Source organism: Hamadaea sp. (assembly GCF_013362815.1).
Classification (GTDB): Bacteria; Actinomycetota; Actinomycetes; order Mycobacteriales; family Micromonosporaceae; genus Hamadaea.
The window spans coordinates 1-41,676 of the sequence record NZ_JABFVK010000062.1 but is presented as its reverse complement, the minus strand read 5'-3'; the positions used below and the strand labels follow the sequence as shown (position 1 = coordinate 41,676).

Genomic DNA, 41,676 nt, shown 5'->3' with positions numbered 1-41,676 from the left:
GCGTCGTCAGCGACGGTGGAGACATCCGACGTGGTGTCGGTGGTGTCGCTCAATGGATTCCTTCCCTCGATGGGCCGAGCTGCCCGGATTGCGTCTGCGCTGAGGACCTCAGCGTCGGCGCGAAGAGTGGCCGGGCGGCCTGGCGATACACCCGCCCCATCAGAACCTGAGGCAGGGGTTTGTCGCGCAACCGAGCAAATCTTTGCGCAGCGCGGCTTGCGGACGGGGGTGGGCGGAGACCCGCCATTGACCGTTGGGGAAAGCCGAACCGCCGAAGAACGCTGTCTCGCGGCTGTGCTAGTCCAGAGCCTAGCTAACTCGTGAGACCTGCGGCAATAGGGTCCCGCTCGGCGTGTCCAGCTTAGCTCACAACCTGGGCCCCTTGCGAGTCGAACCCGAGGTTGTGGCGGATCCAACCATTTCCCGGGTCGAAACCAGACGGTACCTCGGAGAGCGCCAGGACGGTAGGTCCCGCGCCGGAAACCACAGCGGCCACTCCAGCCTCACGAAGCCGTCGGACCACATCCGCCGTCCCCGGCATCCCACCCGCCCGGTACGCCTGGTGCAGCCGGTCTTCGGTGGCCGGGAACAACAGGGCCGGGTCGGCGGTCAGGGCGTACACGAGAAGGGCCGAGCGCCCGGCGTTGAAGGCGGCGTCGGCGTGCGGGACGGCAGTGGGCAGCGCCGCCCGGGCGACCGCCGTCAGTCCTTGCACGTCGGGAACGAAGACGACCGGCCGGACACTCTGGACAGGTGCCATGGTGGCGGCCCGGGCCCGGTGCTTCTCGTCGAGCCAGGCGATCGTGAACCCGCCCAGTACGCACGGCGCGACGTTGTCGGGGTGCCCCTCGACGGCGCCCGCGATCTCCAACGCCCGCTCCCGGTCGGCGATTCCCGCCAGCGTCTGAGCGAGCGTCACTCCGGCCACGATGGCGGCGCTGGACGATCCGAGCCCGCGCGCCTGCGGAATCCGGTTCACGCAGCGCAGCTCGATCTCCGGCGCGGCCGCCCCGAGCGCTTCGAACGCCGTACGCATCGACCGGACGATCAAATGCGACTCGTCGCGGGGCAGCTCCCCAGCGCCCTCACCGGCGATCTCCACCCGGGTCGGCCCGTCGACCACGGTCGCGGTCACCTCGTCGTAGAGCGTGAGCGCGACGCCCAGGGCGTCGAAACCGGGACCGAGATTGGCGCTGGTGGCGGGGACCCGGACGGTCACCGGGCCGGACTGCAACGAGATCGACACAGCGGACATCGTAGGTGCGAAGCGCCGGTACCATCCTCGCGAACCCACCCCTCGGGAGGAAGCTTGTCCGACTACATCCCGCTCAACGGCGCTTTCCTGCTTTCGATGGCTCCGATCTTGCTGACACTCCTGGCTTTTCTGGCCGGTTTCGGCGCAGTTCTGGCCAACCGGCGGAGGCTGGGCAAGGCGACGGGGCTGGCCGCAGGCGGCACGGGCGTACTGGCATTGGGGGCGTTGCTCAACGTCGCCTGGTACATCGTCTCGTACAACCTGCCCGTGATCATGCGGGACCTCGAGATCTCCTACAACGAGGTCGGCCTGTGGTTCGGCCTCGCCGGCCTGGTCCTCGGCGCAATCCACCTGCTCGGCTTCGTGCTGCTTCTGCTTTCGGTGTTCGCCGGTCGCGCAGCCGCACCGGTGGCTCCGGCCGCTGCCGCGCCATACGCGCAATACACCCCGCCGACCGCCTGACACCCCTGCAGATCACGGTTACGCAGGCCAAAACCGGCCATGATCACATGCGTAACCGTGATCTGCAGCCACAAAGCCCGCCGCGAAGCAGCCACAAAGGCGCGTCAAGCGGTAGCGAGCCGAGCGATCCGCCGAGTGGCGAACCGCCAACCGGCGGCGTACGCGAGAGTGGTGAAGGCGCATCCCGCGACGAGCAGCCGGGTGTCCACGGAGTCGACAAGCAGCCCAGCGATGAACTGCGAGGCGGTGACCGCGATCATGGCGATCATCGTGTCGGTGGCTCCGATCCGGCCGCGCAGGTCGTCCGGAACCGACTGCTGGATCGCGTACGCGCTCATGACCCAGTTGCCCCCACCGGCGGCGTGCGCCACGAAGATGCCGATCAGGGCGAGCGGGAACCAGTCGACCGCTGCCACCGCCAAGTACGCCACTCCGTAGCAGGCCATCGAGATGGACAGCCCGGGCAGAAGCCACTCCGTCCGGTTGAGCATCCGGCGGAGGACGAACGGACCGAGCAGTGAGCCGAGGCCGCGGACGGCGTACATCAGGCCGACGCCCATCGCACCGACGCCGTAGTGCAGCGCGAGCAGCGGGAAGGCGACCAGGAGTCCATTGCCGACACCGACCGCCGCCTTGACCGTGACCAGCGAGATCAACCGCGGGCGGCGGCGGAGGTACCCGATCGCCTCCCGAATGGCCGGCCATGCTTCGGACCGGTCGGAAGCGGCGAGCGCAACCTGAGTCGGCTGGTGAATCCCCCAGCTGAGCGCGGCCGACACGGCGAGCAGGATTGCGACTGCCACGAAGCACACGTACGGCGAGACCAGGCTCGCCAGCACCCCGCCGAGCGACGAGCCCACGACGGTCATCGTGCCCCACGTCGATCCGGCCACCGCCATCGCCGCCGACAACTCGTCCGGGCGGACCAGATTGGGCAGCGCCGAGTTCGCGGCCGGGCCGTAGAAGGCTTTGGCGCTCGCGAGGACGGCGACGGCCACAGCGGCGAGCGGTCCGGCCCAGTGCCCGCGGACGAAGAACATGCCGCAGACGGCGACGCAGGCGGCCAGGTTCGCGCCGATCATCATCCGCTTGCGGTCGATCCGGTCCGCCACGGTCCCGGCGTACGGCAGCAGCAACGCCACGATGCCGGTGTCCACGGCGAGCACGGCACCGCCCCAGAAGCCACCGCCGGTGAGGTCGGCCAGCAGCACGAGCAGCGGCACCATGAGGAACCAGTCAGCGCCGCCGGTGATCAGCTGGGAGAGGAACAGACGGCGGAAGTCACGATTCTGCGTTAGGAGCGCACGCACTCGTGCACCTTACAAGTGCCGACTGACCGCACTCCTGGCGGCTCCGGCAAGCCGTCCCCGGCGTCAGGCGAGATCCAGGGCCTTGGCCGCCGTGAGCACGTCCAGCGCGATCGTGGTCGGCGCGGGCGCGGTGGAGATCGCCCACTCCGGGTCCTTCAGGCCGTGGCCGGTCACCGTGCACACGATGGTCGCGCCCGCGGGCAGCAGCCCTTTGTCCGCCGATTGCAGCAGGCCCGCGACACTCGCGGCGCTCCCCAACTCGACGAAGACGCCTACCTCACGCGCCAGCAGACGGTACGCCGAAAGGATTTCCCGGTCGGTGACGCTGGAGATCAGTCCCCCGGATTCGTCACGCGCGTCGATGGCCTTGGTCCAGGACGCAGGGTTGCCGATGCGGATCGCGGTCGCGATCGTCGACGGGTGTTCGACGATGTTGCCGGTGACCAGCGGAGCCGACCCGGCAGCCTGGAAGCCGAACATCTTCGGCCGGCGAGTGGAGTTGCCGGCCGCGAAGTCCTCCGAATACCCCATCCAGTACGCACTGATGTTGCCGGCGTTGCCGACCGGCAGGCAGTGGATGTCGGGAGCGTCGCCGAGCGCCTCGACGATCTCGAACGACGCCGTCTTCTGGCCATGCAGGCGGTCGATGTTCACCGAGTTCACCAGGGCGACCGGGTAGTCGACGGCGAGCTTGCTGGCCAGCGACAGGCAGTCGTCGAAGTTCCCGGTCACCTGCAGCAGCTTTGCGCCGTGTACGAGCGCCTGAGCCAGCTTGCCGAGGGCGATCTTGCCCTGCGGCACCAGGACGGCGCAGGCGATGCCCGCCCGGGCCGCGTACGCCGCCGCACTGGCACTGGTGTTCCCGGTCGACGCGCAGATGATCGCCTTCGCGCCCTGCTCGACGGCCTTGGAGACGGCGACGGTCATGCCGCGGTCCTTGAACGAGCCGGTCGGGTTGGCGCCCTCGACCTTCAGATAGACGTCGCATCCCGTCCGGCCCGAGAGCACCGGAGCGGGGACCAGGGGCGTGTTTCCCTCATGCAGGGTGATCACCGGCGTGGCGGCCGAAACGGGCAGCCGGTCCCGATAGCGATCGATCAATCCACGCCACATGCTGGTCTCCTCACGCAGAGTCACAGGCTAGCCTGCCTGCTCAACGCTCAGATCACCAGTCGGTTCCACCTTCCGGGAAGACGCCCCAGCCCCTTCCCGGAAGGCTCCCGCACCGCGGCTCAGCCGTGCAGCGGCTTGATCTCGGCGGGATCGAACCCGGTGTACTCGCAGAAATGCGCGATGATCTCGGCCGGATCGCCGGGATCGCGCTGGTAGAGCGTGACTGAATGCACCTTCGGGTCGGCCGAGCCGAGGAAGGCGAGCACCTCGCCGCTGCCGATCCGGAAGACCAGGACGGGCAGCTTCGCCTCACCCGCCTGCACCGTGTCGAACAGCGAACGCAGGTGGTTGGCGACGCGGATCGGCGACCAATCAATCTTGGCGATCGCACGGGCCTGGCCGAAGGTCTCCCAGAGCTTCGCGTCGAGCATGCGATAGCGGGGCGAGGCCCATGGCTGGCGGGCGTCGAGTTCGGCCGCGACCTTGCCGAGGAACTCCCGCAGCGCCGGCTCTGGATGCGGTGCCGGCACGGCCCCCTCGTCGAGCAGCACCGGGGCGGCGAGCGCCCGGTCGATGGCCGCACGATAGACCGCCGGACCATCGGGGAAGAAATCGAACTCGATCATCTGCGTCGCGAACCTGGCGGCGTCCTCGTCGTTCAGCGCCCGCGCGTAGTTCGTGAGGTAGAGGATCTGATTGAGCGTCCCCCGCCACTCGTCCTGCTGCGTCATCACCAGAGATCCTCCGTCAGGCCGTTCGGGCCGGGCTGTACGCCCTGAGCCAGCAGCTCGTCACGAGCTTGGGCATGGTGGCCCTGCGTCGGCTTGTAGTGCCCACTGCTGTTGTTCATGCCTTCCAGCACGCCGTTGCGGACCGTGAGCTCGCCGGCGCTGGCGACGTCCCCACCGGCCAGGAAGCTGGAGTGATGGAAGTCGCCCACGCCATGGTAGTTGCTGGCGAAGAGGTTGCCGTTCTGATCCATGACGAACACCGCGCGGCCGCCGCCGTTGTGCGCCGACACACCACTGGTGGTGTCGAAGAGGCTGCCGTCGGAGGCGTTACGCAGCCGGCCCTGGTTGTCGACCACGAGCCGGAACTGCTCGCGGCCGGCTTCGTCGAAGTAGCGGACCCCGTTGCTCGGACGGCCGAACAGGTTCGACGCGGTGAACGGGTCGGTCTCGCCGCGGTAGTGCGGATCGAGCTCCCGTCCGGCGAGCGGACCGTTGGCCGGACTGGTTCGCGGCCCGGGTATCTCCCCGGGTTTCAGCGGCGGTGGACCGTCGGCGCTCCGGGTCAGCGGGTTGCTGCGGCCGAGCTTCTTCAGCAGCTCCTTGAGCTGCTCGAGGATCTCGCCGAGCTTCTTCACCATCGGCGTGAGCTTCTTGAGGCTTGACAGCAGCGCCCGGACGAACTTCTGGATCTTGTTGACCCAGGTCGTCACGAGCGACACCACCTGGCCGATGACCACCGGTGTGGCGAGGCCGAGGGTCAGCCCCGCTTCGGCCAGCCATTGCGGCAGGCGGGCGGCGAGCGTACCGATGAACTGGGCGATCAAGTCCCGGACGATGCCCCGGACGAGACCGACGATCAGGCCGGCGCCCATCACGGCGTAGTGGATGCCGTGGGCCGCCTTGCTGATGCCCTCCATGACGCTCAAGTGGCCACTCGCGTGACCCCGGTACGCGTCCCCGGAGTCGCCCAGCCAGTCGGCCGTCTCGACCCGCAGCGCGTCGGCGTAGTACTTCTGCGCGTCGAGGGTGAACTTGGCGACGTTCTCCCAGGTCTGGGCGTGCGCCGAGATCTCGTCGGGATTGCCGGCGAGCCAGTCGAGCGCCTCCTTCAGCGGCTTGACGTGCTCCATCAGCCAGGACACGCCCCACGCCACGAGCGAGCCCAGCGGGTCGATGACCATCCCCAGCACGTCGAGCGCACCGCCGACCGTGCCGAGCGTGCCGTCGACCCAGCTGTCGTTCTTGATGCCGTCGGAGATCTGGGCGGCATCCTCGATCAGGCCGAGCCCGGTGTACCAAGTAGTCGAGGATTGGGCTTGGGCGACGAGCGGATTGGTCACAGAGCCAGCTCGATCCCGGGATGACGGGAGGTGATCGCGGTCGTGGCCTGCTCCCGTTCGATGTCGGTGGTCTGCGTGCTCGTCGCAGCGGTACGCAGCTTCTGCGCCGTCTCCCCCAGCGACGTGACCGAATCGTTGAGGGCCGACTGGGCGATCATGAATATCGGGCTCAGGATGGCCGGGAGGAACTGGCACAGCTGCCCGTAGGCCTCAGTGCTCATGGTGACCTCGTGGATCGCGCCCTTCGCCATGTCCATCGCCGAGGCGACGTTTTCCACAGTGCCCGCGTGCTTCTGGACGATCGCGATCGGGAACTGGACGAGCTGTCCGTCACCGGCCATGGCGGGCACCGCCGTCCTGGTCGTCCTCGGACGGCTGCGGGAACCGCGTGTCGAACGAGTGGATGACGGCGCGGCCGGTCTCCGTGTCGGCGCCGACGGTCGCCTGGACCTCCTCGGCGACCTGCTGCGACAGCCGGGCCTGCGCCTTGCGCATGACGCCCAGGATCTGCGCGGCCAGGTCGGCCCCCCGGAACTGCTGGACCCGGTCGTCGAGCTCCAGCTTCTCCACCTGCCCGGAAGCGCCGACGGTGACCCGGATCGAACCGTCGTTGCTCTCCGCCTTGCCGGTCAGCGACGCGACCCGCGACGAGAGCTGCGCCGCCCGGGCCGCCTGTTCGCTCACCCCCGCCGACCAGCTTTCGAGCCACTCTTCGGCTGCGTCGATGTTCTGGAACATCGTCCCAACCCCTCCCCTCGGTCGAACCAATGCCGAAACCCTAGGCAGGCTCGATCATGATCCGCAAACCCCTCCGGCCAGCCTGTGGATAACCGGCCGGCAAGGGGTGGAGGAGTTACCGAGCGTTACTCGCCCTCGACCCGGAGGACGCTGGCGATGGACCGGACGATGTCCAGCGACCGCAGTTCCTCGACCGTGGCGGCCAGCGCCGCGTCCGGGGCGGAGTGGGTGACGATGACGAGGACGGCGTCGTTGCCCCGGCCGCTCTGGTTGACGGTCGCGATGGAGACGTCGTGCTTGGCGAACACCCCGGCGACAGCGGCGAGCACGCCCGCGCGGTCGGCCACGTCGAGAGAGATGTGATAGCGGGTGCGTACCTCGCCCATCGAGCGCACGGGCAGGTCGGCGTACGCCGATTCGCTGGCGGCGCGGGTCCGCGCGAGACGGTTGCGCGCGACGGCGACGAGGTCGCCGAGGACCGCGCTGGCGGTGGGCGCACCCCCGGCGCCCCGGCCGTAGAACATGAGCTGACCGGCCGCCTCGGCTTCCACGAAGACGGCGTTGAACGCGTCGCTGACCCCGGCCAGCGGGTGCGTACGCGGAATCATCGCCGGATGCACCCGTACGCTGACTCCGCCGTCCTCGGTCCGGGTGGCGATGCACAGCAGCTTGATCGTGCAACCCATCGCCTTGGCGCTCGCCACGTCGGCCGCACTGACCTCCGTGATGCCCTCGCGATAGACGTCGGCGGCGCCGACCCGGGTGTGGAAGGCCAGCGAGGCGAGGATCGCCGCCTTGGCGGCCGCGTCGAAGCCCTCTACGTCGGCGGTCGGGTCGGCTTCGGCGTACCCGAGAGTGGTGGCCTCTTCGAGCGCCTCGCCGAAGCCGGCCCCCGAAGCGTCCATGCTGGACAAGATGAAATTGGTCGTGCCGTTGACGATGCCCGTGACCCGGGTGATGCGGTCGCCGTGCAGCGACTCGCGGAGCGGGCGCAGCAGTGGGATGGCCCCGGCCACCGCGGCCTCGTAGTAGAGATCGGCCTCGCCCCGCGCGGCGGCGTCGTGCAGCGAGCCGCCGTCCTCCGCGAGCAGCGCCTTGTTCGCGGTGACCACGCTCTTGCCGGCGTTCAGCGCCTCGACGAGCCAGCTGCGGGCCGGCTCGATGCCGCCGACCACCTCGACGACGACGTCGACGTCGTCTCGCTTGACCAGGCCCAGGGCGTCCGTCGTGAAGATCGAGGGGTCGACGGGGAGCCCGCCGCGATCCCGGCCGAGGCGGCGGACCGCCACGCCGACGAGTTCGATCGGCGCGCCGATCCGGGCGGTGAGGTCGGCGGCCTGCTCATGGAGCAGCCGGACGACCTCCGCACCGACATTGCCGCATCCCAGGAGGGCTACCTTGACAGGCTCCTTCACGACAGACCCCTTGTTGTGTTAGTCAGCCGACGTCCAGCGCGAGCAGGTCGTCCTCGGTCTCCCGGCGCACGATCACCCGCGACTGCCCGTCCCGGACGGCCACCACCGGCGGCCGCGGCACGTGGTTGTAGTTGCTCGCCATGCTCCGGCAGTAGGCGCCGGTGCCCGGCACGGCGAGAAGATCTCCGGGCCGGATGTCAGCGGGCAGGAATTCATCCTTCACTACCACGTCCCCGGACTCACAATGTTTTCCCACCACGCGGGCAAGCATCGGACCGGCCTGTGACGTACGCGACGCCAGAGTCGCCGAGTAGGAGGCGTCGTAGAGGGCGGTCCGGATGTTGTCGCTCATCCCGCCGTCCACGCTGACATAGGTCCGCAGACCCTCCATCGGCTTGACCGTGCCCACTTCGTAGAGGGTGAACACGGCGGGTCCGACGATCGCCCGGCCCGGCTCCACGCTCAGGTGCGGCCGGTCCAGGCCCAGGGCCGCGCACTCGTCGTCGACGATCTTGTTCATCCGCTCGGCCAGGTCCGCGGCGGGCTGGGGATCGTCTTGACTCGTGTACGCGATGCCGAAGCCGCCGCCGAGGTCGAGTTCGGGCAGGGCCACCCCGAGTTCGTCAAGGATCCGCTGATGCAGTCCGAGGATGCGCCGCGCGCTGACCTCGAATCCCGACGCGTCGAAGATCTGCGAGCCGATGTGCGAGTGCAGCCCGCGCAGCTCCAGGACGCCTTCGCCGAGGATCTTCCCGGCGGCACGGAACGCCTCACCACCCGACAGCGAGAAGCCGAACTTCTGGTCTTCGTGAGCAGTGGCGATGAACTCGTGGGTGTGCGCCTCGACGCCGACCGTCACGCGGATCATCACCTGCGGGCGTACGCCGCGTTCGGTCGCGAGAGCGCTCAGCCGGTCGATCTCGCCGAACGAGTCGACGATGATCCGGCCGACGCCCGCATCCAGCGCCCGGCTCAGCTCCCGGACCGACTTGTTGTTCCCGTGGAACCCGATCTTGGCGGGGTCCATCCCGGCCGCCAACGCGGTCGCCAGCTCGCCACCGGAGCAGACGTCGAGGTGGAGGCCCTCCTCGTGAACCATCCGCACGATCGCCTTGGAGAGGAAGGCCTTGCCCGCGTAGTAGACGTCCGCCCCCGCGAACGCGGCCCGGAAGCTCCGGCACCGGGCCCGGAAGTCCTCCTCGTCCAGCAGATACGCCGGAGTGCCGTGCTCGGCGGCCAGCTCGGCGACCGACTTCCCCCCGATGTGCAGTACGCCGCCGTCCTTGGTGGCCGTCTGCGGCCACAGCTCGGTCATGAGCTCGTTGACGTCGGCCGGGGGCCGCAGCCACGTGGGGTGCTGGCCGAAGTCGCCATGCAGGGCTCCGGCTTCGTGTGCGCGCATTCCTCTTACATCCGTTCCGGGGCGGAGACGCCGAGCAGGGTCAGGCCGTTGACGATGACCTGCCGCGTCGCGTCGTTCAGCCACAGCCGGGCGACGTGCAGGGGGTTGATCGACTCGTCGGCCTGGGGCAGCACCCGGCAGTTGTCATAGAAGCGGTGGTACGCCCCGGCGAGCTCCTCGAGGTAACGGGCCACTCGGTGGGGTTCGCGCAGCTCGGCGGCGGACTGCACGACGGCGGGGAAGTCGCCGAGCGTCTTGAGCAGCTCCAGCTCCTTCTCATGGGTCAGCAGCGCCGGGTCGAACGGCCCAGCGTCCCGGGTCAGGCCGAGGTCGGCCGCGTTCCGGCCGACGCTGGCGGTCCGGGCGGCCACGTACTGGACGTAGTACACGGGGTTGTCCCGCGTCGCCCGGGTCCAGAGTTCGATGTCGATGTCGATCGGCGAGTCCGACGAGTAGCGGGCCAGGGCGTACCGGCTCGCGTCGATCCCGATGGCGTCGACGAGGTCTTCCAGCGTCACCACCGTGCCGGCCCGCTTGCTCATCCGGACCGGCTGCCCGTCGCGTACCAGATTGACCATCTGGCCGATCAAGATCTCCAGATTGCGGTCGGGGTCGTCGCCGAAGCACGCGGACATGGCCCGCATGCGGCCGATGTAGCCGTGGTGATCGGCGCCGAGCATGATCACCACGCGCTCCGCGCCGCGCTCTCGCTTGTCCAGGTAGTACGCGCAGTCGGCGGCGAAGTAGGTCCACTCACCGTTGGATTTGCGCAGTACGCGGTCCTTGTCGTCGCCGAAGTCGGTGGTACGCAGCCAGACCGCGCCGTCGGCCTCGAAGGTGTGGCCCTGTGCCCGCAGCCGCTCCAGCGCGTGGTCGAGCTCGCCGCGGTCGTGCAGGTCCTTCTCGTTGAAGTAGACGTCGAAGTGCGTGCCGAACTGCGCGAGCGACTCCTTGATCTGCTCGAACATCAGCTGTACGCCTTCGACCCGGAAGATCTCCTGCGGATCCTCCGATTCGAGGACGTCCGGCCGCTTGGCGACGACGGTCTGCGCGATCTCGGTGATGTACGCCCCGACGTAGCCGTCCTCGGGCACCTCTTCGCCCTGGGCGCTGGCCAGCAGCGACTTGGCGAACCGGTCGATCTGCGAGCCGGCGTCGTTGAAGTAGTACTCCGTGGTGACCCGCGCCCCCGCCGCCTTCAGCATCCGGGCGAGGGCGTCGCCGACCGCCGCCCAGCGGACCGCGCCGAGATGGATGGGACCGGTCGGGTTGGCCGAGACGAATTCGAGGTTCAGCGCCTCGCCGCCCAGCGCCGTGCCTTCGCCGTACGCCGCACCCGCCTCCACGACCGTCCGCGCAAGCGCTCCGGCCGCGGCGGCGTCGAGCCGGATGTTGAGGAATCCGGGCCCGGCGATCTCGACGGTCTTGATGCCGTTCGTCTTCGCCAGCTCGGCGGCGACGGCACCGGCCAGATCGCGGGGGTTGACTCCGGCCCGCTTCGCGACCTGCATCGCCAGGTTGGAGGCGTAGTCTCCGTGCTCCGGATTACGCGGACGCTCGACGGCGGTCGTGCCCGGCAGAACCGAGTGATCCAGGCCACGCTCGGTGAAGACGGCGTGAGCGGCGGACAAGACTGCGTCGGCGAGTTTCTCAGGAGTCACTGATCCATGGTATCCGCGCTAGACTCTGGGGCTTGACGGGCGGTCACCTCCCGTCAGCTTGTTGTGATCCGATCCTGGCCAGCCACGATCCCACCCCTTAGAGGCATGTGATGAGCGTCAGCACCCCCGGTGAGAACCGGCAAGTGAACGTCGTCAAGAGCGGCAAATCCACCGCGACCGGCGGCAAGCCGCCGGCGGACGAATCGAAGACGACGTCCGGATCGAAGTCGACGGCTTCTTCGAAGTCGGCGGCCGGATCGAAGTCCACGACCGGCTCCAAGAGCACCGGCTCCAAGCCGGCTGCCGGTTCCAAGACCACGACCGGCTCTAAGACCACGACCAGCTCGAAGCCGGCCGCTGAGGCGAAGCCAGCGGCCGACACGAAGAGCACGACCACCACCGCGGCCAAGCCGGGCGGCCCGGCCAAGCCCGGGCAGAAGCCGGTCGCCTCCGGTGGCAAGGGCCGCCGCCCGGTGACCCCGGTCAAGGTGACGCAGCAGCGCTCGTGGGGTCCGATCGGCCTGCTCATCGCGGTGATCACCGTCGCCGTCGCGATCGTCGGCTTCGGCGCGTACTTCATCATCAAGGACATGCGGGCCACCTCCGCCGCCGAGGCCAAGCAGAAGGCCGAGGCCGAGCTGGAGAAGAAGGAGGCCTCGACGCCGTGGACTCAGCGGGCCGCCGCCATCCAGGGCATCGTGAACTACCGCGATCAGAAGCCGGCCTGGCTGACGAACAACCACAAGCAGGGCAAGCTGACCTACGCCGTCACCCCGTCCGTCGGCGGTGACCACAACCCGGTCTGGCAGAACTGCATGGGCGACGTCTACAAGGCCCCGATCGCGACCGAGCACGCCACGCACAGCCTCGAGCACGGCGCCATCTGGATCACGTACGACAGCAAGCTCGACCCCGCGCAGGTCGCGAAGCTCGCCGAGCGGGTGACCGGCAAGGAGTACATGCTCATGAGCCCGGTCGACAACCTCGGCTCGCCGATCTCGCTGCAGGCCTGGGGCTACCAGCTCAAGGTCGACAACGCCGACGACTCACGGATCGACGCGTTCGTCCGCGCGCTGCGCAAGAACGCCTCGATGGAGTCGGGCGCGTCGTGCTCCGGCGGCGTCACGCGGACCGGCACGACCCCTTACGACCTGGGTTCCTGATGCCGGCTCGCAGGTGGTTGATCGCCGGGGGCCTCGCCTTCGCCATCGTGGTCTCGCTCATGACGGGGTACGCCGTGGGCCGCGTCGTCACTCCGACGACCCCGTCGGCGACCGCGGCGACGAAGCAGAACCCGGCGGACGACTCACCGGAGGCAGGCTTCGCGCGGGACATGTCGACGCACCACGCCCAGGCGGTCGAGATGAGCATGATCGCGGCCGCCCGGGCGACCGACCCCGAGGTACGCCAGCTCGGCTACGACATCGCCCTGACCCAGGAGAACCAGATCGGTCAGATGCAGACCTGGCTGACCTTCTGGGGCCTCAACCCGACGTCGGACCAGCCCGCCATGGCGTGGATGCCGGACGGGCAGGCGTCGGTGAAGAACGGCCTCATGCCGGGCATGGCGTCGCAGGCTGAGGTTCAAGAACTGCGAGACGCCAAGGGCAAGCAGGTCGACATCCTCTTCCTGAAGCTGATCCTGACCCACCACCTGGGCGGCATCCACATGGTCGACGGCCTGCTCGCCGCCTCGAAGAACCCCGAGGTCGTCTCGCTGGCCGAGAACATGAAGGCCGGCCAGCAGAACGAGCTGACCGTCATCCAGAACCTGCAGAAGAAGCTCGGCTCCTAGTTTCACCGCGTACGCAAAAGTGGGGGTGTCCGGCTGGACACCCCCACTTTTGCTATGTGCTCGCGCTATGTGCTTTTTCCTGAGTGCGGTCGCTCCATGATCAGGGTCATTTCCCTGTCGTTCATAGCGACCTGGAAATGACCCTGATCATGGAGCTTTCCGCTTACGAAGCTTGCCGGCTTGCGTCGAACGTCGGTCGAGCTCGCGTCGAACGTCAGCTCGGTCTCGCGTCGAGCGTCAGCTCGCCGAGTCCTCGGTCAGCTCACGGCGACGACGAACGGCCATCAGCGCGATACCGGCAGCGATCAGCCCGACCGCGGTCAGCGCCGTGGCACCCCAGGCGACACCGGTCACCGGCAGGCCGCCACCCGTCGAGCTCGACGGCGACGGGGTCCCGCCCGGCTGGGTCGAGGTGCCCGGGCTCGGCGTGTCCGAGTTCCCCGGCGTCGGCGTCTCGGTGGTGCCTGGAGTCGGCGTACCAGTGCCCGGCGTACCGGCGCACACGTGGCTCAGGTTGAAAATGTCCTGCGGGTACGTCTTGCCGTCGGCCCGCTTGACGATCGCGTGGCCGCCCGTCAGCGTCCAACCGGCGATGGTGAGCAGGTAGGCGTGCTTGTTGGCCTTGCCACCGGACTCGCCGAGAAGACCCCAGTACAGGTCCTCGTCGCCGCCACCACCCGGGATCGTGACCGTGACCGGACCGTCCGGCGTGGTGAAGTTCAGGCTCAGCGAGACGAAAGCATCGCCGGACGCGTCAGGCAGAACGAAGTGCCATCCGTCGATACCGACCGGAATGTCGACGGCGCCGTTCGCAGTAACCCTGTTGAACTGCGACTTCGCGCTCGGCGCATCGTCTCCTTCGACGTTGCCGAAGAAGTCGAAGATGTCTTCGCAATCATGGGTCTTGAAGTCTGCCGCGGTGACCCCGTTGGGTCCCACGTTGCCCGGGTTGATCGGGATATCGGCGTCGGCCGCACGGGCCGGCGAGGCGAACGCCAGACCGGCGAGAGCGGCCGTTGCCGCCGCGAGAGCGACCCGCGCAAGGCGCTGGCGCATGGAATCCTCCGAGGGGAATAAGGGCAGAGTGAACGCCACATACTCGCCGACGCGAGGATCTCCCCGGATCGGACGAAAAGCCCCAGCGCTGATCTTCGTCCGTGACACGGATGGTCCGGATGGCCGATCCAGGTCCCGATTTCGGCGTCGAGGGAGACACCTGGTACTCTTTGTCGGTCGCTGAGCCCCCGTAGCTCAGGGGATAGAGCACCGCCCTCCGGAGGCGGGGGCGCAGGTTCGAATCCTGCCGGGGGCACCACACCAAGAGATCCAAGTCCACGGTCCGCATACCGTGGACTTCGTCATTTGCCGCTGAGCGGGGGCCGGAGTGCGCCCCGCTCTTCGCGCGCGTCCGAGCGCAAACGGGTCCGACCCGCCGCTGCTACTGGCTGTCGGACCATACTCGTACCCGGCTGACGACGATCTCTGAGGACTTGCCGCCCGCTGCGATCAGGCCGATCGAGCCCGAGGCGATCGCCTCGTCCCGGAACGACCCGACTTTGACGCCGCCCAGGTAGATGGTGACGGCCGGGCCGACTGCGGTGATCGCGATGGTCTGCGTACGACCTGCCTTGCCTTTGCCTTCGACCAGGATCTTGTTGCCACCCTTATAGATCTTCCGAGCCGTGAACTCGCCCCTAGCGTCGAACTCCACCACGTAGTACTGGCCGCCGCTGTTGTCGTCGCGGAAGGTGATCGCCCCACCGTTGCCACGGGTCATCGCAACAGTCACCTCAGCGGTGAAGTTCGCATACTCGGCATAGCCGTGGCACTCGTAGTAATAGTTGGTCGTGGCGACGTGGTAGCCGTTGTCGAAGAAGCACCCTTGGTCGTGGCCGTCCTGCTCATGCCAGTCCGAGGTCTCCGGGTCCGTGAATCGCTCGTCGAGCACCATCGTCGCCGGGCCGCCGTACGGGTTGGGTGCCCTCGACAGAGAAGGCGAGGGGAAAGGCGACGGGGAGGGGGAAGGCGAAAGCGAAAGCGAAGCCGACGGAGAGGCGTCGGCACCGGCCTTGGGCCCGCCGTCACCGCGGCTGGCGGTGAAGGCTATCGAGCCGGCCAACACCACCACCGTCACCAGGAGACTGGGCCCGACCGTCTTGGGATCGGTGACGGCGCGCCAGACCTTCTTGCGGGCGGGTTCCGTCAGCAGTTGCAGAACCGAAAGGGCACCGGAGCCGATTGCACAACACGCGGCGACTAGCTTGCGAAGCGGGTCGGCGAGGCCGAGTGCGCCAGTCCCGACCAGCACCGCGAACCCGGCCGCGACCAGTACCAGTGTCATCAGCGCGATTCGTTTGCCGCGGCTCGTCGACTCAGGACGCTCGACCCGATCCATCTGGCCTTGACTCATCGTGACAGTTGAGCAGCCCCGCATCGTCGAGTCGCCCGTCGAGCGGATTACTTGGAGTACACCCCTGGCCACTCTTCGACACCGACCGCCGCCGATGTCGCCTATTGGCGGAGCGGGCGGCACCAGGCTGGATCACCTGTTCCGCCAACGGTCGAGCGGCGCATACCCATCGAGATTCGAGCAACCGTCGGCAAGTCCACAACCATGTCCGTCACTAGGACGATCTGTCCACGATGGCCGGTGCGTATCCCGGCTGGTGCGCCGGATCGCCGCTGGGCGACCGCAGTGGGCCGCCTGGCCCGACGAGGCGCGCGTGTTCCGCAGCGGTACCGATCCCCGCCCGGTACGCAGGATGGTCGGCATAGTGCCGGATCAGGGACGCGATGAAACCACGCTCGGCCAGCACGATGGCGGGAACCGTCGTCGGCATCCACCCGCCTCGTGGTCCACGAACGAGCACCGAGAGCTTCTGAAAGCGACTGGGAGCCTGCGGGCCGCCGGGTGCCAGTTCCTCCCATTTGAAGGCTCTCCGGGACAGGAAGTAGTGGAACTCGACGCAGGCCGGGGTCAGCTCGATGCGCGGCTTCGGCCAGAACAGGAACGTGACGGCCACGAGCAAGAAGACGGCTAGCGTACCGATCGAGACGATGAGCAGCGCCGGATCGGCGTAGATCCGCATGGTGTCGTGGCCTGGCACCCGCTCGGTCGGTACCAGGCCACCTGCGTTGACCATGAAGAGGACGAATTGACTCCCGCCGTACGCCGGACTGTTGGGAACCACGAATCGGCCCGCTCGCATCTCGACGATCCCGGGGCGGATCTTTCGCCAGTGGAGCCAGAAAGCGACGAACCACGCGGCGGCCGGAACCGCGATAGCGACAGCAAGCCCTAGAGCGAAGCCGACGAACAACTTCATGCCGTCCAAGCGCCACATCAAGGGCTGCCACCAGAACACGAGCAACAGCCGCAGGCCGAAGCCTGCCAAGCCGAGCAGCAGCGCAGAGATCACCAGTCCGCGACGTGACATGCGCGCAGTGTAGGGAGTTCGGTCGAGCGCCGATGTCCCGTCGACAGCTCAGTTCGCGGGCGTACCGAACCACCGTCCGAGGTGTACGTCGAGGTCCTGCTGATCGCCGCCGATCCAGGCGACGTGACCGTCGGGCCGGATCAGTACGCCTGGAGCATCCAGCGACGCAGTGGAGTCGCCGAGGTAGTCCACGCGATCCGACCAACCGCCGACGGTGAGCCGTTCGGTGCGGTCCACCAGCAGGCCACGACCGCTGTGCAGCTGACCGTAGAGATTGCCCGGCTTCAGCTCGACGTCGGGCATACGGCGGCCGAGAAGGTCAGGACCTGCACCGAAGTCGTAACGGATGCCGGTAGCGGTGATCTTCTCCAACAGGTGTCGGTTGACCTCGTCGAAGTCCATCAACTCCGTCAGCAGCCGGCGTACGGCCTGCGCCCCTGGCTCGGGAGACAGCAGTTCCTGCTGGGCTCGAGTGTTGTCCAGCACGTCCGCAGCGACCGGACGACGTTCGGCCTCATAGGTGTCCAGGAGCGTCTCAGGGGCCCAGCCTTGGATCTGAGCGGCCAGCTTCCAGCCGAGGTTGACGGCGTCCTGTACGCCGAGATTCAATCCCTGCCCACCGATGGGCGGATGGATGTGCGCCGCGTCGCCGGCAAGGAGCACCCGCCCGACCCGATAGCGCTCGGCGAGCCGTGTGGCGTCGCCGAAGCGGGACAACCAGCGCGGAGAGTGCACACCGAAGTCGGTTCCAGCGATGGCGTGCAACTGGCGCTGAAAGTCCGCGAGCGTCGGCGGTTCAGCGCGATCGCCGACTCCAGACTCCGGCAGGATGACGCGATAGACGCCTTCGCCGAAGGGGGCGAAGGTGAAGCGCTTGTCGGTCTGCCGGATCTCGGCCACCTTGGCGGCGATCTCCTCCGGCGGTGCGGCTGCGGCCATCTCGCCCATCAGGGTCTCGGATCGCGTGGGTTCGCCGGGGAAACCGACGCCGAGCTGCTTGCGAACCGTGCTGCGGGCACCGTCGCAGCCGACGAGGTACCGCGTACGAAGCCGCTCTCCGTCGGCCAGTTCGACGGTGACTCCGTCGTCGTCCTGCTCGAACCCGGTGACCGTGCAACCATGCCGGATCTGAGCGCCGAGCCCGATCGCATGCTCTTCGAGTATCTGGACGACGACGGGCTGCGGAATGCCCAGCAGATACGCGTACGCGGAATCCAGGCCGGGCGGCGTGGGCTTGTCGATGGCGGCGAAGAAGCCTCGGGACGGACGTCGTCTGCCGCGTTCGAGCAGCCGATCCAGCAGTCCGCGCATGGCCATCAGTTCGAGACTGCGCACGTGCAGGCCGACGATGCGGACGAACGACGTCGGCTGGGTCTCCTTCTCCAGGACCAGTACGTGCACATCGTGCAGCCGCAGTTCAGCGGCCAGGAGGGCACCGGCCGGGCCGGACCCGGCGATGATCACGTCAAACATGGTGTTGCCTTTCGGGGAGTGCCTTGACGGCGAGGCGCTCCCGGCGACACCTACTTCGATCGCCCGACCGTCACCGGGATGGGGAGCACCCACATCGATACGTTCATGGGTCTCACCTCCTCCGGTGGCGTCACGGTCATCGGCAAAGGTACAAGTCCCAGCGGTCGGCCGTCCAGTCCGAGCGGGTTGCGCCACATCCCTACGCTCGAACCCATCGATGAAGGGAGCGACATGGACTTCGCGTCCTGGGACGGTCTACTCTGCGGAGCGGTCGTCGTCGCGGTCCTGGCCACGCTGTTGATCACGCTCCTACGACGAGGTAACCGCCGTTCGGCGCCGGATGCGGCGAACCCGGTCGACCCGACGACGACGGCCTTTGAGGCAGGCCATCCGCCGATCGAGTCACGGTGGCCTCCGCCGCCGCCAGCCACCGGCCCTCCGCCCATGTGATCGCCGGCTGACCGCGGAAGTCGATCACGCTCGCGAGGGATCGATCAGGGCCTCGTGGACACGACACGCCGGTTGATCACGCCCGAAAGTTCATGATCGCGCGGAAAGAGCGGGCCAAATCGGCCCGCCGCGCGATCGGCGGGTTCGTCGGTTCTACTGTGGACAAGGATGTCGTCGTCATGATCGTGAGCATCCTTCTCCAGCGCCGGTACGTCCTGGATCGGCAGTTCCGCAGCGCGCTTTGACGTTCGGCCGCGCCGCACTCCGGGTATGGGATCAACCATGACAAGTGGAGCGCTCGACAACAGCTATCAGCTCTCGGACGCCGACTCGGAGGAGCTTGTCGCCCGCCGGACCGCCCGAGCACAATTGTCCCCTTATGTCGACTTCGACACGCTGCCCCTGACTGCCCGGATGATCCGCTCGGCGGCCGAAGCCAAGGGCGCGCCCGCCGACGTGCTGCGCCGGCTCGGCGAACTCGACCCTGAGCTGGAGATCCTCGACGCCGAGGCGCTCTGGGAGGCGCTCGGCTACAACGCCGAACCCAGCGCCTGACGGATCATGCTGGCGAGGGAACGATCAGGGCGCTCGGGACACGACACGCCGGTTGATCACGCCCGATAGTTCATGATCGCGCGGCAAATCCCAGAGGGCGCGGAGAAAGGGCGGGCGCGAAAAGGGCGGGGAGGTCGGAACGACCGCCGACGCCCAGCTTCGGGTACGCCTTGTACAGGTGATAAGCCACCGTCTTCGGGCTCAGGAACAGTTGAGCGGCGATGTCCTTGTTGGACAGACCTTGCGCCGCCAGCCGAGAGATCTGGAGTTCCTGCGGGGTCAGCGAGGCGATCGCCGACTCCGGCGGGGCCGAGGTGAGCAGTCCGGTCGCCGCCAGCTCGGTACGCGTACGCGCGGCCCAGGGCTGGGCGCCCAGCCGGTCGAAGACTTCGAGTGCCCGCTGCAAGACGGTACGCGCCTCGGCTTTGCGGCGGCCGCGGCGAAGCCACTCGCCGTACAGGAGCTCTGTGCGGGCCCGCTCGAACGGGCGGGCCGACGCCGACAGCGATCGCGTGAACAGCTCCTCGTCGCCGGCGATCAGGGCTTGGCAACGCAACAGCAGTGCGGTCGCCCACGGCTGCTCCACCCGTTCGGCGTACGCCGTGAGCCGGTCCAGCGAGACGGTGGCAGCGCCCGAGCGCACCGCCGCTTCCACCAGATCCGGGATGCACCGGTACGCCGCCACGTGGTGGGCGTACGGGTTCTCCTGGAGCGCCAGCAACCGGGGAACGGCCGCCTCGGGACGCCCCTCGCCCAGGTCGAGCAGGGCCAGTGCCCACTGCGCCCAGGCGTACCCGGCGGGTTCGCAGCCCGGAGCGGCAGCGGCCAGGGCGTCGGCCGCGTACGCACGGCACTCGTCGGCCGAACCGGCGACGGCGGCGAGAACGGCTCGCAACGCGGAGAGCTGACTGATCCAGAGCGGCTGGCCACCGTCGCGGGCGACCTCGAGGCCCTCGGCCGCGCTGACGTCGGCGTCTTGCTGGCGACCATGGAAGAACTCGGCTTCGGCCTGGAAGAACAGCAGCGTGGGCAGCAATCCGACGAGGCCTTCAGCCCGGCAGCGCGCGACCAGCGCGGCCGTCACCTCGTAGGCGAAGGCGTCCTGTCCGGCGACGAACCCGAGTCCGCAGATCTGCACGAGATCCCGGGGAGCGACGTCGGAAAGCGACGCCAACGCCGGCATGGCGGGGCGACTGCGTACCGAGGCGACTTGGAACCGCGCCAATGGATCGTCGAGTTCGGCGAGCCGGTCGAGACAATCGGTGAGCACCGGTTCGCCGAGGTACCACGCCGGATGGATCGCCTGCAGCAGGATCGGACCGGGGTCGGCCGAGAATCCGGCCGCCGCCATGAGCAGGTCGTACGCCGTCTGATAGTTGCCCTGCCAGAACCAGGCGCGCCCCTCGACCCAGCCGACCTGAGCGAGGAAGGCCGGTTCCTGAACCAGCGCGGCGGCCCGTTCGGCCAGCGTGACGGCGTTGGCCGGCGAACCGGCCTGCATCCCGTTCTCCGCCGCGAGGAGAAGGCGGCGCGCCTGCGCTTGCGGGGTCTGGCTCAACTGCGCCGCCCGCTCGTACGCCGCCGCCGCGGCTCCGTAACCGTTGCGGTCCCGGGCCTGCCGGGCGGTGTCTTCGAGGGCGGCCGCGACCTCGTCGTCCGGGCCCGTCGCTGCGGCGGCGAGATGCCAGGCGCGCCGGTCGGCTGAGTCCGATGTGGTCAGAGCGTCGGCGAGCGCGCGATGGGCGGCCAGGCGATCGGAGTATGCCGCCGCGTGGTACACCGCTGTGCGTACAAGTGGATGTTTGAACTGAAGCTTCGTGCCCACGATCTCGATCAGACCCGCGGCCTCGGCCGGGCGGAGGTCGTCGGCCGTGCCGCCGCTCGCGGGCAGCACCACCGCGAGTTCGCCGGTGTCCTCCGCCGCTGCGACCAGCAGGACCGCACGCGTAGCCGCGGGCAGCTGCGCGACCTGGCCGGAGAACGCGGCCTGGAGCCGTTCGGGCAGCGGACGGTCCGCCGCCTGATCGCCCACCCTGGGCAGCTCAAGCAGCGCCAACGGGTTGCCTTGCGCCTCGCCGAGCACGCGATAGCGGATCACCGGGTCGAGATCGGGATCGAGCAACCGGGCCGCGTCGACCGCGCTGAGGCCCTCCAGCCGCAGCTCAGGCAGGCCGGGCGCGGCGAATCCGCCGTCGCGGGTGGCGAAGAGCAAGATCACGCCCTCCCCACTCAGCCGCCGCGCCGCGAACAGCAAGGCGTCTGCGGACACCGCGTCGAGCCAGTGGGCATCGTCGATGAGGCAGAGCACCGGCCCCTCGTCCGCGGCCTCCGCGAGCAGTGACAACACCCCGAAGCCCACCAGCAGGCGGTCCGCGGCCTCGCCCTGGGCCAGGCCGAACGCAGCGGCGAGCGCGGCCCGTTGCGCGCCGGGGAGACGATCCAGCCGATCCAGGACCGGTCGCAAGAGCTGGCTCAAACCCGCGAACGGCAGCTCGGCCTCGAACTCCACGCCGTTGCCGCGCAAAACCCGCCCGACCGGCAGCTCCGCGGCCCACTCCAGCAGCGCGGTCTTGCCGATCCCCGGGCCGCCGCGCAGCACGAGCGCCCCACCACCGGCCGCGATCAAGCGGTTCACCTGGTCTTGTTCGCGGTTCCGGCCGTGCAGCACGGGCTCGAATTTACACACTGGTACGCACAGCGCCGAAGTACCTAAGCGATACCGATTCCGCAGTTCCCCGATCTCCGTAGCTTTTGCCGCATGGAAATCATCGAGAACTACCTGACCGCTTGGAACACCACCGACGCCGCCGCTCGCAAGGAACTGATCGCAGCGACCTACACCGAAGACGCCCGTTACATCGACCCGCTGGCCGACGTCACCGGCCACGAGCAGATCGACGGACTGCTGGCGGCGGTGCAGGGCCAGTTCCCCGGGCTGGAGTTCCGGCTCGGCGGCCCGGTCGACGCCCACCACGACATCGCGCGGTTCACCTGGCACCTCGTCCCGGCGGGCGAGGGCGGCGAGCCGATCGTCATCGGCTTCGACGTCGTCGAGCTCGCCGACGGCCGGATCGCCAAGGTGCACGGCTTCCTCGACAAGGTGCCCGGAGGTGCGGCGTGACCACCACCGCTGTCGCGACTCCCGTCGCCACCCCGGCTCGGCCGGCCGTTCCACGCGGCGTACTGCCCGTGCTGTTGACCGCGACCTTCATGACGGCGTTGGACTTCTTCATCGTCAACGTCGCCCTCCCCGCCGTCCAGCTCGACCTCCGGGCCGGACCGGCCGCCTTGCAATGGGTGGTCGCCGGGTACGGGCTGGCCCTGGCGGCCGGCCTGATCACCGGCGGCCGGCTCGGCGACCTCTACGGCCGCCGACGGATCTTCGGACTCGGGCTGGCGCTGTTCACGGTGGCCTCGGTGCTCTGCGGACTGGCCCCGACCGCCGGGCTCCTCATCGGGGCCCGGGTGCTCCAAGGCTTGGGCGCGGCGATGCTGATGCCGCAGACGCTGGCCATTCTGCGTACGGCGGTGCCGTTGTGGGCGCAGCCGAAGGCGTTCGCTCAGTACGGCCTCACGTTGGGGCTGGGCGCGGTGTTCGGCCAGCTCATCGGCGGACTGCTCATCAAGGCCGACCTGTTCGGGCTGGATTGGCGGCTGTGCTTCCTGATCAACCTCCCGATCGGCATCGCCGCCCTGGTCAAACTGCGTACGCTCCCCGAGTCGCGGGCCACCGGCGGACGGCTCGACCTCGTCGGCGTCGGTCTCGTCACGGCCGCCCTGGTCGCGCTGGTGCTGCCGCTCATCCAGGGCCCGGACCAGGGCTGGCCACTGTGGACTTGGCTGAGTCTCGGCGGCTCGGCCGTGCTCCTGGCCGCTTTCGGGGTCCACCAGAACCGGCAGAGCCACCCGTTGGTGAACCTGCGCCTGTTCCGGCAGCCCGCCTTCGGCAAGGGCCTGCTCGCAGTGCAGCTGTTCTGGATGGGCCAGGCGTCGTTCTTCCTGATCCTGGCGCTCTACCTCCAGTTCGGCCAAGGACTGTCCGCATTGGAGTCGGGCACGGTGTTCATGGCGATCGGCGCAGGGTACCTGTTCACGTCGCTCAACGCCCATCGGTTCGCGGCTCGGCTCGGCCGCCAGGTGGTCGCGATCGGCGCGCTGATCATGGTGGCCGGACTGGTCTCGATGGTCTTCGCCGCCGGGCATGGGATCGGCTGGCTCCTGCCCGGCCTGGCGATCGACGGGATCGGCATGGGCCTGGCCCTGGCCCCGCTCACCACAACCGTCCTGGCCAACGTCGAGCCCGAGCACACCGGGTCGGCTTCGGGCGTACTGTCCACCGTCAACCAGACCGGCAACGCCGTCGGCGTGGCTCTCATCGGGATCGTGTTCTACCAGGCGACCGGGTACACCGGCGGGTTCCAGGCCGGGCTGATCGCCTTGTGCGTACTGGAGGCTGCGCTCGCCGGACTCGTTCAGCTGCTGCCCCGCCGCTAGTTTCCGTTGGGGCGCTTCTCTCTTGGGCGCTGGATCAGGGTTCCGGGTCGTATCTCGTCCAAGATTCGACCCGGAACCCTGATCCAGCGCCGCACGCTACGGTGGGTGGGTGATCGTCGAGTTCGCCGCCGAGCTGTGGCTGTGGGATGCCCGCAAGCTGGACAGCTGGACCTTCGTGAGCCTGCCGGCCGAGGCCTCCCAGGAGATCCGGGAGCTGACCGACGGGCTTCGCCGCGGCTTCGGGGCGGTACGCGTACAGGTCACCATCGGCACGAGCAGCTGGGCGACGTCGATCTTCCCGGACGCCAAGAGCGGTTGCTATGTCCTCCCGGTCAAGAAGGCCGTCCGCCGCGCCGAGGAACTGCATCCAGGCGAGATCGCCGAAGTCTCCGTCGAGATCCTGTAGCAGCCGAAAACACAGACGCCGGCCGCCTCTTCAGTGCGAGGCGGCCGACGTCCTTGCTGGTCACAGCACCGAGTCGCGCTCCAGATCGGTGACGTCGATCTCGTTCTCCTCGAACAACGTCTCCAGCGCTTCCGCCCCGTTCTCCAGGGCGTACTCCGCCTCGGCCTCGCTCACCGGGATGGCGAGCAGCCAGGCGACCGTCTTCTCACCGACGACCCGGGAGGCGAACTCCTGGTCCCAGTAGACCGACGGATCGGTGAAGTAGATGTGCGGCAGCTCGGTGTCGGGGATCTGCATCCGGACCACGTCACGGAAGCAGGCGCCCGGCTCGGGCTCCCAGCCGTCGTTCAGGACGAAGAACGCGGCCGTCGACAGGATCTCGGCGTAGGGGTAGTCGGACTCGGCGACCCCGAGGAACTCGACCCCCAGCGGCGGGTCGACGTCGCGGTCGAGCGACATGTCCGACAGCCCGATCGTCGCATACGCCGTCAGCCCCTTCTCCGGGCGGTCGGCCGAGTGCAGGATCCCGATCCGGCTGGTCTCGTCGGCGTTGAGATATTCGATGACCCGCGGGCTGCCCCCGAAAATCCCCGCCGTCGTCTTGGCGATCGCTTTGTTGTCCGCGCTCACTGCCATGTCACGGCCCCAAATAGTCGTCGGTGAGGTCTTCGCCGGCGTGGCTCTGGTTGGACGAAGGGAGCTCCGGCCGGTAATGGGACGGGTCGTTGTGCTCGTCCAGGAACTTCTTCCGCGTGATCCTACGCTGCCGGGCGCTGTCGCGGTGCTTGCGGAACTCGTATCCCGGCTTGTGGCCCATGTCCCAAGCCTTCTTCTTGGACATGACCTTACCGGTCAACGGGTCGCGGACCTTCCCGTCCGGTCCCTTGGCGGCGTCCCACACCTTGTCCCGTACGCCCTTGCGGAAGCCTTTGGGCCGCCGGTAGGTGTCCTTCGTCTTCTTCGCGGCTTTCTTCGCCGCCTTGGTGACGCCTGGCAGGACGTCGCCCTTCTTCACCACCTTGGCCAGGGGCTTCATCAGGCCCTCGGCCGCCTCGCCGGCCAGTTTGCCGACGGTGCGCTTGCCCGCCCTAGCCACCGAGCACCTTCGCAACCGCCTGGTCGAGCAACCAGTTGAGCAGTCGCTTGAGGGCTTCTCGCAGCAACGCGATGATCGCGGTCGACGCGCCGAAGGTCACGAAGGCCGCCGCGATGGCGGAGGCGATCGCGATGAGGGTGAGCGTCGCCTGGACGATGACATTGATCTTCAGGGCGAGCACGATGCCGGCGCAGACCATCATGCCGACTCCGACGATGTCGGCGCCGGTGCCGCCCTGGGTCAGCCGATGCACCGGACTGCCGTCGCCGGTGAACCGGGACTGGAAGGCGCTGATCATCTCGCCCTTGTTGGCGTTCCACACCTGCATCGCCGTGTTCTGCGCGTCGTTGACGTGCCCGTCCAGCAGGCCGGACAGCTTCGACCAGGACTGGCCGAGATCCAGCAACGCGGTCTCGTCGCCCTTCGGCCAGGTGAACCCGATGATCGACAGGATGGTCTGCACCTCGCCGGGAACGGTCATACCCATGACAGACCTCCTACAGGGAAAGGCTCGGGCCGCCCGACGCCAGCTTGGTCATCCGCTCCACTGCGGACATGTCGGCGTCGTCGTAGTTGTCGGCGGCGACGCCGAGTCGTTCGGCGTAGTCGTCCAAGGTGTCGAGATTGGAGGTGATCGAGTTGATGACGAGGGCCAGGGCTGCCTTGTAGATGGCGCCCATCGCACTGCCCAGGTCGTCGTCGCCCCAGCACTCGCCGAGCGACTCGATCTCGCCGATGAACTGCTGGATCATCTGGTCGGCCTGCCCGGCGACGTCGTTGAGCTGGTCCGACGCCAGCCGGAGGCCGGTGGAGACGACTTCGATCGGCACGCTCATGACAGCCGCCGATCGATCTTCGCCATCTGGTCGGCGAGCGTGTCGGTGATGCGGGACATCGTGCGCACGCCCTCCTCCCGGATCTGCTTCATGGTCTCGGCCAGCGCAGCGGGGTCGACCGCGGCCGCGGCGGCCGCCGCCGGGTCGGACGACCGGGACGCCGCCCAGGCCTGGTTGAAGGCGGACATGATCTCGACGGCGAGCTCTCGTGGCGTCAGTGCCATGACGTGGTCGTCGAGGAAGAGTTCGCTCATCCGGCCGTCGGCGGCGAGCTTGAGGCTCACCTTCCCGTCGAGGGCGCTGCCCGACGCTTCTAGGCTGGGGTCACGATTCTGGTCGCGAGCCTTCTCGGCCTCGCGTTGCGCCATTTCCATCAGACGGTCGAGGTCACCGACGATGCTCGACAAGTCGGACATGCGTACCTCCCGATGTGCCGGACCACCCCGGAACCGCTGAGACGCCCGAGGTTCGGTTCCCGAAAGTAGTCAGCGCATAGGTGAGATGCAATGGACAATCCGTCGCCTGTGGACAACTTCAGCGACTATGGACACGCGCCCGGCCGGGAATGGATCTACGCCGATCGCCTGACGTGCAGTGTTTGTGCGCATACGCGTTGTCAAGCCCCCGACCCGTCGGTTCAATCGACCGAATCGACCAAGATCAGTGGAAATTCGTGTGATCGTCGGCTAGAGCTGGGGATAATGGCACGATACCTACCGATTTATGAGGGATCGTGTGCGACGGTTGATCGTCCCCGCGTACGCGGCGTGGCTGTTCCTGCTGGCGGCGATCTACTTCGCGGTGCCGCCGAGGACCTTCGCCGCGTACGTCTGGCTCGCCATCGGGCTCAGCAGCGCCATCGCGGTGCTGGCCGGCGTACGCCTGCACCGGCCGAGCCGCCGGGGTCCCTGGTTCCTGCTGGCCGGCGCGATCGGGGCGTACGCCGCCGCCGACGCCGTGTACTACTTCGCCGAAGGTCTGACCTCCATCGGCGACAAGGTCTTTCTCGACGATCTGCTCTACGGCGTCATGTTCGTCCTGCTCATGGCGGCTCTGCTCCAATTCGGGCGGCCCGCCGCCCGGGGGGCGCTCCTCGACGCGCTGATCGTGATGTGCGGCGTGGGGCTGCTGACCTGGATCGTCCTGGTCCAGCCGAACACCGAGGTCCCCGCCCCGGACGACCTCACCCACCTGACCTCGCTCATCTATCCGCTGGCCGACGTCGTCATCCTGGCCGCCGTCACCCGGCTCATCCGGGCGCTGCACGCCTCGGCGTCCATCCTGCTGCTGGTGCTCGGCGCGATCGGCCTGCTCGTCTCGGACGCGGTCTACCGGATCGCCCAGCTCGGGTTCAGCCTCGGCGACCCGGTCGGGCTGGGCTGGTTCCTCTTCTACGCGTGCTTCGGGCTCGCCGCGCTCGTCCCGTCCATGCGTACGCTCACCGAACCGCCCCGGTTACGCGTACGCGACACGACTCCGTTGAGCATCGCACTGCTCACCGTGTCCGCCCTGATCCCACCGTCGGTGCTGTTCTTCGAAGCGGTGACCCAAGTCCGCGTACGCAACGGGGCGATCATCGCCGTCGCCTGCGCCGGCATGGGCATCCTCGTGCTCGCCCGGCTGGCCGGGGTGGGCCGCGAGCTGCAGAGCCAGTTCAACCGGGAACGCGGGCTTCGCCGGGTCAGCACCTCATTGGTCTCGGCGTCCGACCCGCTCGACGTCGGCGCGGCCCTCAAGGCGGGCGTCGGCCAGCTGGTCCCGGCCGATCTGCCGCATCGGGCGATCCTTCTGGAGACGCCGCAGGCCCCGCCCCCGTTGCAGGCGCTGCGGAGCGAGCAGCTGCTGGCCACCTCGTCCCTGCCGGAGTGGCTCAACCAACGGCTCTTGCCCCATCCGACCGCGATGGCGGTACCGCTGGTGCTGCCGGACCGGCCCGTCGGCGACGCACAGGTGGGCGTACTGCTGGTGGGCGCGCCCGAGCGGGTGCTGCGCTCGATCCGGGCGTCCGTGCAGGCGCTCACCGCGCAGGCGGCGCTCGCCCTGGACCGCATCCGGCTCGGCCAGGAGCTGCTCCAGCGCAACAACGAGGAGTACTTCCGGGCGCTGGTGCACAACACGGCCGACGTCATCCTGATCCTGGACGACGACGACCGGGTCCGGTACGCCAGCCCGTCGGCGACCGCGATGTTCGGCACCTCCGGGATCATCCAGATGCCGCTGCTGGACCTCGTCGACCCGAGCAGCCAGACGCAGGCCGGCACGGAACTCCGGGCGGTACGCCTGACCGGCTCGCTCGCCCGGCCGCCCGCGCCCGGGCTCGCTCGCACCGGTGGAGACTGGACGGTACGCGGACCGAACGGCCCGGCGCTGCAAGCCGAGGCGTCCTGGCGGGATCTTCGGGCCGACCCGGCCGTGCAGGGCATCGTGGTGACGCTCCGGGACGTGACCGAACAACGACGGCTGGAACGCGAACTGACCCATCGGGCGTACCACGACGCGCTGACCGGGCTGCCCAACCGGGCGTTGTTCGCCGAACGCCTCCAGCAATCGCTCGCGCACGCCGACCAGAACCTGACGGTTGTCGGCGTCCTGCTCCTCGACCTCGACGACTTCAAGATCGTCAACGACACCTTGGGCCACGATCTCGGCGACGAGCTGCTGATCGGAGTCAGCCACCGGCTCGCCGAACTGCTACGCCACCGGGACATGGCGGCCCGGCTCGGTGGCGACGAGTTCGCCGTCATCATCTCCGACGCGGCCGACCTGGCGGCGGTCGAGGACGTGGCGTCCCGCGTCGTGACGGCCTTCCGGGAGCCGCTGGCCGTGCAGGGCCAGCTGGTCAACGGCTCGGTCAGCGTCGGCGTCGCGACCAACGCCGACGCCGCCGACAGCGCCGAGCTGCTGCGCCACGCCGATCTCGCGCTCTACGTCGCCAAGGGCGAGGGCAAGGGACAATGGCGGCGCTACCAGCCCGATCTGCATACGGCGATCACCGAGCGGCTCACCTTGCGGACCGAGCTGGACGCGGCCCTCGCCGGGGATCAGCTCGACGTCGAGTACCAGCCCATCGTGGCGCTCAGCAGCGGCCGGACCGTCGGTTTCGAGGCGCTCGTGCGGTGGAACCACCCCACTCGGGGTCGCCTGTTGCCGCACGCCTTCATCGATCTCGCCGAGGAGTCCGGGCTGGTCGAGCCGATCGGCGAATGGGTCCTCCGGCACGCGATCACCGCTGCCCAATCGTGGCAGAGCAACGGTTCGCGACGGCCCTACGTCAGCGTCAACGTGTCGGCCTGGCAGTTCCGCAATTCGGCGTTCGCCGACCGGGTGCTCGCCGAGCTCTCCGAAAGTGGTCTGTCCCCCGGCCTGCTGATGCTCGAAATCACCGAGAGCCTGCTGGTACGCGACGACGACCGGCTCTGGCGGGACCTCGCCCGGCTGCGCCAGGCCGGCGTACGCATCGCGATCGACGACTTCGGCACCGGGTATTCCTCCCTGAGCTACCTGCGCGCGGTTCCGTTGGACGTGCTCAAAATCGACCGCCAGTTCACCTCGACCATCGCGGCGTCGTCCAAGCAGCGCGCCCTCGTGGACGGCATCGTCCGGCTGGCCCACACGCTGGGCCTGGAGGTGATCGCCGAAGGCATCGAGACCTCGGCCGAATCCACCCTGCTGACTGTGCTCGGCTGCCCCTACGGCCAAGGCTATCTATTCGCCAAACCGTTGCCGCTGGCCGAGACCCAGTCCTGGCTCGCCCGCCGCTGAGGCGCTTCTAGAGTGGGGCCATGAAGATCGCAGTCGTCGGCGGCACGGGACTCACCGGCCGCGAAGTCGTCCGGGCCGTCGAAGCCCAAGGCCATCAGCCGGTCGTGATCGCGCGCTCGCGCGGCGTCGACATCGTCACCGGCGAGGGCCTCGACGCCGCCCTCACCGGCGTCGACGCGATCATCGACGTCTCCAACGGACCCGCCGAGAACGCCGAGCAGGCCCGCGAATTCTTCGGCACGGCCACCCGCACGCTGGTCACTGCGGGTGCGCGGGCCGGCGTCGGCCACCACGTCGTTCTGTCCATTGTGGGCATCGACCGCGTCGCGGGAAACCCGCACTACGCGGGCAAACGGCACCAGGAAGAAGTCGCGCTCAGCGGGCCCATTCCAACCACGGTGGTACGCGCAACGCAGTTCCACGATTTCGCGGCCATGGTGGTTGGCTGGTCGGCGACCGACGGAGTGGCCCCGATCGCGCCGCTGCTCGTGCAGCCGATCGCCGTCCCCGACCTCGCCGACGTCCTGGTGGAGGTCGCGGGGCAGGCCCCGACCGGCGGCATCGTCGAGGTCGCCGGCCCGCGGACCGAGGACCTCGTCGACATGGCGCGCCGAACCCTCGCCGTACGCGGCCAGGCGATCGAGCTGGAGCCGACCTGGCGTGGGCGGTTCTCCCCCGAAATGGCGGGAGAGGTCCTCCTGCCCGGCCCGGCCGCCAAGATCACCCCGACGACCTTCGAGCAGTGGCTCGCGACCGACCCCGCGAACCGGCCCGGAGCCGCATAAACACCCGGGAGCCGGGTATCGCCCCTGCCAGAGGGAAGGGGGATGCGCCCATGGCGACCACCAAGAAGGCGGCGAAGGCCACGAAGAGCCCGGCCAAGAAGGCCGGACGGAGCAGCCAGCCGCGGTTGGGCCAGGTCAGCTCGGAGATCCAGAGCTTCGGCAGCGTAGTGGAGCTGCCGATCGGCCTGTCCTACGACGCCCGGATGTACTCGTGCGAGCGGCTGAACCGGATCCTCGCCGACACCCAGATCCTGTACGCGCTCTACAAGAAGTACCACTGGCTCATGCGCGGACCGACGTTCTACCAGCTGCACCTGTTGCTGGACAAGCACGCGGGCGAGCAACTCGAACTGGTCGACCTGGTGGCCGAACGGGTGCAGACGCTCGGCGGCGTGGCGGTGGGCGACCCCCGGCACGCGGCCGAGCTGACCCGCATCCCGCGCCCGCCGGACGGCGTCGAGGAGGTCCCGGCGATGCTCTCGCGGCTGCTCCAAGCCCACGAGACCATCCTCGAAGACGCCCACGACGCCGCCTCCCGAGTCGAGGAGGAGGGCGACGACGGCAGCAACGACCTGCTCGTCTCCGACGTCATCCGGACCGGCGAGCTGCAGGTCTGGTTCCTCTCGGCGCACCTGGTCGACACACCGACCACCGTCGCCGACTGAGCATCGGTGCCGGGTCAGGCGTACGCGGCGGGCAGGGTCACGGTGACGACCAGTCCGCCGCCGGAGCGGGGCCGGGCGACGACTTCCCCGCCGTGGGCCCGGGCTACCGAGCGTACGATCGACAAGCCGAGCCCGGCGCCCTTCGAGGTGACCAGGCGTTCGTCGTCCAAGCGGCGGAAGGGTTCGAAGAGCCCCGGGATGTCGTAGGGCGGGATGGTCAACCCGCTGTTGGCCACTTCCAGTTCGACTCCGCCGTCGGGGCGTACGCGGCTGGTGACGCGGGCGAAGCCGCCCTGGTGGTTGTGCCGGATGGCGTTCTCGACGAGGTTCTGCGCCAAGCGTTCCAGCAGGATCGGGTCGCCGATCGTGATCGCCTCGGCGGGCTCCTCGGCGAGGGTCACCTCGGCGGCTCGGGCTTCCTCGGCCGCCTGGGCGACGACGTGGGTCACGACGTCGGCGAGGTCGATCTCGGTACGCTCCAGGACCTCGTTCTCCGAGCGGGCGAGCAGCAGCAGCCCGTTGATGAGGCGCTCGTGCCGGGTGTTGATCTCCAGCAGGGTCTCCCCGAGCTGCTTGACGTCGGCCGACGCCGTCTTCCGGTTCATCGCCACCTCGACCAGCGCCCGGTTGAGCGTCAGCGGCGTACGCAGTTCGTGGGAGGCGTTGGCGACGAAGCGCCGCTGCCCCTCGAACGACCGGTCGAGCCGTTCGACCATGGTGTCGAAGGTGTCGGCCAGTTCCTTGACGTCGTCGTCGCCGCCTTCCAACGCGATGCGTTCGTGCAGGCTCAGGTCCGCCCCTCGGGCGTTGGCGATGCGGCGGGCTGTCTCGGTGACCTGATGGAGTGGTGCGAGCACACGTCCGGCGATCAGCCAGCCGAGCGCGATCGCCGCCACCCCGACGATCCCGAGGGCGATACCGCCTTGGGTGAGCAGCGACGTCAACGCATCCGTACGCAGTTTGCGCTGCTGCTGCTCCAGATACTTCGGGACGTCGCTCGCGGTGATCTGCTGCCCGCTGCCCGAGATGAGGTACGGCCGGTCGGCCAAGTCGTCGGGCAGGGCGGTGTCCGGCGCGGGGCTGCCCTTGACCGAGCCGGACATCTTGATCTGAACCATGTTCCCGGTGCCGGGCAGTTGCTGCTGGACGAGTAGGAAAGTCACGCCCAGCAGGACGATGCCGGCGAGCAGAAAGAGGCTGCCATAGACCAGGGTCAACCGCGTACGCAGGGTGGGGCGGAATCGGCGTCGGCTCATGGGATTCGGTAGCCCTCTCCGGGAAGCGTCTCGATCACGGCGGGTTCACCGAGTTTGCGGCGCAGTTTCAGGACGGTGAGCCGGACGGCCGAGGTGAACGGATCGGCGTTCTCGTCCCAGACCTTCTCCAGCAGGTGCTCCGCGCTGACCACCGCGCCGTCGGCCCGGAGCAGCTCGGTCAGCAGGCCGAACTCCTTCTTCGACAGCAGCACGTACTTGTCGCCGCGGAACACCTGCCGACGGGCGGGGTCGAGGACGATCCCGGCGCGGCGCAGCACCGGCGGGACCGCCGGCCGGGCCCGCCGGCCGAGGGCCTGCACCCGGGCGGCCAGCTCGGCGAAGGCGAACGGCTTCGGCAGGTAGTCGTCGGCGCCCAGGGACAGCCCGTTGACCCGGTCGCCGATCTCCGCGGCCGCGGTCAGCATCAGCACCCGGGCGTCCGAGCCCGAGGCGACCACCTCCCGGCATACGTCGTCGCCGTGCACCTTGGGCAGGTCACGGTCGAGCACGACCACGTCGTAGTCGTTGACGCCCAGCCGGTCGAGCGCGGCTTCGCCGTCCAGCGCCACGTCGACGGCGTGAGCATCGTCACGCAGCCACTCCGCGATCGCCTCGGCGAGGAGGCGTTCGTCCTCCACTACGAGAATGCGCATCTGCCCGCAAACCCCTTCAAAACTCCGCGTGACCTGCGCGGTCACCGCTCCATGGTGACGCGCCGTGATGTTTCCCCGGCGTTAGCGCATCTGGAAGCGCCCCCGAAACAGCCCGCCGCGTTGACTCACCGCCGAAGCGGCCGCACTCCGCGCGCCGCCCGGCAAGGAGACGAATCATGAGCAGAAGGCTCCTCCTCGCGACGGCCGCCGTGCCGGTCGCGTTGCTGTTCGCACTGTCCGGCTGCGGCAAGTCCGGGGACAACGGCAACACCGTCGCCTCGGTCAACGGAACCGCGAGCGCCAGTGCCAGCCCCAACAAGACCCGGTCCGCCGCCGAGGAACAGGAGCGGGCGCTGAAGTTCGCCCAGTGCATGCGCGAGCACGGCGTCGACATGCCCGACCCGGAGATCAAGGACGGCAAGATCCAGATGCGGATCAACGCCCAGCCCGGGACCAACATCGACGCCGCCCAGCAGGCCTGCAAGGACTACGCGCCGGAAGGCGGCCCCGGCGGCAAGCCCGACGCGGAGATGCAGAAGAAGCAGCTCGACTTCGCCAAGTGCATGCGCGAGCACGGCGTCGAGAAGTTCCCGGACCCCGACCCCAACCAGGGCGGCGTACGCATCGACGGCAGCATCGCCGAGGACCCCGATTTCCCGGCGGCTCAGAAGGCCTGCGACTCGATCATGGGCGGGCCTGCGATGAAGGAGACCAAGGGCGCATGACCGTCACGACCCAACAGGAAGAGACGGCTCCCGGCGTACGCACTAAGCGGCGTAAGAAAGGGCGCACCGGGAAGATCGTCGGGGCCGGCGTCGCAGTCCTCGCGGTCGGCGCGGCGACCGCCGCCACCCTCGGATTCGGGTTCCGCCCGGACAAGACCGCCGACAACCAGGCTCAACTGCCGCCTACCACTGCGAAGGTGACGAAGCAGACCCTCAACGACACCCAGAGCGTCTCCGGCACTCTCGGCTACGGGGATTCGACGACGCTCATCTCCCGGCTTCAGGGAACGGTCACGTCTCTCCCGTACGCCAGTTCGGTGTTCCAACGCGGGAACACCGTCTACAAGCTGGACAACACCCCGGTCGTGCTCATGTACGGCAACGTTCCGGCGTACCGGCCGTTGAAGGTGGGCGACGAGGGCGCTGACGTCAAGCAGTTGGAGCAGAACCTGAAGGCGCTGGGATACACCGGGTTCACCGTCGACAGCAAGTACACGTCGGACACCGCCGACGCCGTCAAGGACTGGCAGGACGACCTCAACCTCGACGAGACCGGCGTGGTCGACCTCGGCCGGGTGCTGTTCGCCCCGGGCGCGATCCGGGTCGACACCGTCAAGGCGTCGCTGGGCGGTCAGATCGGGCCGGGCCAGGACGTCCTGACCTACACCGGGACCAGCCGGATCGTCACCGTCCAGCTGGGCATCGGCGATCAGCGGCTGGCCAAGAAGGGAACCGCGGTCTCGGTCGAGTTGCCGGACGGCAAGAAGGTCGACGGCACGGTGCAGCGTGTCTACACCGTGATCGAGGCGAGCGACGACCCGAACGGCGACCCCGAGACGAAGATCGAGGCGCAGCTGACCCTGAAGGACGCCAAGGCGACCGCCGGACTGGACGTCGCCTCGGTCGAGGTCGTCTTCACCGCGGCCCAGCACAAAGACGTGCTGACCGTGCCCGTCGCTGCGCTCGTGGCATTGGCCGAAGGCGGCTACGGCGTTGAGATCGTCGACGGCACCAGCACGCACTATGTGAAGGTGGAGACCGGTCTGTTCGCCGGCGGCCGGGTCGAGGTCACCGGCGACGGCATCACCGAGGGCGTCACCGTCGGGATGCCGAAATGATCGAGCTGACCGACGTCTCGAAGGTCTACCCGGGCGACGTACGCGCGCTGCGCGGGGTGAGCCTGACGATCGGCGAGCAGGAGCTGATGGCGATCGTCGGGCCCTCCGGGTCGGGCAAGTCGACGATGCTCCACGTCCTCGGCACGCTCGACCGGCCGACGTCGGGCCGGGTGACGATCGACGGGTACGACGTCGCCCGGCTCTCCGACCGGCAGTTGTCGGCGTTACGGGCCACTCGGATCGGCTTCGTCTTCCAGCAGTTCCATCTCGCCCCCGGGGTGAGCGCGCTGGACAACGTCGCCGACGGGCTGCTCTACAGCGGCATCGGCCTGGGCGAACGCCGCCGTCGCGCGGCCGTCGCCTTGGACCGGGTCGGCCTCGGGCACCGGATCGACCACGAGCCGCACGAGCTGTCGGGCGGCGAACGGCAGCGGGTCGCCATCGCCCGGGCCGTCGTCGGCGAACCACCGGTCCTGCTGGCCGACGAGCCGACGGGCAACCTCGACTCCTCGTCCGGCGCGGGGGTGATGAAGCTGCTCCGCGAGCTGCATTCGGCGGGCACCACCGTCGTGATCATCACGCACGACCGGGAGATCGCCGCCGCCCTGCCCCGCCAGGTGCACATGCGCGACGGCGAGGTGGTCGGTGACGACTCCACGGACGACGTCTCGGCGTTGGGCGTACCCCTGGAAGGAGCGCGACCATGACCGCGAACCTGGACCACCGGCCGCGGTTGAGCCCGGCCCGGCTGGGACCGCGTGACGTCGTCCGCGTGGGGGCCGCGGGCCTGCGCACGAGGCCGACCCGCGCGTTGCTGTCGGCGCTCGGCATCGCGATCGGCATCGCCGCGATGATCGCGGTGGTCGGCATCTCGTCGTCGTCGCAGGCGGACCTGGACCGCAAGCTGGCCGCGTTGGGGACGAATCTGCTGACTGTCTCCCCTGGTCAGACGATGTTCGGGAAGGACGCGAGCCTGCCGGAGGAAGCCGAGTCGATGATCGAGCGGATCGGGCCGGTGCAGGCGGTCTCGGCGATCGGCAAGGTGAGCGGCGCAAGCGTCTACCGATCTGACAAGATCCCGAAGGCGCAGACCAACGGCCTCGCCACGTACGCGGCCCGCCTGGACCTGCCGGAGACGGTCGGCGCGAAGCTCCGAAGTGGAGTGTGGCTGAACGAGGCGACCGCCCGCTACCCGGCGGTGGTGCTCGGCGACGCGGCCGCCCAGCGGCTCGGCATCAGCCACGCCGGGCCGGACGTCGAGATCATCGTCGGTGGTCAATGGTTCACTGTGGTCGGCATCCTCGAACCGGTGGCGCTCGCGGACGAGCTGGACGCGGCCGTGATCATGGGCTGGCCGGTCGCAACGGCCGAGTTCGACTTCGACGGCCACGCGACGACCGTCTACACGCGGTCGGAGGACAGCCAGGTCGAGGCGGTTCGGGCGGTCCTCGGCCAGACGGCGAACCCGGAGAACCCGAGCGAGGTCAACGTATCCCGCCCGTCCGAGGCGTTGACCGCCCAACGGGCCGCCGGCGCCGCGTTCACCGGGCTGCTCCTCGGCCTCGGCGCGGTCGCGTTGCTGGTCGGTGGGGTCGGCGTGGCCAACACCATGGTGATCTCGGTGCTGGAACGCCGCGCCGAGATCGGTCTCCGGCGATCCCTCGGGGCCACCCGGGGCCAGATCCGGGTGCAATTCCTCGCGGAATCGCTGCTGCTGTCGGCCCTCGGCGGCATCGGCGGCCTGCTCCTCGGCATCGCCGTCACCACCGGGTACGCGTACTACCAGGGATGGCCGACGACCGTGCCGGCCTGGGCCACCGCCGGCGGCGTGGGCGCGACCGTGCTCATCGGCGGCATCGCCGGGCTCTACCCCGCCATCCGGGCCGCCCGGCTCTCGCCGACCGAGGCGCTGGCCGCTCCCTGACGGTTTCCGTGCAGATCACGGATATGCAGGCTTCCCGCACGCAGGAAGCCTGCATATCCGTGATCTCGCGGCGAATCCGGCGGCCCACCCCCGTTCGCAGTCGCCTGCGTGTGGACCGACGCTGCCGCTCGTCGGCGAAGTCAGCGTATGCAGCCGGGCTGTCCCGGCACTTTCCTCGAGGTGCCGGCGAAACTGCCGGTCGGATCACCCGGCTGACCACTGCTTCGGCACGGTGGGAACCGAAACGCTCTTGGCGACCGGCAGTTTCCGGCGGCAGAATGACCGAGCCGCGCGACCGCGGTCGGACGATCGGACCCACTGCATGACCAACCCCTCTGCCGAGCTCATCCGCACGGCTCGCCTCTCCGCCGGGCTCACACAGGCTCAGCTGGCCGATCGGGCCGGGATCAGCGTCCGTGCCCTGCGGGAGATCGAACAGGGGCGGGTCGACAAGCCGCACCAGTCCTCGCTGCAGCGGCTTTCCACCGCACTCGGGCTTGACGCCTTGGAGCCGCAGGCGCCTGCCCTGACGATCAGCGTCCTCGGTCCGTTCGTCGTCGCCCGGCAGGCCCGGCCGGTCCCCGTCACCGCCGCCGCCCAGCGGAAGCTGCTCACCCTGCTGGCTCTGGAAGGCGACCGGTTCCTCCGGATGGAGGAGATCGCCGAAGCGCTCTGGGACGCACAGCCACCCGAGGGCTGGCGGAACCGGCTGCACGTACTCGTGAACCAGGTCCGGGACCTCCTGGAACCCCGTCGGGCCCGGCGAGAGCCCAGCCGCGTCCTTCCTTCCGGCGGTGGGGCGTACCGGCTGCATCTGCCGGTGGACGCCGTCGACGTCAGCCGGTTCACGCACTCCGTGGAGCTCGCCCGGGCGGCCGCGCAGGACGGCGACGCCGGCCGGGCGGTCCACGCGTACGAGACGGCGCTGCTGTGCTGGCGAGGACCGGTGGACGAGGCGTACGCCGACCGGCCGGCCACGCTGGCCCTGCGCCGGACCTACCTCTCGGCCGTCCTGGAGCTGGCCGAGCAGGCCGCCGCCGCTGGGCAGGATGCTCGGGCGCTCTCGCCACTGGAGACGACCGCTGCAGCGGAGCCCCTTCATGAGGGCTTGCATGCCACTCTGATGCGGGCGTACGCCCGGACCGGTCAGCAGGACCGCGCCTTGCACCTGTACGCCGACCTGCGTAAGCGGCTCGGCGACGAACTCGGCGTGGACCCTGCGCCAGAGACCCAGGCGGTGTACCGGGAGATCCTGCGGCCGGGCGGTGCCGACGGCGTGGACCGGCCGCGCCGACCGCGCCCGGCCCAGTTGCCCCTGACCACGCCCTATTTCGGCGGCCGGGACGACGCGGTCGCGGCCGTTTCCGGTCATCTCTGCGGTCCGTTGCGTGCCGGCGAGATCCCGTCGTCTCGCATCCTGGTCGTCCACGGCATGCCCGGGGTCGGCAAGACCACGCTCACCGTCCAGGTCGCCCACCAGGTGAAGCAGCGCTACCCGGACGGCCAGCTCTACGCCGATCTCCGGGGCGAGTCCCACGACCCCTCGTCCGCCGGCCAGCTGCTCAGCGGATTCCTCAGGTCGCTGGGCGCTACCAGCGCCGACATCCCCGAGGACGTCGCCGAGCGCTCCGCGCTGCTGCGGTCCTACCTGGCCGGCCGCCGGGTCCTCATGCTGCTCGACGACGCCCGCAGCGCCGAGCAGGTCCTGCCGTTCCTGCCCGCGAGCGAGGGCAACGACGTGCTCATCACGAGCCGCAATCCGCTCGCCGGGCTCCCGGTGACCCGCTACCGGCTCGACCCGCTCGACGGGCCGTCGGCGCTTTCCCTGCTCCGCCGCCTCGTACCCGAAGACGACGTCGAGGGCGATCCACTCTCGGCGGCCCGCATCGTCGAAGTCTGCGGCGGACTCCCGCTCGCGCTGAGCATCGCCGCCGCGCGTACGCACTCCGGCGACACCCTGGACGGCATCGCTCGCACGCTCGATCCGGCGGACGGCCGCATCACCGGTCTGCACAGCGGCGAGCTGGCCTTGCAGACGACGCTGGACTCCGCATACGGCAACCTCAGCCGGTCGGCCCAATCCCTTCTGCGGCGGCTGGCCGCCGTCGGCACCCGGACGATCCCGGCCTGGGTCGCGGCCGTCCTGCAGGCGGGGTCGACCAGATCGGCCGCCGACACGCTCACCGAACTGGCCGCGGCCCACCTCGTCAGCGCGGCGGGGGGTTCGGGCGCGCACGCCCACTATCGCCTGCACGACCTGGTTCGGCTCTACGCGTTGAAGCTCGCCGACGACGAAGACCGCGCGGCAGCCCGGTACGCCGTGGCGCAGTGGGCGCACGTCGCCCGCCGGACGACCGCCCAGTACGCCGGTGGGCGCAGTCTGGCGCTGGGTCCGTTGTCGCTGCCCGAACCCGACGAGGCCAGGCTGCCCGAGGTCGTAGACGTCAACAACTGGTTCGACACCGAGCGCGACAACCTGCTGGACGCGCTGGCCGACCGGGCCACTGCCGGCGATCTGAAGCTCGCCGTGAGCCTGCTCGTGTCGCTCAGCCCGTTTCTGCGTACGCGGCATCAGATCGACGAGTGGCGGCAGTGCATCCAGCAGCTGCGCGCCGTGCCGGGGTTCACCGACGATCTGCTCGCCAGCGCGTACACCGACGAGTCGGAGACGAACCTGCTGCTCTCCGACAGCCGCGACGCCGACGCCCTACCGGTCGCCGAACACGGCCTGGCCTCGTTCCGGGCGGCCGGGGAGGCCCAGGGCGCCCACTTGATGCGCTACCACCTCGCGTACGTCCACCGGCGGGCCAAGCGGGTGGACCAGGCGACCACACTGCTCACGGAGATCCTGGAAGCTCCGCCGGGCGAGGAGCCGACGCCGTCCATCCGGGCGGCGGCCCATCAGGGAATGGGGCTGATCCATCGGGAGTACCTGGACGACGCGCCGGGTTCCGTACGCCATTTCGAACAGGCGCTCGCCCTGCTGCCCGACCCGGCCAGCCGTGAGTACTCGCAGGTGATCTACAGCCTGTGCATCGCCCTTCGGATGGCCGGCCGGCCGGACGAGCTGGAACCGTTGCTGGCGGCCGGAATCCGGGTGTCTCGCTCGCTCGGCGACCGGATCGGAATGCTCAGCTTTCTGGGGCTGCAGGCGGACGTTCTGCCGGTCGACCAGGCACACGACGCCGTCGAGGAGGCTCTCACCATCGCCCGCATCGTCGGCAAAGCGGAAACCATCGGGCACATCATGGAGGCCCGGGCCCGGCTCGCCGAACGAACCGGGGACCATGCCGAGGCAGCCCAGGCCCTCGAAGAAGCGATGGCGATCTACGAACGAGGCGGTGCCATCCGGTCGGCCGAGCAGGTGGCCAAGGAGCTGGCGCGGCTGAAGGCACTCATGACCTGACCGCGCTCCGTTCAGGGAACGACGGCGACCGGCCAACGCCCCGTGCGGACCAAGCGGGCCGCGACCGATCCGACCAACCGATGCCCAGGTTGGGCCGACGCGCCCACGATGACCGCGTCGGCCTTCAAGTCGTCGGCCGCGGCCCGCAGCTCGCCGAACGGGTCGCCCCGCCGGGTCAGGAAGGTCACCGGTACGCGCATCTCCTCGGCGAGCTGCCGGACCTCCCGGCGCAGCTCCGCCTCCAGTTCGTCGAAGGTACGCTGCTGAGCCGCGGCCGCCCCGGTGATCATCGACGTCCAGGCGTGCGGTTCGGCCACGTACACCACGGCGAGCTGACTCTGCTGTCGCCGGGCCATGCCACAGGCGTACGCGATCGCCCGCATGGACGTCTCCGAGCCGTCGATGCCGACCATGATCAGCCGGGGGCCGTCGGTTCCCCGCTCCCAGGGCGAGAGCGCGCACGCGGGCCCGAATCGCTCGACCGAAAGCGGTTCAGCCGTCATTGTCTGGTCGCCACCTTCTCACCGGACGCCGAGCCGTCACCCGACGCCGAAGCCGACGCCGAGCCCTCAGCGGACGCCGAGCCCGAAGCCGAAGCCGACGTTGAGCCCGAAGCCGAATCGGACGGCTTGGCGCCCAGGTCGATCGTCGTACGCAGAGTGATCGGCTTGAAGGCGATGGCCGCGATCAGGCCGACGACCGCGATGGCCGCCGAGATCAGGAATATGTGCCCGGTGGCGTCCCCGTACGCCGCCCGCACGATGTGCTGGAAGGCCTCCGGCAGCGCGTTGAGGTTGAGGGCGCTGGTCTTGCCGGTGCTCGTCGCCGGGATGCCGGCCTTGGCCAGGTTCTCCATGATGTTGTCGGTGACCCGGTTGGCCAGGACCGCGCCGAGGACGGAGACGCCGACGGTGCCGCCCAGCGACCGGAAGAACGTCACCGAGGCGCTCGCCGCGCCCATCTCGTGCAGCGGAACGTCGTTCTGCACCGCGAGGACCAGGTTCTGCATGGTCATGCCGACGCCGATGCCGACCAGCGCCATGCCCAGGCCGACGAGGCCGAGCGGAGTCTCGTGGTCGATCGTCGAGAGCACGACGAAGCCTGCGATCAGCACGATCGTGCCGGCCACGATGAAGCGCTTGATCGTGCCGCTGCGGGAGATCAGCCGCCCGGTGACCGTCGAGGAGACCAGGACACCGGCCATCATCGGGATCGTCAGCAGACCGGCTTCGGTCGGCGAATAACCGCGGCCGATCTGGAAGTACTGCCCTAGGAACACCGCGCCACCGAACATCGCCATGCCGACCGCGAGGCTCGCGATGATCGACAGGGCCGGCGTACGCCGACGGATGATCTGGAGCGGGACGACCGGCTGCGCCGCCCGCGATTCGACCCAGACGGCGATCGCGAGGA

General features: G+C 69.0%; 40 protein-coding genes and 1 tRNA gene. 17 read left to right on the top strand and 24 right to left on the bottom strand.

Features of this window, described 5'->3' with window-relative positions:
- Nucleotides 1-361 precede the first annotated feature (361 nt).
- Nucleotides 362-1,246, bottom strand: a complete 885-nt coding sequence (thrB, locus tag HOV77_RS26390) for a homoserine kinase (RefSeq protein ID WP_290866219.1) — start codon at nt 1,244-1,246, stop codon at nt 362-364.
- A gap of 63 nt (nt 1,247-1,309) precedes the next feature.
- Here thrB and HOV77_RS26385 point away from each other — a divergent pair, with 63 nt between their 5' ends.
- On the top strand, nt 1,310-1,717 hold the full coding sequence (locus tag HOV77_RS26385) for a hypothetical protein (protein ID WP_290866218.1): 408 nt from the start codon (nt 1,310-1,312) through the stop codon (nt 1,715-1,717).
- A 104-nt stretch (nt 1,718-1,821) separates the two neighbouring features.
- On the opposite strand, the gene HOV77_RS26380 is transcribed toward HOV77_RS26385, so the two are convergent.
- The 9 genes from HOV77_RS26380 to argS all read right to left on the bottom strand — a co-directional run bounded on the left by HOV77_RS26380 (nt 1,822) and on the right by argS (nt 11,427).
- On the bottom strand, nt 1,822-3,027 hold the full coding sequence (locus HOV77_RS26380; protein WP_290866216.1) for an MFS transporter: 1,206 nt from the start codon (nt 3,025-3,027) through the stop codon (nt 1,822-1,824).
- Nucleotides 3,028-3,090: 63 nt separating this feature from the next.
- Nucleotides 3,091-4,140: a threonine synthase gene (gene thrC / locus HOV77_RS26375; protein ID WP_290866220.1), complete on the bottom strand. Its 1,050-nt coding sequence runs from the start codon at nt 4,138-4,140 to the stop codon at nt 3,091-3,093.
- A gap of 119 nt (nt 4,141-4,259) precedes the next feature.
- Nucleotides 4,260-4,871 carry a hypothetical protein gene (locus HOV77_RS26370; protein ID WP_290866214.1) on the bottom strand — a complete coding sequence of 204 codons (612 nt, stop codon included), beginning with the start codon at nt 4,869-4,871 and terminating at the stop codon, nt 4,260-4,262.
- The gene (locus HOV77_RS26365) at nt 4,871-6,211 is read right to left on the bottom strand and encodes a hypothetical protein (protein WP_290866212.1); all 1,341 of its coding nucleotides are present in this window, start codon (nt 6,209-6,211) and stop codon (nt 4,871-4,873) included. Before HOV77_RS26365 ends, HOV77_RS26370 begins: the two co-directional genes overlap by 1 nt.
- The gene (locus HOV77_RS26360) at nt 6,208-6,552 is read right to left on the bottom strand and encodes a hypothetical protein (RefSeq protein WP_290866210.1); all 345 of its coding nucleotides are present in this window, start codon (nt 6,550-6,552) and stop codon (nt 6,208-6,210) included. Before HOV77_RS26360 ends, HOV77_RS26365 begins: the two co-directional genes overlap by 4 nt.
- On the bottom strand, nt 6,542-6,949 hold the full coding sequence (locus HOV77_RS26355; RefSeq protein WP_290866208.1) for a YbaB/EbfC family nucleoid-associated protein: 408 nt from the start codon (nt 6,947-6,949) through the stop codon (nt 6,542-6,544). The genes HOV77_RS26360 and HOV77_RS26355 overlap by 11 nt, the downstream gene beginning before the upstream one ends.
- Nucleotides 6,950-7,074: 125 nt before the next feature.
- A complete protein-coding gene (locus HOV77_RS26350; protein ID WP_290866206.1) occupies nt 7,075-8,364 on the bottom strand; it encodes a homoserine dehydrogenase in 1,290 nt (429 codons plus the stop codon).
- Nucleotides 8,365-8,386: 22 nt separating this feature from the next.
- Nucleotides 8,387-9,766: a diaminopimelate decarboxylase gene (lysA, locus tag HOV77_RS26345; protein WP_290866204.1), complete on the bottom strand. Its 1,380-nt coding sequence runs from the start codon at nt 9,764-9,766 to the stop codon at nt 8,387-8,389.
- 5 nt (nt 9,767-9,771) lie between these two features.
- The gene (gene argS, locus HOV77_RS26340; RefSeq protein WP_290866202.1) at nt 9,772-11,427 is read right to left on the bottom strand and encodes an arginine--tRNA ligase; all 1,656 of its coding nucleotides are present in this window, start codon (nt 11,425-11,427) and stop codon (nt 9,772-9,774) included.
- Between the two features lie 110 nt (nt 11,428-11,537).
- Here argS and HOV77_RS26335 point away from each other — a divergent pair, with 110 nt between their 5' ends.
- Nucleotides 11,538-12,590, top strand: a complete 1,053-nt coding sequence (locus tag HOV77_RS26335; RefSeq protein WP_290866200.1) for a DUF3105 domain-containing protein — start codon at nt 11,538-11,540, stop codon at nt 12,588-12,590.
- Entirely contained in the window at nt 12,590-13,222 is a 633-nt protein-coding gene (locus HOV77_RS26330) for a DUF305 domain-containing protein (protein ID WP_290866198.1), read from the top strand. The genes HOV77_RS26335 and HOV77_RS26330 overlap by 1 nt, the downstream gene beginning before the upstream one ends.
- A 237-nt stretch (nt 13,223-13,459) precedes the next feature.
- On the opposite strand, the gene HOV77_RS26325 is transcribed toward HOV77_RS26330, so the two are convergent.
- Nucleotides 13,460-14,278, bottom strand: coding sequence for a hypothetical protein (locus HOV77_RS26325; RefSeq protein ID WP_290866196.1), 819 nt, complete (start codon nt 14,276-14,278; stop codon nt 13,460-13,462).
- A 184-nt stretch (nt 14,279-14,462) separates the two neighbouring features.
- Here HOV77_RS26325 and HOV77_RS26320 point away from each other — a divergent pair.
- Nucleotides 14,463-14,537, top strand: a tRNA-Arg gene (locus HOV77_RS26320).
- Nucleotides 14,538-14,660: 123 nt separating this feature from the next.
- Here the strand turns inward: HOV77_RS26320 and HOV77_RS26315 are convergent.
- From HOV77_RS26315 to HOV77_RS26305, 3 genes are all read right to left on the bottom strand, one after another.
- Nucleotides 14,661-15,563: a hypothetical protein gene (locus HOV77_RS26315; RefSeq protein WP_290866194.1), complete on the bottom strand. Its 903-nt coding sequence runs from the start codon at nt 15,561-15,563 to the stop codon at nt 14,661-14,663.
- A gap of 283 nt (nt 15,564-15,846) precedes the next feature.
- Complete coding sequence (locus tag HOV77_RS26310; protein WP_290866192.1) at nt 15,847-16,659, bottom strand: hypothetical protein; 813 nt, start codon at nt 16,657-16,659, stop codon at nt 15,847-15,849.
- Between the two features lie 48 nt (nt 16,660-16,707).
- Complete coding sequence (locus tag HOV77_RS26305; protein WP_290866190.1) at nt 16,708-18,132, bottom strand: FAD-dependent monooxygenase; 1,425 nt, start codon at nt 18,130-18,132, stop codon at nt 16,708-16,710.
- 542 nt (nt 18,133-18,674) lie between these two features.
- Here HOV77_RS26305 and HOV77_RS26300 point away from each other — a divergent pair.
- Nucleotides 18,675-18,827 (top strand): hypothetical protein, encoded by a 153-nt coding sequence (locus HOV77_RS26300; protein WP_290866188.1) that lies wholly within the window; start codon nt 18,675-18,677, stop codon nt 18,825-18,827.
- Between the two features lie 37 nt (nt 18,828-18,864).
- Nucleotides 18,865-19,137: a hypothetical protein gene (locus tag HOV77_RS26295; RefSeq protein WP_290866186.1), complete on the top strand. Its 273-nt coding sequence runs from the start codon at nt 18,865-18,867 to the stop codon at nt 19,135-19,137.
- Nucleotides 19,138-19,207: 70 nt separating this feature from the next.
- Here the strand turns inward: HOV77_RS26295 and HOV77_RS26290 are convergent, their stop codons facing one another.
- The gene (locus tag HOV77_RS26290; protein ID WP_290866184.1) at nt 19,208-21,805 is read right to left on the bottom strand and encodes a LuxR C-terminal-related transcriptional regulator; all 2,598 of its coding nucleotides are present in this window, start codon (nt 21,803-21,805) and stop codon (nt 19,208-19,210) included.
- Nucleotides 21,806-21,895: 90 nt separating this feature from the next.
- On the opposite strand from HOV77_RS26290, the gene HOV77_RS26285 reads away from it, so the two are divergent.
- From HOV77_RS26285 to HOV77_RS26275, 3 genes are all read left to right on the top strand, one after another.
- Nucleotides 21,896-22,258 carry a nuclear transport factor 2 family protein gene (locus tag HOV77_RS26285; RefSeq protein ID WP_290866182.1) on the top strand — a complete coding sequence of 121 codons (363 nt, stop codon included), beginning with the start codon at nt 21,896-21,898 and terminating at the stop codon, nt 22,256-22,258.
- The gene (locus tag HOV77_RS26280; RefSeq protein ID WP_290866180.1) at nt 22,255-23,631 is read left to right on the top strand and encodes an MFS transporter; all 1,377 of its coding nucleotides are present in this window, start codon (nt 22,255-22,257) and stop codon (nt 23,629-23,631) included. Before HOV77_RS26285 ends, HOV77_RS26280 begins: the two co-directional genes overlap by 4 nt.
- A gap of 109 nt (nt 23,632-23,740) precedes the next feature.
- Nucleotides 23,741-24,037, top strand: coding sequence for a DUF1905 domain-containing protein (locus HOV77_RS26275; protein ID WP_290866178.1), 297 nt, complete (start codon nt 23,741-23,743; stop codon nt 24,035-24,037).
- Between the two features lie 60 nt (nt 24,038-24,097).
- Here HOV77_RS26275 and HOV77_RS26270 read toward each other — a convergent pair whose 3' ends face one another.
- The 5 genes from HOV77_RS26270 to HOV77_RS26250 are packed head-to-tail and all read right to left on the bottom strand — an operon-like array spanning nt 24,098 to nt 26,385.
- Nucleotides 24,098-24,673 carry a suppressor of fused domain protein gene (locus HOV77_RS26270; protein WP_290866177.1) on the bottom strand — a complete coding sequence of 192 codons (576 nt, stop codon included), beginning with the start codon at nt 24,671-24,673 and terminating at the stop codon, nt 24,098-24,100.
- Nucleotide 24,674: 1 nt separating this feature from the next.
- Complete coding sequence (locus HOV77_RS26265) at nt 24,675-25,133, bottom strand: HNH/ENDO VII family nuclease (RefSeq protein WP_290866175.1); 459 nt, start codon at nt 25,131-25,133, stop codon at nt 24,675-24,677.
- Entirely contained in the window at nt 25,126-25,620 is a 495-nt protein-coding gene (locus tag HOV77_RS26260) for a hypothetical protein (protein ID WP_290866173.1), read from the bottom strand. Before HOV77_RS26260 ends, HOV77_RS26265 begins: the two co-directional genes overlap by 8 nt.
- Nucleotides 25,621-25,630: 10 nt before the next feature.
- The gene (locus HOV77_RS26255; protein ID WP_290866171.1) at nt 25,631-25,969 is read right to left on the bottom strand and encodes a type VII secretion target; all 339 of its coding nucleotides are present in this window, start codon (nt 25,967-25,969) and stop codon (nt 25,631-25,633) included.
- Nucleotides 25,966-26,385, bottom strand: a complete 420-nt coding sequence (locus HOV77_RS26250) for a YbaB/EbfC family nucleoid-associated protein (RefSeq protein ID WP_290866169.1) — start codon at nt 26,383-26,385, stop codon at nt 25,966-25,968. The genes HOV77_RS26255 and HOV77_RS26250 overlap by 4 nt, the downstream gene beginning before the upstream one ends.
- Nucleotides 26,386-26,704: 319 nt before the next feature.
- Here HOV77_RS26250 and HOV77_RS26245 point away from each other — a divergent pair, with 319 nt between their 5' ends.
- From HOV77_RS26245 to HOV77_RS26235, 3 genes are read left to right on the top strand one after another with little or no spacing between them, the layout of a single operon-like run.
- Nucleotides 26,705-29,731 carry an EAL domain-containing protein gene (locus HOV77_RS26245; protein ID WP_290866167.1) on the top strand — a complete coding sequence of 1,009 codons (3,027 nt, stop codon included), beginning with the start codon at nt 26,705-26,707 and terminating at the stop codon, nt 29,729-29,731.
- 20 nt (nt 29,732-29,751) lie between these two features.
- Nucleotides 29,752-30,516, top strand: coding sequence for an NmrA family NAD(P)-binding protein (locus tag HOV77_RS26240; RefSeq protein ID WP_290866165.1), 765 nt, complete (start codon nt 29,752-29,754; stop codon nt 30,514-30,516).
- Between the two features lie 50 nt (nt 30,517-30,566).
- Entirely contained in the window at nt 30,567-31,181 is a 615-nt protein-coding gene (locus tag HOV77_RS26235; RefSeq protein ID WP_290866163.1) for a DNA starvation/stationary phase protection protein, read from the top strand.
- Between the two features lie 14 nt (nt 31,182-31,195).
- Here HOV77_RS26235 and HOV77_RS26230 read toward each other — a convergent pair whose 3' ends face one another.
- Complete coding sequence (locus tag HOV77_RS26230; RefSeq protein ID WP_290866161.1) at nt 31,196-32,437, bottom strand: HAMP domain-containing sensor histidine kinase; 1,242 nt, start codon at nt 32,435-32,437, stop codon at nt 31,196-31,198.
- Nucleotides 32,434-33,090, bottom strand: coding sequence for a response regulator transcription factor (locus HOV77_RS26225; protein ID WP_290866159.1), 657 nt, complete (start codon nt 33,088-33,090; stop codon nt 32,434-32,436). Before HOV77_RS26225 ends, HOV77_RS26230 begins: the two co-directional genes overlap by 4 nt.
- Nucleotides 33,091-33,266: 176 nt before the next feature.
- On the opposite strand from HOV77_RS26225, the gene HOV77_RS26220 reads away from it, so the two are divergent.
- The 5 genes from HOV77_RS26220 to HOV77_RS26200 all read left to right on the top strand — a co-directional run bounded on the left by HOV77_RS26220 (nt 33,267) and on the right by HOV77_RS26200 (nt 40,263).
- Nucleotides 33,267-33,815: a hypothetical protein gene (locus tag HOV77_RS26220; protein WP_290866157.1), complete on the top strand. Its 549-nt coding sequence runs from the start codon at nt 33,267-33,269 to the stop codon at nt 33,813-33,815.
- A complete protein-coding gene (locus tag HOV77_RS26215; protein ID WP_290866155.1) occupies nt 33,812-34,933 on the top strand; it encodes a peptidoglycan-binding domain-containing protein in 1,122 nt (373 codons plus the stop codon). The genes HOV77_RS26220 and HOV77_RS26215 overlap by 4 nt, the downstream gene beginning before the upstream one ends.
- Nucleotides 34,930-35,640 carry an ABC transporter ATP-binding protein gene (locus tag HOV77_RS26210; protein ID WP_290866153.1) on the top strand — a complete coding sequence of 237 codons (711 nt, stop codon included), beginning with the start codon at nt 34,930-34,932 and terminating at the stop codon, nt 35,638-35,640. The genes HOV77_RS26215 and HOV77_RS26210 overlap by 4 nt, the downstream gene beginning before the upstream one ends.
- Nucleotides 35,637-36,857 carry an ABC transporter permease gene (locus HOV77_RS26205; RefSeq protein WP_290866151.1) on the top strand — a complete coding sequence of 407 codons (1,221 nt, stop codon included), beginning with the start codon at nt 35,637-35,639 and terminating at the stop codon, nt 36,855-36,857. Before HOV77_RS26210 ends, HOV77_RS26205 begins: the two co-directional genes overlap by 4 nt.
- Nucleotides 36,858-37,179: 322 nt before the next feature.
- Nucleotides 37,180-40,263: a BTAD domain-containing putative transcriptional regulator gene (locus HOV77_RS26200; protein ID WP_290866149.1), complete on the top strand. Its 3,084-nt coding sequence runs from the start codon at nt 37,180-37,182 to the stop codon at nt 40,261-40,263.
- Nucleotides 40,264-40,274: 11 nt separating this feature from the next.
- Here the strand turns inward: HOV77_RS26200 and HOV77_RS26195 are convergent, their stop codons facing one another.
- Together HOV77_RS26195 and HOV77_RS26190 are read right to left on the bottom strand one after the other, a co-directional pair.
- Entirely contained in the window at nt 40,275-40,766 is a 492-nt protein-coding gene (locus HOV77_RS26195) for a universal stress protein (RefSeq protein ID WP_290866147.1), read from the bottom strand.
- Nucleotides 40,763-41,676: MFS transporter (locus HOV77_RS26190; RefSeq protein WP_290866145.1), on the bottom strand; the 914-nt coding region annotated here is incomplete at its 5' end. The genes HOV77_RS26195 and HOV77_RS26190, both read right to left, overlap by 4 nt.

Coding starts and splice junctions, on each gene's coding strand:
- thrC (WP_290866220.1), bottom strand. CDS start 4,140: ATGTGGCGTGGATTGATCGATCGCTATCGGGACCGGCTGCCCGTTTCG.
- HOV77_RS26370 (WP_290866214.1), bottom strand. CDS start 4,871: ATGACGCAGCAGGACGAGTGGCGGGGGACGCTCAATCAGATCCTCTAC.
- HOV77_RS26360 (WP_290866210.1), bottom strand. CDS start 6,552: ATGGCCGGTGACGGACAGCTCGTCCAGTTCCCGATCGCGATCGTCCAG.
- HOV77_RS26355 (WP_290866208.1), bottom strand. CDS start 6,949: ATGTTCCAGAACATCGACGCAGCCGAAGAGTGGCTCGAAAGCTGGTCG.
- lysA (WP_290866204.1), bottom strand. CDS start 9,766: ATGCGCGCACACGAAGCCGGAGCCCTGCATGGCGACTTCGGCCAGCAC.
- HOV77_RS26335 (WP_290866200.1), top strand. CDS start 11,538: ATGAGCGTCAGCACCCCCGGTGAGAACCGGCAAGTGAACGTCGTCAAG.
- HOV77_RS26330 (WP_290866198.1), top strand. CDS start 12,590: ATGCCGGCTCGCAGGTGGTTGATCGCCGGGGGCCTCGCCTTCGCCATC.
- HOV77_RS26325 (WP_290866196.1), bottom strand. CDS start 14,278: ATGCGCCAGCGCCTTGCGCGGGTCGCTCTCGCGGCGGCAACGGCCGCT.
- HOV77_RS26315 (WP_290866194.1), bottom strand. CDS start 15,563: ATGACACTGGTACTGGTCGCGGCCGGGTTCGCGGTGCTGGTCGGGACT.
- HOV77_RS26310 (WP_290866192.1), bottom strand. CDS start 16,659: ATGTCACGTCGCGGACTGGTGATCTCTGCGCTGCTGCTCGGCTTGGCA.
- HOV77_RS26305 (WP_290866190.1), bottom strand. CDS start 18,132: ATGTTTGACGTGATCATCGCCGGGTCCGGCCCGGCCGGTGCCCTCCTG.
- HOV77_RS26300 (WP_290866188.1), top strand. CDS start 18,675: ATGATCGCGCGGAAAGAGCGGGCCAAATCGGCCCGCCGCGCGATCGGC.
- HOV77_RS26295 (WP_290866186.1), top strand. CDS start 18,865: ATGACAAGTGGAGCGCTCGACAACAGCTATCAGCTCTCGGACGCCGAC.
- HOV77_RS26285 (WP_290866182.1), top strand. CDS start 21,896: ATGGAAATCATCGAGAACTACCTGACCGCTTGGAACACCACCGACGCC.
- HOV77_RS26270 (WP_290866177.1), bottom strand. CDS start 24,673: ATGGCAGTGAGCGCGGACAACAAAGCGATCGCCAAGACGACGGCGGGG.
- HOV77_RS26260 (WP_290866173.1), bottom strand. CDS start 25,620: ATGGGTATGACCGTTCCCGGCGAGGTGCAGACCATCCTGTCGATCATC.
- HOV77_RS26255 (WP_290866171.1), bottom strand. CDS start 25,969: ATGAGCGTGCCGATCGAAGTCGTCTCCACCGGCCTCCGGCTGGCGTCG.
- HOV77_RS26250 (WP_290866169.1), bottom strand. CDS start 26,385: ATGTCCGACTTGTCGAGCATCGTCGGTGACCTCGACCGTCTGATGGAA.
- HOV77_RS26240 (WP_290866165.1), top strand. CDS start 29,752: ATGAAGATCGCAGTCGTCGGCGGCACGGGACTCACCGGCCGCGAAGTC.
- HOV77_RS26235 (WP_290866163.1), top strand. CDS start 30,567: ATGGCGACCACCAAGAAGGCGGCGAAGGCCACGAAGAGCCCGGCCAAG.
- HOV77_RS26230 (WP_290866161.1), bottom strand. CDS start 32,437: ATGAGCCGACGCCGATTCCGCCCCACCCTGCGTACGCGGTTGACCCTG.
- HOV77_RS26225 (WP_290866159.1), bottom strand. CDS start 33,090: ATGCGCATTCTCGTAGTGGAGGACGAACGCCTCCTCGCCGAGGCGATC.
- HOV77_RS26220 (WP_290866157.1), top strand. CDS start 33,267: ATGAGCAGAAGGCTCCTCCTCGCGACGGCCGCCGTGCCGGTCGCGTTG.
- HOV77_RS26215 (WP_290866155.1), top strand. CDS start 33,812: ATGACCGTCACGACCCAACAGGAAGAGACGGCTCCCGGCGTACGCACT.
- HOV77_RS26210 (WP_290866153.1), top strand. CDS start 34,930: ATGATCGAGCTGACCGACGTCTCGAAGGTCTACCCGGGCGACGTACGC.
- HOV77_RS26205 (WP_290866151.1), top strand. CDS start 35,637: ATGACCGCGAACCTGGACCACCGGCCGCGGTTGAGCCCGGCCCGGCTG.
- HOV77_RS26200 (WP_290866149.1), top strand. CDS start 37,180: ATGACCAACCCCTCTGCCGAGCTCATCCGCACGGCTCGCCTCTCCGCC.
- HOV77_RS26195 (WP_290866147.1), bottom strand. CDS start 40,766: ATGACGGCTGAACCGCTTTCGGTCGAGCGATTCGGGCCCGCGTGCGCG.